Below are 57,671 nucleotides of genomic sequence, written 5' to 3'. Positions count from 1 at the left end.
ACGCCCTGACGGGCGTGGACCCGGGTTCGTGTTACTTAATGTTGCCGAGCTTCTTGTGGAGCTCGATATAGTTGTCGGCGTTGTCTTTGGTGATGAGTTCGGCTTCGATCTGCTGCGTGGTCTCGGCCTTGGCGCCGGTGAGCATGTCATGGGCAAGCTTCACCGACTTCTCAGCCAGCGCGTTCGCGTTCTGGAGCGTGGTCGAGGTCATCACACCATCCTTGATCAAGAGGACAGCCTCTGCCGTGCCGTCAACGCCGTAAACCAACGGCATTGCCTCGGCGCCGGAGCCCTTGACCGCCTCGATCGCGCCGGCGGCCATGTTGTCATTCATCGAGATGACGGCATCGATCTTGCCGTGCGCCTGGATCCAGTCTTCCATCAGGCGCATGCCTTCGTCCTTGTTCCAGTTGGCGATCTGCTCGTCGAGGATCTGAACGTCGGCCCGCTTGTCGAAGAACTCCTTCTGCCAGGCTTCGCGTCGCCCCAATGAATGCGGGTTGCCGGCCGGGCCGTTGAGGATCACCACCTTCGCATCCTTCGGGATCTGGGTGAGCGCCAACTTGGCGTTTTCCGCACCTTGCTGATAGGGGTTGGCGTCAACCGACGGGATGGAATTGTCATCAAAGCGCGGGTTGGTCGCGATGACCTTCATGCCCTGTTCCATCGCCTGCTTCACCGGATCGATCTGGATCGCCGGATCGAAGGGCTGAATGATCGTGAGGTCGAACTTGTTCTGGACCGCGTTCTCGATGTGCGACTGAATGAGTTCATTGCGGCTCTGGCCATCGAAAACCGTGATCTCCATATCGGGAAACTTCTTGCCCTCCTCAAGCACCGAGTTGGCGAGCCACGCTGCAAACGAGTCCCCTTGAGCGCGGGCGATGTACGCCACCCGGTACTTTGCATCCTGCGCCGTGGCGCTGCTCAAGGGAGCAGAGAATGCAGATGCAAACACGACGGATGCCGCGATCAGAGCCTTAAAACCGATTTTCATAGTCGTTCCTCCGGTGCGAAAATTGGTGTTGGGTTTGGAGTGCGTTCGGGCCATGCCTGCCATGGTGTGGTGAGAGCAGGCAGGACCAACGTTCAGACGTGCTGCTCGCTAAGCGTTCGAGACAGCCGCCTCCTTCTTCTCGTCGATTGAGCCGAGGATCCTTTTGATCTTGCTATTCTTCGAGGAGATGTCGTAGGCGACCGCCAGGACGATGATGGCGCCTTTTACGATCTGCTGGACGTAGGATTGGACCCCCAGCAAGTTCATGATGTTGCCAAGGAAGCCCATGATGAAGGCTCCCGCAAGCGTACCCACAGCCGTACCGATACCGCCTGAAAAACTCGTGCCGCCAATGATCGCCGCAGTCATTGCGTCGAACTCAAAGCCGATGCCGGCGTTGGGCAGGCCTGCGTTGACGCGGGACATGTAGAGCACGCCGGCAAGCCCGACCAAGGCGCCGTTGACGAGATAGGCCTTCAGTTTGATGGCATCGACCTGGACGCCGCTTGCGCGTGCAGCTTCTTGATTGCCGCCGATCGCATAGATGTAGCGGCCGAAGCGCGTGTGGTTGAGCAGATACCAGCTAAAAATGATGACAACGATGAGGAATACCACCGGCGTGGGCACGCCAAGGACGGTGCCTTTGCCCCAGACGACGAAGTCACCAAGCTGATAAATGTTCTGACCACCGGTAAGCATCAGCGCGACGCCGCGCGCAGCTGTCATCATGGCAAGCGTCGCGATGAACGGTGGGGTTCGAAATTTGGTAACGACGATCCCGTTCACAAAATTGCAGGCGACGCCGACGACGATGCCAACGATGAGACCGAGATAAATGCTGCCAGTCGCTTTGAACGCCATCACGGCGACGAGCCCGGCCAAGGCCATGACGGAGCCGGCCGACAGATCGATGAGGCCGCAGATGATCAAAAGCGTCTGACCGAAGGCAAGAATAGTCGTGACAGATATCTGGCTAGAAATGTTCGAGAAGTTGCTCGCCGAGAAAAACGCCGGGCTCAGGATCGAGCTGATGATGACCATCACAACGAGAATGATATAGATGCTGTACTTGCTCGTGAGCGCCGACCATTGCGACCTCACATTCGTCAGTTGCTGCGACATGGCTTGAATCCTCCCGTGAATAAGCCAGGGATCGGAGAGACGTTTCCCTCACGTTCCGTCGTACTTTTCGATGTTGGTGTTGGGTCGATGGACCCGCAGCAGGGTGGCGTTAGCCGGCGCCCATGGTTGCGTATTTCATGATCCGCTCCTGTGAAAACTCGTCCTGCTGAAGCTCACCGGTGATGCGCCCCTCGGCCATGACGTAGACGCGGTCACAGATTCCGATGATTTCGGGTAATTCGGAGGAGATCATCAGCACCGCCTTTCCAGCGGCCGCCAATTCCATGATGATCTTGTAGAGCTCGTATTTGGCGCCGACGTCGATGCCGCGGGTCGGCTCATCGAGGATGAGGATCTCCGGGTCACGCAACATCCACTTCGCAAAGACCACCTTCTGCTGGTTTCCGCCGCTGAGTGCCGCGATGGAAGTCTCAAGTGTCGGGGTCTTGACCCGCATGCGGGTGCATACGCGCGAAACCAGTTCACGTTCCTTCTTCTTGTCGCGGAACCCACCCTTGATGAACTTTTCCAGGCTCGAGAGCCCCGCGTTCTCCTTGATGTCGCGGACCGGTATGATGCCGTAGCGCTTGCGGTCTTCCGACAGCATAGCGATGCGCTGATTGATGGCATCGCCAACGGTCGAGATCTTGACCTCCTTGCCGCGCACCCGGATTGTTCCAGCGAGATAGGGGTCGAGGCCAAAAATTGCCCGCACGACCTCCGTCCGCCCCGCCCCCATCAGCCCGGAGAAGCCGAGGATCTCGCCAGCCTTCAGGTGGAAATTGATATCCCGAAACCGGTCGCCGTCCGAAAGGCCCTCAACCGAAAGGACGGTGTCACCGATGACCTTTTCTTCGCGTGGCGGGTAAACATTACCGAGAACGCGGCCGACCATCAGTTGAATGATCGTTTCGATCGTGAATTCGCTCGCCGGCCGGGTCGCAATCCAGGCTCCGTCGCGGATAACGGTAATCTCGTCGGCGATCCGGAACAGTTCGTCAAACTTGTGCGAGATGTAGATGATGCCAACGCCCTTGGCGCGAAGCTCGTCGATCTTTCGAAAGAGGATGTCGACTTCCTTTGACGTGATCGCCGAGGTTGGCTCATCCATGATGATAAGACTGGAATCCTGCGAGACCGCCTTCATGATTTCCAGCATCTGGATGTCGGAAACCGACAGGTCCTTGAGCTTGGTATCGGGACAATAGTTGAGCCGTTCCCGGCCAAGCAGTTCGAGCGTCGCCTTCCGGATCGCCTTCCAGTCGACGCTCCCGAAACTCGTGAGAGGCTCCTGGCCAAGGAACAAGGCTTCCTCGACCGTGATCTCCGGAATGTAGTTCAGTTCCTGGGAGATCATGTAGATCTTCAGGCTCTTGGCCTTCATCGGGTTGTTGACGACAACCTCGTTGCCGTCAAAGCGAATGGTCCCCTCGTCCGGCTGATAGATGCCGTTGATGATCTTCATCAGGGTCGACTTGCCGGCGCCATTCTCGCCGCAGACCACATGCACCGCCCCGCGCCTGACCGTCAGGTTCATGTTCTTCAGGGCATGAACGCCCGGAAAGGATTTCTCGATACCGCGTAATTCGAGCAGCGGAACATCAGTCATCGCTCGGCCTCCTCAAAACCCGACGGGCTCCCAACCCATCAAGCGAGCTCACTATCGCTCATATGCGAAACTTATCAGCCGATGCTAAATTCGTCAATAGAGCGTTTTATGCTCATTTGAGCGCTTAAGAGGATCGCCAGCGCTCAATCGACCATGGAATTTCTCGCAAAAACTTTCTGAGAAAGGGGGATTCAGATGCCACACTATACGGGAGGCCCATAGGTCGACGCGCAACTGCGGGCTGACATTGAAAATCAGAATGCTTCAAAACCGCTCAACTGAGCTACTCATGAAGCGAAAGCTGCTCAGCGGGGCGTCCGACGGCCATGAAGATGACACTGGTTGAAGCTTAGCTGTGGGACAGTCGGCACTTCTGCCTCCGGACCCTCACCTGCCAGGCCGCGCCAGCGACCGGGCAATGTCGATGATGTCGTCCCGTGACGCCGTCGGGTCTTCCTTGTTCCAGGCGACCCCGAGCCCGATTTTCAGATCGACGCCGCGCACGGGCCGAAGCTCGAAACCACGGTTCGGCAAATCCTTCGTCCATTCCGGCGCAAAGCCGATACCAAGGCCGGCAGAGACCAGTGACACCAGCGAAAAAGTATCGTCACAGCTGTAGGCGATGTTGCCGGTGAGCCCATGGGTCTCGAACATCTCGGAGAAATAGCGCTCCGAATACGAGAGGTTCTGACGGGAAAAGGCGATAATCTTCTCATAGCGAAGGTCTTCAATGTCGATCTCGCTTCGTAGCGCAAGCGGGCTCGTCTTTTCGACCGCCAGCAGATAGCGCTCATGCGCGATCGAGAAGAAGCGCAAGGAACCTATGTTTTCGACCGGGCGGATGAAACCGAGATTGATCTGGCCGTTCTCGATCGATCGAATGATGTCAGAGGTCGAGCCGCTCGTCACATGCAGCGCCACATCCGGAAACTTCCGGCCGATACGAGAAAGGAACGCCGGCAAGACCCCAATGGTCGCCGGATAGACGGTTCCGATCTTGATTGTCCTCGCCGCTTTGCCGGCGGCGGACCGCGCCACGTCCATCGACAGTCCGACGTCGCCAATGATCCGGACCGCCCGATCGTAGAACACCTCCCCCGCCCGCGTCAGCTCGACCCGGCGCGTCGAGCGCTCAAGCAGCCGAACCCCGAGCTCCTTCTCCAGAGCCTGGATATGCGCGCTCAGCGCTGGCTGAGCTATGCACATCCGTGCAGCAGCCCGATTGAAATGCAGTTCCTCGGCCACCGCAACGAAGTAAGAGAGTTGGCGCAGTTCCACGAGCATTCTCCGGTTTTCGGCCTGCGCGACGACGAGTGTGTCGCACTATATACAACCATCAATACCCTATTTTGGGGTATCCGAAAATCGGTTTTATTGAAGGCGTTAGTTTTATCAAACTGGCGCTCAAATTTGTCTTCGTTCCATGCAATAGTTTACGGTCGAATGATCGACGGGCTCATCGCGGCCCGCAAAGCTGCGAACATCACTCAGGTCGAACTAGGGCAACGTATTGGCCAGCGTCAAACGTTCGTTTCCAAATTTGAACTTGGGGAACGCCGGTTGGATGCTGCCGAGTTCGTGAAGGTCAGCCGCGCGATCGGCGCCGACCCGTTTGAAATCATGAGCAAAGCAGAGTTGGATTAGCCTTTGCGCCAGCGCCCTCGCTAACCTGCGGGCCGTTCCGATCGATACATTATGCGATCTTTTTGGCCCGAAAGGTGAACATCACAGCAACAAGCCGGTTAGGGCTCGTTGAAGCGCAATTCAATTCCGCCTCAAAGGCCGTCGTCCGCTACTAAGACGAAAAAGGCAGCTCTACCCCGGTCTTAGCGCCCCCCCAAGCACCATGTCGAAATCGGAAAATGCTCTGCGTTGGCGAGATGGCATGTTGTCGGCGTTCAGTCGAAAAACTAAAGCGCACGGCACTCACACGACCCCATGAACGGCCTCTCGGTTTATAGAGTCGATCCGGCCTTTATAAAATTTGATTCGCGCGACATGATAGCTACGCAACAAGCAGATTCCTTCTCACGTATCTAAGCGATACATAACATTGGAGCAACCGCGTGCCGAATTACTTTAATAAACCTGCGCGGAAGGAAATGCTGAACGAAAGCGACGTCGAACAGAAGTTTGCATATCCACTATTGATCGCCGACAGCCCGGCAGGATTTGGCATCCGTCCAGGCTATATCATCACCAAAGCAAATATTCGTCGGTTTGATATCGACAAAGGTTCCCAAAAGAAGCTCTATTATCCCGACTATGTTGTTGCCATAGCGGGACTACCGATTGCAGTAATCGAAGCAAAAGGTCCGGGAGTCGCGCTGGACGAGGCATACAGAGAAGCGAGACTTTACGCAGCCGAGTTGAACGCGCTTTTCAGCGATATGAACCCCGTTTCGGTCGTATGTGCGACGAACGGTGACGACTTTTGGGTAGGTGCTGCCGACGTGGCGAACCCTGCCGTGCAGCTACAGTATGAAGATGTGGCTCCTTACTCAAATCTGATGGCTAACGCTCAGAGTTTGCTTGGCTTTGCAACTCTTACGGATCGTGCAACCGTTCTGACGAAGAAAAGCAGTGTCTCTCGATATTTCAAGCCCAGGCGACTAATAGGGGGCATTACTGTCCAGCAGGAAGAGGTCGGGCAAAACTCCTTTGGGGCAACGCTTGCCGCAGAGTTAGGGCACATATTCAACCCGGTCACACGCAATGACCGCTTGCGGATCGCGCGGGAGGGGTACGTAACCTCCCCTAGTAGAGAGCGTTATGTTGCTCCTATCGACAAAGTGATACGAGCCGCAACTCCTAGTTGGCAAGCAAATTCAACGCTTATTAAAGACACGTCATCGCCTGGCGAGATAATTGCGCCATTTCAAAGCCAACGAGAACTGGAACACCGAGTAATATTACTGATAGGCGAGAAGGGAGCGGGGAAGACGACGTTCCTCTATCACCTCCAGGCCGTCGCGCTTCCGGACGAAGTGCGCAAAAAGACCACGTGGGTGCACATCAATATCAACGATGCTCCAGTAACAAAAAGCGAAATATACGATTGGGTGAGGAGGGAGATAATAAATGGTATACGAATCGCCTATCCAACAATAGATTTTGATGACTTCGATGTGATTCAAAAGATATATTCAGTAGAGGTAAATAGATTTTACAAAGGGATTGGCTCTCTTCTTCCGCCGGGATCTAGCGAGCAAAACCACGAGCTTTATAAAGTTCTCCTAAAGTGTCAGGACGATCTCCACACATCTGCAGTCTGCCATACTCGGCACTTCGGCAATGAGCGTGGGCAAACAATTGTTGTAGTCTTTGACAACGCCGACAAAGGGCCTCGCGATGAGCAGCTTCTCATGTTCGAGGTCGCGCAGTGGCTGCAGCAGGAGTTTCGAGTTTTAGTGGTGCTACCAATACGAGAAGAAACATATGACAATTATCGCGATGTACCCCCTCTCGATACAGCACTCAAAGATTTGGTTTTTCGGATCGAGCCTCCTGTTTTCCAACAAGCTCTAATCAAGCGTATCCAGATCGCGCTCGACGAGATCGCGAACAAATCAGAGAGAAATCGTACCTATGAGTTATCGAACGGATTTAAGATCAAGTACAATGAAACAGAGCGATCCTACTATCTTGCATCGCTAGTAGGATCTATTTTTGAGTATGACAGCTACGCCAGGAGGTTGATACTCGGACTAGCGGGAAACAACCTGAGACGAGTATTTGAGATATTCGTCGAATTCTGCACGAGTGGTCACATCGGCGAATCAGAAATTCTGCGGATGCGCCAATCCAAGGGAGAGTATGTCCTTCCCTTAGATGTTGTGATGACTGTCTTGCTGCGGGCTAATCGCAGATATTATCAAAGCGACGCATCTGTAATAAAAAACATTTGCGATCTCGAAGAGAAAGATGAGCGCCCAACGTATTTTTCGAGGATTCTGATACTTTCATACCTTCATTCGAATTTCACTGAGCCGGGGCCAAACGGTGTGAAGGGCTATAGAAGTCTCGAGCAAATACTCGATGCTCTTTCGCCATATGGCCTCCGCTTTTCTGTGATTAAGAGAGAGATATTTTATTTAACCAAGGCAAATTGTATCATTGCTGAAAGTCTTCGGGAATATGATCTTGATGAAAGTGACCTTTTCAAAATTGGCCCCGTTGGATTCGTACATTTGGAATTGTTAGGTGTTGCCGAATATTGGGCAGCAATTGCCGAAGATACGAACTTCGCGGATCGTGCGATAGCTAAGCGGATCGCTGATCGCATCACATTACGAGAGACGCAGTATAGCCACGGTGTGAGCTTGCAAAACGGTCTCGCTCTATTGGACTACATGCTGCAGTTCAGAGAACGGTCAGCGGTTGAAAGCGAAGCCGTTTTGTCTTCCAGCCGCTTTCGTCAACTTGTAAACCTTGATGATGCCAAGGATGCTTTTGATAAAAAAAGCAAGCAATTGCCGTCCGGTATTTGGTACGAGGCTCAAGAGCGCTTTTTACCAGGAACCATGGTCGATGGATTAATTGTGAATGTCGTTGATACGATTGGCCTGTTCGTCGAAATAGCGCCAGGTCTCACAGGCCTGCTTCATAAGAGCAGGTTGATGAGTGGTGCTGTTGATCCTGTGGTGCATAGCATCGGTGCTACAATTCGCGTAACGGTGGTGAGGATAGAACCCGGTAATCGCAGGGCGAGCTTAAGTCTGCCCATGAGCTTCAAAAGCGTCAAAAAGGGTTGATCCAACTTGACATTCGAACAGAATTAGCGTTTTGAAGCTCGGCACACAATTATCCGCCTTTTGTGGCGGGTTTGACAAAAAGGGCTGCCCGATTGGGAAGCCCTTTTTCGTTTTTGCGTATGGTGTCCGTTACACGTTTCCATCAGATCGGCGCATGTGCCAAGTAACGCAAAAATCGATGAGCCCGCAGCACGTACGTCTCCTGCCCCCTCGGCCGGTCAACCGCTAACCACGTTGCGATGGCGCACAAGAGAACCTGATGGCCCTCCATTCTCTGCGCTTCACGGTCAGAACGCCGGTTCAGAGTCTTCATAACGATGACGGCGCACAGGGTTGCGGTCCGTCTTGTAGCTGACGCCTTCGACAATATGCACTTCAAGCGACGTTGGATCGACGTCTAAGGTGAAGTCGCGCGGATCGGGATCCGAAGGATCGAAGGCCACTTGATACCAAGGTGTCGAGGAAGGAGGTGTCGGATCCAGCTTTGGTTCAGTGGATTTTGGCGGGATGCGCTCGTAAACGGAATAGTCAGTTTCCCATCCGTCTTCGGTCGCGAAACCGTCGTTGACCACAACCTTCGTGCCTTCCGGGACCTCGATTGGCCGGACGCGAGAGGATTTGTGGAAGAGCACGACATTACGTGCCTTCCCTTTCGCCTGTACCGACGGGAATATGATGCCGTCGATCTCTGGTTGATCGATTGTGGCCAAAAAGTCAGCAATCGCTTGCGTCACCAGATACCCAAGATCTTCGTCGTCGGGCATGACGGGGACCGTGATCCGATCGCTCACTTGCCGAAGAAAAGCAGCGCGTTGGAGGCGATCAAGATAGGTCGGGTCGAACACGCTGCCGATCATCATGGCATCACGCAATTCGCTCAGATCGAGGAGCGTTACCGGCCTTATGATCTCAAACCGCCCGACGACGACACTACATCCAACGGGGGGGCGGACCTCCGCCAGCGCAACGAGCGGATCGCTCGCGCCATAGAAGACCGAGATGCCGTGAGCATTCATCCGCCCGGCACGTGCAACTGATGCCGGCGGCGGCCCGAGATGTAGATCGGGTCGAGCCAGCGCGCTCTCAATATCAGCATAACGAGGAAAGGAACGTGCCCGATAGAGGCTTGAGATCGGGTAACCCGGACCGGCTTCAGCAAGCACCGATGTTCTGTTGCGAGCCTTGAGGATATGCAGACCGTCGAAGAGTTCAGCGAGGTGGCTCATTGCCTGGCGGCTAAAGAACCGCGCCTCTGTCTTTAGTATGCGCTCAAACTGATCCCATTCTCGGGTCCACCTGCCGCTCCCAGCGGATTTCCTCTCGTAATAGCTGTCCCCGCAAAATTCGGTTTCCTCGCCAAACATGGCAGAGTCCCAATCGCCGAATCGCTCGGCCAAAATCTCACGTATATCGCAAGCGGCCTCCTCAGTGATTGAAGCGGCTTCGGCGATAGCATCGTCGACCGGCTCGCCTTGCCTATCCCACGCATAATCAGACTCACGATCCGCTTGCATGGCGGACTCCATGGAATTCGGCTGATCTGGGGTCCGAACGTAATGCTTTTCAAAGGCGGTCGCGACATGATCGGCCATCTCGGCGAGTGTGAAAGTCGGATCGTCAGTATCCTCACAATAGTCGCAGATTCCAACCCGACCTTCGCGCTGTACACGTGCGCTTAGAAATTCGTTTCCGATGCAACGGAAGCAGATTTTCTTGCCTTCCGTCCCTCCGTCCTCGTCACGTATCATAGCAATACTTTTCCGTTGGCTCATCAATAGGGGGAAGTTGGGCCGATGTTACTTCGAACGTTTGGCGACTAAGTCATGGATGAAATGGCCTCGCGCAAACTCATGCATGTATTGATCCCACATGTACGCCTGCCAAGCACCTACCAACCCGCTGTCGCGAACCGCGCCGAAGGCCATATGCGCAATTCTGACGAACAGCGCTAATCCATCGGGGCGTCGCAGGAGACTCTCTAAAATCTCACTGAAGTAATGCTCACGCTCAGCCACGAAGCGAGTTTGGGTCCAGAAATTACATGCAAGCTCCGAAGCGACTGGCACCAACGAACTTGCGTCAACCCGAGCATCCGTGACCGTCTCGGCTAAAGTGGAAAACACATGTCGATCCATGCTAGTCGCAAGAAGTAATTCGTGCGTACCCACAGATACGAAACCAATCCGCTGCCGGCGAAGATTCACAATCAGTCGGATGTAGTCTTTTTCCCCGAGTACTCCGCTTTCCCTCAGCGTCAGCAGTAGCGGCTGGGTCCAAGACGACGACTTCACGCCAAGATCCGCTGCCAACATTCGGATGCGCCGGTCTTCGGCGACGATCGTCATGCCCGTGTCCCGGGCTGTCGCTATGGTGTCGATCGTCGAGGAGGATAAAAGATCGTCGATCTTTTCCTTCCTCTCGTGAAGAGCGGACGTCGGTAAGAGTTTCGAGTGTTCGCGAACCCAGTCTAAAATTGAACTGCTCGCCTCACGAAGTGCCTTGCGCTGTTGAGGCGTTGACTTGACCATCACAACCTTGTCGCCATGCGCTTCAAGGGAGCCGCCCTCTTGCCTTACGGCCTGTTGAGCATCGTCCGCTCGTTGTGCAAAGTCGTCGATGGTGGCTTGGACCGTGTGGATCACGATGGGAAGTTTCTCGACGAGATCAAGAAACCCTATTTCCTGCCATAGTGCGAGCGTGAGCGCATCGACGATGACCGCGGATTGCCCCTCGAGGTTTTCTACCGCTACACGCCGCTCGGCGTGATCGCCGACGCAACTGTCCAACCAAACATCAGACTGGAATCGGAGGCCGCGCGAGGTGTCGATAGCATCAGACCCCAAGGCCTTTGCGATTGTCTCAATAGGGATTAGGTTTTCCGAATAGATTTGAACCGCATCCGATACCACTCGTGCGCGCTCGCGGGCCTGCTCGAAAATAGGCTCGAAAGCGTCCTTGCTCTCAAAGTCGATCATGAAGCGACCAAGAGCCCGGCTTTTGGGAAAGAGTCTTGAATGTGCATCGAGCGCACGCCGGAATAGTACGACAAATTTGTGGGTAATCTCCCCAATTTTCCATTCTACCGGCTGGCCGATACCATCGAGAACAACGGTGGCACCGGCTTTTTGCCCGATCAGGCGTTTCGCAAAGCCATGGTCGGGCGGCAGGATTTCGATGCCCGGCAATGAGCCGCTTCCGATAAGATATGTCGCCTTCTCGCCGTGATCGTTCTCCAGGTACACGACAGTGTCTTCCTGAACCACCTTGACCTTGAGAGATCTGTCTTTGCGAGATTGGAGCAGAAAGAGCGACAGATACCCCATGTGGAGTCTTTCGCTTGTATTCCAGTTGGCCGCAAGCGCATCGAAGCCAACTCGCAGCGCATCTTTTCGCCGACCGTACCTGTTGAGTATCTGCGCAAATTCGATGAACTCGTCGCCACTACCACCAAACGAGGTGTGAGTCTTCTTTGCCCACGCAGACACCCGTACTTCTTGGCCGGCTCTGAGTGCCATCCGGACCCAATCCAGGCGCGACCGGAGATCGGCCTGGTTCGCTTTTACCGCTTTCTCGAGAACCTTCAGGGCATCATCGACAAGGCCGGATCGCTCATAGATTGCAGCACCGATTCGGAGAATCTCGGGTCGCCCAAGAACTGTCGGACCGAGTGATGCAAAGAGCGCCCGAGCCGCGGCACGTTCATCGGCCCGATATAGATAAAAGAGGCGCCGCGAAAGGGGCTCCGAAAAACGGTCGACCTGATAGAGACCGTCCAACAGGCTGGCCGCCACTGACCAGTCGCCATTGTCAGCGAACGCGTCTGCCAGTTCGAAACGCTCGGTCGCATCGAGCGAACCAAGGTTGAATGCACGTAGGCGCGCAAGTGCCGCGGCGCGTGTCGACTCGTCTCCTGCCCTTCGAGCAATCTCGGCAACCTGCGCCTCGAAGCCGATGTTGCTCGGAAACTGAGGCCTTAGGCTATTCGCGAGGTCTATGGCTCTCGCAGGCGTCTCAGTTCGGGAAACGCCCAGGATCACAAGCGTTGCAGCATTGGGATTTGGACTACCTTCATCCGACGAGGCGGAAAACGCTTTCTGGGCCCATGATATGGCCGCCTCCCATTTGCGATATGATGCCGATACCGACGCGGCGAGAAACCACACCTCTGCGTCGGAATTGATGCGTTCGGCCAAGCCAGTCGCAAGCTCGTAAGCTGCCTTGACGTTATTCCTGTGCATGTGGGCGAAAATGCAACGCTGCGTCAGTGCCGGATCCTCCGGCTCCAGTGAATGGACCTCAATCGAAAAGAAATCGGCCTCGTCATCCCGTCCACTGAGGCGAAGGGCGGCGCAAAGATTCGCGGCAACAAATGTCCAATTTCGCCAATCCGGCCGCGACTTTACCTGCCCCCATGCGCGGACGAGCCGCGTTCTGGCGTCCTCAATAAGGAATTGGTCGGATGTTGAAACTGGCGCTCCGACGCGGACATCCTTGTTGTCCTCAAAGCGTGAAAGTATAGCTTGAGCGACAACAACGTCCTTCCGCCAATCTTGATGGGCGATGGCACGGGCCACGCGTATGGATGCGTCCTCATCCTTTTCGACGATTATGAATCGGCGCTGCAAAGCACTCGCAACGTCAACATCTGCTGCTGCTGCCGCGACCTGCATTTCGAGGTCGGCTGTCGCGATCGCCGCTGGCGCGCTCTCGATAAGAATGTTTGCGGCGGAGAGATTTGACGGATCCAGCTCGATGGCTCGCTGTGCTGCAATAAACGCCTGTTCCGTTTGACCACGCAACAATGCCGTCCTTGCCTTGTACGACTGGCCTGGTGCCGTGTCGGGATCGCTCGCTGCGGCTTGGGCAAAAGCATCTTCGGCCCCGCTAAAATCCCCAGCCTGGACCAACGCTGCACCGAGATTGCCGAACAATCTGAGCTTCAGGCGGCCTGGCGTGTCTTCGGAAAATTCATCGAGAAGTGCTCGCAGATTGTCGACGATGAGCGGGCCGCCACCACTCCGTATCTGGTCGCGAAAAACGTCAAGCTTGGCGTCGAGCGCTGTTGTCTCATCCTTGGTCGCAACTTCCGCTGAAGAAACACGTAAAGCCTCGATGGCCGACGCGATCTCGGCCTGAAATTTCGAGGTTGAGCCGGAGCGCGGTCGTGCGGGATTGAGCACCGGTGTGCTGGTCGCGACCTGATTATGAACAAGTAGCTCCCTCGCAACATCAGGGTAGTTTTGGGCGCGTGAAACTATGTCAGGCCACGACCAGACGACCACGCGAAACAGGCCATCGCGAGCATGGTCGGCAGATATTTCCTGCGCCCTCTGTTGCAGAGCAACGTCGCGCTCGCCGGCGTAAGCGACAATAAGGATGTCGAGGCTTGGCCGGTATTTTTTTGCTTTTTCGACTTCTGCGTCAAGCTCAACGGTGTTCAACTGACGTGGGTCGTCAGTCTCCGATGCCTTGCACTGCATGCCGGCATGGCTATACCGATTGCGATTATCGCGGCCGACAATGTCAACGCCGCGCTGGTTCTGACCGCTTCTGCCGAACGCCTCGGCGTAGTCGTCCTGCCAATAGTGCCGAACAAGCCTGAGGCAAAAATCTTGAAAGACGAGCTCGCCCTTCAACCGAGTATGTTGAATTTCAGACGTTGTGACCATTATGCGACTGGGCCAGCCTTAAGAAAGAAGCTCTCCGCCCACTAGAAACTTATAAGATGCAAACGGATAGGATGCATCTTTTGCCAGAACTCTGCGCTCTTTTCCATTGCCGCGTCTCGTGAGACTGTGCAAAAGCCTGATCCTGTGCAATCGGCAAGATGGATCTGCCTTGGACGTCACTTTTTCGTCAGCAGCGCCAGAAGTTCTGATCAACCGGTCCATCTTAAAACTCTCAGAACTTTGCATTCTGGAAATTTGGAGATCATTAACCAACTGTATTAACTTCTAAATTTCTCTCAACGGAAGCCAATATGCCATTTGATTCCGTCATCCAGATACCAATTTACGTGCCCATTGACTATCGATAGGTTTCAAAGTATCGATAGTGATGGATTCGAAGCTGTAAATGCTGCGCGCCGGTCGCCCTGGACCACTTGAAATGCCCGGATTTCCGGGCTTTTCAGGCAATTTCGGCCGGGATAACCCGACTCGACGACACAGAATTCGACCGCCGCCGGCAGCGCGCTTGGCCCCTCCCCTTCTCCGGAATTGAGTTTCCTGCACCCGCCTGCAGACTCGTGCTTCCGCAGCCATCTCCAAAAGCGTTGGTTTTCCGAAGTTTCCGCCACAGAAGCCCACTGACGCGCGTTTACCTAAGTGGACGCTCCGTTGCTCGTCTCAGGTAGCGATTTGAATCTGGTGGGCCGCTATTCAGCATCTAAAACACGCTTGCAACTGAGCAATTTCTCCCGCATTTCTTATCTGTACAAATCACCACGAGACGAGACCCCTAAAAGCGCGATGGCGAAGCGACAAACAGTTAACTTCCAACAGCCTCTTAAGCGGCTGGTCGGCTACGCTCGCGTCTCGACGGACGAACAAGTCCACGATGCTCAAATCGATGAGCTACGGGCCGCCGGCTGCGATCGGATCTATCAGGAGCATGGCTCCGGTGCATCGCGTGCCCGGCCGGTCTTGACCAAACTGCTTGGCGAGCTCACCGCGGGAGACGTCCTCGTTGTCGTTCGCCTCGATCGTCTGGCCAGATCCGTGAGCCATCTTTTGGCAGTGATCGAGGATCTTGAAGAGCGCGGCGTGCATTTCCGCTCGATCCGCGATCCGATCGACACCTCGACCCCACAGGGCATGTTTTCCCTTCAAGTCCTTGGCGCGGTCGCGCAGCTCGAGAGAGCGCTGATTGCCGAACGAACGAAGGCCGGCATCAAGGCGGCGAGGGCGCGCGGCAAGCTTCCTGGAAACCCGGGTCTGCGAGAACGGCGACCAGAGGCGATCAAAGCCGTCTCCCAAGCACGCGAAAAGCTCTATCTCGACGGGCTCATTGCATCTGCGCAGACATGGTTGCCGATGGTGCGGCAAATGCGGCCTCAGCACAGTTGGGACAATGTCGTGCGCGCGCTCAATCGCCGCGGTCATGACTGGACTGTCGAGCGGCTGCGTCGCGCCGTTCATCGCTTGGTCCGCGAAAAGCTCGCGGAAGAAGACCTCCTGGCACGCTCCCCTCGCCGCGCGCCCGAGGACCATCTGATGAAGCTGGTAGCGGCGATCGCCATCGCCGATCCCGACCTATCGTTGCGCGACATTGCCGCACAATTGGATCAGATGGGAGAACGCCCAGTGCGCGGCGGCAAGAAGTGGCAGCCCTCCTCCGTCCGCGATCTGCTGGACGAAGCCCACCGGTTTGGCCTCATCCGCCGCTGAAAGTGGGTCATCAAACGACCAATTATACGGTGCGTTTCCCTCCCACCGTCGAACTGTATGGACTTCCAGTCTTCGCTCTTGAGCGATCTGCAGCGGATATTGAGCCGAGTATTCACCAAGGGCTGGCGCGGATCGCTGTCGGGCTGCCTTCGCACCGTCTCGTAGCTTCATCCGTTGCCACTGGTGGCGTTGATCTACCCGCGCTTTTAGCTACCTTCCCGGAGCAATGTGCGGGTCCAGTGAAATTGTGATGCTGAGTGGCAGTTCGGGTCGGACGTTCTCGAGAACAATAGATTGGCTCAATGGCAGGCCCGACCAGTTCCTCCTGATCTGCCGAAAGCAGTCGTCTCCCCTTCTCCGGTCCAGTCACATCGTCGACAAGCGTGACCATAGATGGATTGGTAAAGCTTCTTCAGAGCTGCCCCGGAGGCCGCGCGCCAACCTGAGTGATCGAACGGTGCCTCTTACCGCCCTTGCCTCGGACGGGCGACGCCGCTTTGGAGTAGCCTTGCTAAGGGTCGAAGACCTAGCTGACGACGGACCTGTCCGCGCGGACCCGCCTGGTGCCCCTCCCCTGCCCTGCTTTTCGATCTGCCTCGCCCACACCGAGACGAGGACGATTGATAACGACGAACTGTTGCTTCTGATCGACCGGCCAGTACTGGCCCTGCAGCGGTAGCTGGAACATGCGAACAATCTTGGATGGCGCAATCGTCCGCCGCATCGACCAACGAGGAAACATGGGGCAAAGCGCGTTGACGCCGCACTCAGTCAATCTGATCTTGAAAGCTCGTTGTAAGCAGACCGGGCCCGTCCCGCCAGACAATTTTGGCGCATGGGTCAAGATCAGGTTATCTAACCGAAGCTGCCGGCCGTGGCATACCCCTTCCCGAAGCCATGCAACGATCTATCTCGATCTCGAATCGGACGCCGATCGCGCCAAATTGAACGAACAGGGGCACTTTCTCGAGCAGCGCACAGACAAGCCGGTCATCCTTGACGAGGTTCATCGGCCAACAAACCTCTTTCAGAACTTGCGTGGTTTGATCGATCGCACGCGGCGAACTGGCAAACGGTCGGCGCGGTTTCTCCCCCTGGGCTCAGCGTCCGTCGACCTGCTGAAGCAGTCCGGCGAAACCAGTTCTCGTTGGAGACAGGACTTTATAAGAACGTATCTGGAGCGCGACATCCCGCAGATCGGCCCTCGAATCTAGCCGAAACCTTCAGACGATTCTGGACGATGCTGGCCCAGCATCAGTCGGGTGGTACATTCTATATTGAGGAGCACATGCCAATGATTTCAATGGTTTCCCCCTTCGGCATTTTGGATGTATCACGGCCATTCGCAACTGAATCTGCCTTATCGCGCCGCTTACACCACTTTGCCAATCGCAGACTGCCGATCAATAAAATGGCGCCTCAACTTGGCCGTCGTCGATCGACAATTTATCGAGAGATCAGACCCAACACATTCCACGATCGCAAAACTCCCTGCGGCATGCGAAGTATCGCAACGTCCTGATTTTATTGATGATCGCCGCAGTTTGGTCATTTGGACCGCTACCTGCTGATCTTCCAACGCGATCTGGTCCACGCCAATGCGACCTCATTGATCGCTCGCAAAAGCAGCTACCTGGGGATGATCAAAAGCCACAGCCAACACCCGCGACCGGCCATGGACAAGATCGTCGATACCTTCGGGCCTCTGCCTACCTTTGCCCGACAGAGCCTCACGTTTGATTGCGGCGCAGAGTCTACCGCCTTTAGAGCTTTGGAAAGTGGCATCGGCGTACGCAACTGGTTCTGCGACCCAGCGCCCCCTGGCAGAAAGGCGCGGTGGAAAACGAGCGCATTCGCCGCTTCATGCCAGGCGATAAGGATCTTGCAGTCGTATCGCAACGCAACTTGATCCAACTTGCTTGCCATCTGAACGACCAGCCGAGAAAGTGCCTCGACTACAAGACACCGACAGAAGTGTTCTTGGCGCATTTGCAAGAAGGCGGCTGAATTCCGCCCCTCAAAACCGGCATGATCCACTTCGGTTAGGCTCTCCAGGTCCCTTAAACGCCGCTGAACTTGCTCGTGCGCTCGGGGTCGATGGCGAGACTGTTGCGAGCTGTCTTGATCTCCCGGTCTACCTCCTGTTGGTTCCGAGGTTGGAACTTTGGCACTCCAGTACGGGCAACCGCTTGGTGAAATCGCCGCGCGTGTACGTTCGCGATCGCGGCATGGCTCACACACTTCTGGGTTTGGCGAACCAGGGGCAGGTCTTTGGACATCCCGTCGCTGACGCGCGCTGGGACGGTTTCGTCATAGAAACCTTCTCCGAGACAGTGCCCTATGGCACCCAACTTAACTTTTATAGGACAGCTGCGGGTGCAGAGATTGATCTCCTTGTGACCCCTCCCGGTGGGCGTCCCTGGGCCATCGAGATCAAACGCGCCCCGCTCCAAAACTTGAGAAAGGGTTTTATCTCGCCTGCGAGGCGATAAATCCCGAAAAAAGAATGGTTATCTATCCTGGCACGGAAGTGTACCCTTTGAGCGAACACGTCGATGCGGTACCGCTGCCCGTCGCGGGAAAGCTGGTACGAGGCCTCTCCAGGGCCCCTGGTCAAATGGGACACTTTGGAGGAAACACCGACCTTCACAGCTCTTCCTGCTTCGCTTAAATCGTCCTCGCGACCTCCCACGCTGCGCCGAACTACTAGACTTCCCGGCGCGAGGCACTACGTGCCTGCATCAGCGCCATCAGGATTGGCTCAGGCAAAATTCCTTTCGTTCGCCCTTACGCGTCAGGTCGAGCAGGTAATCGCGCCGATCGCCAGCACCCTCTCCTCGCTTACTACAATGAGTAGTTTCCGTGCATGGCGCCGGCAGGTCGATAATGCCAGCACCTTCCGGCCCATGCGACGGCGCCGGATGGTCTCACCACAACGGCAACCGTGGCGTCACCTACCTGAAGCATCCGAAAGGGTCTTGCACAGATCTTTCATGCAAGCCGCTCGCTTCTGCAACGACGCCGGCCAGAAGAACACGGCTTCTCGTCGACAACAGCAGGGAACGGCTTGTGGCTCAGAGGTGTCGGCGCGCCCTTCTTAGCTGTTCTAGTTCAACCAGGTTCACGAACCGATAGCCGCTCCAAATCGAAGGCTACCACTCCGTGCTTGGGTTTGAAGGAAGCCCAGTTACTATTGCTGCGTACAGCGCCGCGCTCCTCGTTGGGAACAGACCGGACACTCTACATCGACACTGCGCGGACAGCCACGTGACCAGGCTTTTGTCGGATTCCTTTTGCGAGCCGACTCCATGAGCAGCCCACGAGAGTTCAGTGCCTGCCGCAGCGATAACGCCGACGGTGATGCTTCTCCCTGCCTGCCTGGGCGGGCGTCTCATCACCGGATACCGCCAACAGTGAACGTCAATGGCAGTTGCATCCTCAATGAGGACCCAGCGCTAGGTCATATCGCGTTGGGCTCATGTCCGCGGCTTATCGCGCGCATCGACCAGCTTTACGAGCTGGCGAAACATAGAGGCATCACAGATCGGCACCAAACAACGGACACGATCCGCGTTCGAAGGAAGCGCACCGACGATCTCAGTCGTGACAAGCCATCGAAGTGGATACTGGGTCTGAGCGAACCGTCGCTTCGACTCGACAGGTGTTACCCGGTAGACGCATCCCCCAGAGTCTCACGAGCTCCGCGCCCCGAGTTCGCCCCCGCGCCCCACAACGGCAGGAAGAAGACCACGATTGGTACAGTCGCATGGAACACCTGCTGAATAGCCTCGGTCAACGCTCGTTCGTCACGCGAACCGAGACGGTCGCGGTAGGATCGCTGGCGGAGAGCCCGCTCGTGCGATCAAGATGATGGCTCTCTCCGAGAAAGGACGCGCCGAATGCGTCGTCGGCCATTGGATGGCGTACGAGTTGTCAGCGGACAAAATTGTAGTTTTAATAAATGATTTCAATATGTTAGAGCATTTACGGCGCATTCTCACTTCTCAAGCGCTATTGGCGGCCCAGTTCGCAAAACTGCAACCAATATGCCGCGTTGGGATGCGCAGTACAGAGCCGCGGCGACAATGATCGTCCGCAGGGACCGCACCTGATGCTTGAATGCGGCAGGACCCACACCACCCTAACACTTCCGACTGAGATTCGTCGCCAACACAACAGTCGCAAGCGCCGACTTACATTAAACATCAGCGTGGTTGTTGCACACCCCAATTTGTTGACGTTACGGCGACATCCTTACATTTGGTCACGTCAAATTGGGCTTTGGCACGCGTGGGGCAGGGGACTCCGCCGTCGAAACGAACTGCGCAAATGCGCCACTTATGGGGTCAGTTGGCAGCGGAACCTGATAATCGTTTCCACACCGTCTAGGTTCCGAGACGTTTGAGCAGTCATTCAAGGGGAGGCGAGGGGACAACACCGCCTGGCGCGTGCGGGCGTCGGCCGAGACGGTCGAGGCCTTCCTCTCCCATCTAGTGAGCAAACAAGCTGCCGAGAAATGATCCACGCCGCCCAAATCTCTGCGTACGCGAGCCGAAGATCTGATCCGCATTTCGGTGTCTTGCCCTCACAGACGCGATGGGCCTACTTGATAACAGTCCTTCTCACGGGTCGGTTTGCCCTTGCCAAGAGCCGCGGCGACCTAGATCAGATAGAGTCAGCTCCACGGTGACCAAGAACAATCCCATAACCCAAAAGATCTCGGCGCCCGCGGTAATCATTATCAAGCCAGAAGTGCACGAATTGCCGATGTGGTGCGCGAGGCCCGCAAGGCTTGCGGGTGTTCAAAGGTATGGCAGCAGTGGACCTGTGTCGCGACCGCAACCGGTATGAGTATCGACCGCGTGACCGACGCCCTCAAGGAATTGAACATTCGCGGCGACGAGTTTGCGCGTACCGGCAAGGGCAGCGGACAGGAGTGGTTTACGACGCTCGGTTATTCTACCGAAGAGGTTGGCCGGAAGCTCAAGGAGCCTAACGCATTTCTCGATGAGCTTATCAGCAAGATTCAGAAGCTCGATCGAGCAGGACAGACTCGCGCCCTCGACGAGCTTTTCGGCGGAACCGGCGCGGAAGAACTCGCCAAGGTTCCTGGCCTGTTCGTCGCCGAAATCCAGAAGATGCGCGACGAGGCCGCGACCTTCAATGACGAGCAGGTTGGAGCGGCGAAAAGAATCGACCGCGAGTTTTCGACCATGTGGCGCAACTTCACTGTTTACGCGAAGCAGGCGGCAGTCGAAGGCGTCAACGTCGCCGGTAAGATCATCGGTGCAACCGACGACGTGCGCGATGCAGCCATTGTCCGAGCGGTTGAAGCCATCGCAGAAGCAGCGCGCCAGTATTGTCGCGGCCATCGACCGCGAGAAGGCGAACACCGGCAACGCCCTTCAGCAGGCAGAGCTTCGCAATCTCGAGGCGGCCTTGTCTGCCGTTGACGACCAGCTTCATGAGGTGACGGGCGGCAGCGACGAATTCAAGCAGGCGCTCAAGGAACTGTCCGCAGCAAGCAACATTGCTCCACAGCTGAAATGAGCCTATCCGCCGATGCAGCGGTAAAACCCCCGTCACTGTCTGTGCCGAAATTTCCAACCAGGACTACAACGATCAGGCTGCCTTACAGCTGGACTGGGCAGATGCTGCGCCTATCGCGCCGAGGCTGTCGTCATCGACGCGACAACAGTTCGAGCATTTGCGGCTATGAGAGCCGGTCGAGACGGACAATTGCAAACTGCTCCTGTCGCGGGTGCAAGCCGGAGCTCCAGCGACGTGCACATTCTAGCCTCAGCCGCACAATCAAATCTGCGCCGAGCAATCGTATGCTCGCTGTTCAGCGAGAAGACCGATTACTTCTACGCTAACGGTGGGCGACGCGCCGGCAGTTCAACTCCGGAATCCAATTGAGCGTCCGTTTCAACACGGGACCTACCGCATCAAACTGGCTGCGTTGCCGCCATCGGCCGACGTCCGCGATCACCGCCATTCGGTCCGGTCCCGTTCAGATTGGGCTCAAAATCACAACTGAACCGGATTCCAGGTGCGCAATCGGCCTAGTTTCGCGTTGCGCCTGGCACGAACGGATTTTCAAGCGGGCATCTCATCCTCCACAGCTTGGCCCAGACACCATCCAAACATGGAAAATCTCGCTTACATCTCGTCGACGAGCGCCGGCGCGCCGGTCGCGGTGCTCACCACTTGATGGTGAAGCGGAAGGGGAGGGGGCAGCAATACAACTGCGAGGTCGTCGCAGTGGCGATGTTGCAGACGACGACATCGACGAGCATGGCGCAGTGTTGCGTGGCTGTTCAAATCGGAGGATTTCAGTGCCGGCATCGAGCAGTCCTTGGTGGATGAGGATCTTTTCCGTGGACCTGGTCAATTGGCGATCGACGCATGCGTCACTTTCGCGAGAGCTTGCGCGAGGAGCGAACCTTGGCGGGGGAGGGGAGGGGCAGCCCACCTCGTGTCCGTGCCTAGGATCGGTCGATCGACGTCAACAAACCTCCCGATTGACCTGCGGTAGGCCACAATCTGCAGGGCTAGGGGATTGCGATCGCCTTATCTCTCGCCGGTCCGGTTGAGTTGCTACCCCGACGTCGCCGACCACACCCCCGGTCGTTCCCATTGGGCGTGATCCCAGTAAACTGCTGAAGATCACGCACCAAATTCGGGTGTCTCGCTATCCGCCGTCCTTCAAACAGCGCACCTAGCAAGCGTAAGCCCCGTCGAAGTCGGACAGCTAAGAACAACTGTCAGGGTTCCAGTAGGCGGTTGGATCGCAAAGAACCCCCAGCGTTCGTAGTCACTTTGGTCACTGATCTCGCTATCAGATCATGAGTGCCAAGTTGCGGATGCCGCCCAATCAGCAATGCCATCGCCATTCGGATTCGGCAATGTAGCTCGAGCTTTGCCTGGTCTTGGCTCATGGCCTCCGCTCCCATATCCGCTGATGTTCGAGCGACTGCCATCCGAAAGATTGCTCTATTGCCGCGCGGGGAGGGGAGTGCCGCCATCGTCGGCCTCTGTTAGAAATCCCAGCTTCAATCCGTGCGCTCGAAGCATGGTCACTTCGAGCAGTCGGGCCCGCTTGGCCCCGATTTCCGAGTGATATCCTTGCGGCCGTCCGGTATCTCGGACAGATCACTTACCTCGGTTCGTCGCGCATCGATTGCCTGATGCTCAATGCGGACATTGCCCCGCTGCGGCACCGTTTCAATTCAATCGCGGCGTCCCTCTACTGAGAATTTTCCGCCCGCGTTGCCAGCAGAGCAAAAATCATAACGACCTGATTCCGCTGGCCCATCGACTGATTTTGTCAGCCGACAAAGCGTCCGGTCAACGACGGCACGCGAGGCATGCGATCATGAGGCCCTTCGCTCATTCCCTCCGCGCGCTCTCAAAAGTGCCATCAGAACTGGCCCCAGCGAAAACTCACCGCGCCGCGCCCTGGACGTCAGATCGCGCAGATAGCCGCCGGCGGAATTGATATGTCCCGCCCGCTCGAGAATACACGCGACAACCGCGGCCGCATTTTCCGGCCCCATGACTTCGCAGGCATCCTCGTAGGCCGTTTGACTGACCCCGAGGGTGGACCGGACGACCACGGCCGCCTGCATCAGGTCACGCCAACTGCCGACCGAACCGCCCGGCCCGTAATCCACAATTGTTGGGCAGGCCTGCAGCACCATGCCCAAGGGGAACGCCTTCATCGGTTCGCGCTGCGGCTCATTGGTGGAACTCGGCTTCGCGCCCAGCTCGTTTCTAGAGCTTGGTTCAAGTTCATAACGAGAGTTGGTGTTTGAATTCTGTATGTGCCGCTCAGTTTGATCAGGATTGCCGCTCGTTTTTTGAATTTTTACTCGAAGTTCCAGAAGGTTGGCGATTTCCTCGCGCAACATCTCCAACGCTTCGAGGATCGGGGCTATCGTCGCTGCTGTGGCGACGCGGGGAATGGACGCGACCAGGCGCCGGTACTGATCGTGGATCGCTTCCCAGTCGCTGCTGACACCCTCATCCAGTGCGACTTCGATCAGTTTGCCGATGTCGCGCCTGCAGATCGTCAGGCGCTCGCGCAGCTTGCGCAGATGCAGCCGCTCGGCTTCCATCTCTGCCGCGATCTGTTGGATCTCACCTGCTCGGGCGAGCAGCGGGGCCAACGAAAACCCGAAGGCCTCATCGATCGCACCGTCTCCGTCCTTGCGTGCATAGCGTTTACCGTTGGGGCTGTCTCGACGAGACAGAAGCCCGGCTTCAACCAGCGCCGCGACGTGGCGCCGCAATGTCGCCTCGGCCATGCCGTGAGCGCGCAACGACAGTTGCGTGTTCGACGGAAACACGATCAGACCATTTTCCTCCGAGAGGAGCGTCTCGGGATAAAAGCTCAAAAGAGCGTTCAACACGGAAAGCGCCCGTTCGCTGATGCCGAGCCTCGGCTTGGCCTCGCAAAGCGCGCGAAACAATTTCCACTTGTCGACCGATGTATTCGGCTCGATGTCGCGAGACATGAATTGGCTTGCCAACATGCCAAGCGTCACCGACCGCCGCCCGAAGGGCGTCGTCACACTTCCACCTTGCATCTTCTTTCACCTACCTTCAGGCAAAAGATGTCCGCTCACCCATTCCGGTGCCAAAGACTCTTGACTGCGATTCGTGGAAATGCGATTCTCAGGCTGCTAAACGATGAGAGAGGCTTCCACGATGGTTACCGTCTGGGGGCCTTTTTCTTTTGCGCGTTCAGTTTTCCTTCCTGTCATTCGCTGCCAGAAACTCGGCGTAGAGCCGATCCAGGTTATCAGCGAGATATTGTCCGAAGCGGCCGGCATTCTTCGACTTCATCGCGAGCGCGAATGCCTTGCCGGAGTTCGAGTAGTGAGCCGAGACCGTCTTGTCGGCGGGCTGCCAGGCTTTATTGATGCTGGGCGAAGTCTTCTTGACCGGTTTGCCGGTCCGGTTGAGCGCGTTGTAGAGAGCGCCAAAACGCTCGTCGCTGCCAAGCGACCGAAATGCCGCGTCGTCGACGATGCCCGCTACCCGTTCGCCATTGGACGGCTTGCCAACCAGGAGTGAGAGCTCGAGCCAGCGCTCGCGGCCGACCGACGGCGCCGGCCCGACACTTTCAATGACCGGCTGAGAGATCCGCTCCGTCACGGACATCATCTTGGAAATGGTCGCCGCGTTGGCGGCAAGCGCGGAAGAGATGACGGCCCGATCGTAGCCGAGTGCGTCCAGGCGCCGTGCAAACAAGGCGCGCTCAATGAAAGTAAGATCAGCTCGGGCGGAGTTTTCCTGTCCCTGAGCAATCACATGCGTCCGGTCGTCGAGCGCCTTGACGACCGCTCTGACCTTGCGGCCGAGTTCACGGGCAACGCGCACGCGCCTGTGCCCGAAGACGATCTGGTAACGACCGTCGGCCGTCGGGTGAGGGCGAACGAGAATGGGCGTATCTTGGCCACGTTCGGCGATCGCCTGCTTCAGTTCTTCAAACTGCTCGCGGTCGTCGTCCATGCGGTCGGAGACGAAGGAACTTTCCACCGTATCAGGATCGAGTTCGACGACCGCTTCGCCTTCGAGAAACTTTTCGGCCTGGCGCGACAGTTCGTCGAGAGAGCGAACCATGCTCTTTGATGCGCCGCGCATGGGATAGGCCGGCGCTACGTCCGCCTGCGGCGGCTCCGCTGCCTCTACCAGTCCCGCCAGTAGGTTCTTTCTCGCCATTTGCCTGCTCCGCCTAACTCAATCTATCGGAATGCCCCAGAAAACCGCCGTTCAACCAGCCGTCTTCCTGCCCCAGGATGTGTGGACAAGCTCCGCAATCTCGGCATTCACCGCATTCAAGGAGTCCATCGCCCGCTCGTAGGTCGACCGCGTCATCTGGCTTTTGTCGACTTCATAGAGCGTCTGCTTGGTTATGCCGGCGTCAGAGACGGCCGTGGATTTCACCATCTGGTTCTTCAGCACGAATTGGTGGAACAAGGTTTGCATGAAGCCAACCATCTGCGCCTGCGGTCCATCCGTGGGCTCGTAGCGCGTGATCAGGTAGCGATACCATTCGAGGTTCACCTCGGCGCCGGCATCGCGAATGGGCTTCAGGATGCCGCCGAGCATCAGCAGGAACTGGCCCATCGACATAACGTCGAGCATCTGCGGATGAATGGTGATCAATACGCTCGTGGCCGCAGTCAGGGCGGTGATCGTCAGGTAGCCGAGCTGGGGAGGGCAATCGATGACGACGACATCGTAGCGGTCGTCGACCTCGGCGAGCGCCCGCGAGATCCGGGTAAAGAAGGTCTTGCCATCGTTCGAGCTCCTGTTCGACATGGCAAGCGGCGTGTCGTATTCGTATTCCTGCAGCTCGAGGTTTGCAGGAACGATGTCGAGACCTGGAAAATTGGTCGACTGAATGATCTCGCTGATCGGCCGGCGATGCTCGTCGTAACGGATCGCGTCATAAAGCGACGGTGCCATGTCGAGCTCTGGCTGGAATCCATGCAGCGAGGAAAGCGACGCCTGAGGGTCGAGATCCACAGCCAGGACGCGGTGTCCGGTCAGCGCCATATACTGTGCCAGATGGGCCGCGGTGGTCGTCTTGCCCGAGCCGCCCTTGAAATTAACGACCGCGATGATCTGCAGCTTTTCGCCGGCTCTGCGGTGCGGAACATAATTCTTGGCTTCCGAGCGTCCGTGCTGGTCGAGATACTGGCGCAGTTCCACCATCTGCTCGGCGCTGTAGGAACGGCGCCCCGACGACGATGTCTGAGGCGAGGGGCCCTTTCCTTCAAGGTGGAGCTTCTTGAGCGTGCTTTGCGACACGCCGAGAAAGTCCGCAACTTCCGAAAGGGAGAACTGGCGGAGCAGCTTCTTTGCATTCGGCGGGAACTGCTGCATGCTCAGCAGATGCAGCTTCTTCGAAATCAGATCGCCCTGTTCGAGGATGAGATCCTCGAAATGCATCGGCTGTGCGGGAGCCGTGGACAGCGAATTAGCGTTCATTGCAGAGGAGCTTTCGAATAACGGTTTTTCGGCTTTGAGCCTGTCTTAACCGTTATTATGAGCGATTCTGCCTCTCTGACAAGGAATATAGAGTTAACAAAGGGTTAACGCGACGACGCCAGTCGAGCCGATTTTCGGCCAAAATTTCGATTATTTTGCATTATTTTCAATACCTTGACCTGCATCGACTTGATCTGTTGGCCATCAAGGTTATGCACCGGACAATGCAGTCCCATGTTTCGCCGCAAGCGCGAATGCCACGTCTCGAGGCACAATTTCGGTTGCGACTCACCCCGCGCCCGCGAATCGCTACCTCGTGACCAACCCCTCGATGCGCAGCGCCATCGTCGCGGTCATCGTCTCATGCGGTTGCAACCGAACGAGCCCGCCCTCTTGCAGATCGCGGTGCGCGTTCGGCCGATGGCTCATGGGTTCGAAGCAAAAGAAGCCGCTTGTCGCCGATGGCGAATAGAGAACGAAGTACCGCAAATTCCCATCCGCTTCTAGCGAAACGGCAAGCCCGGTTTCCGGCCATTCGATGCGGGCTCGTCCATCCCAGCCGTCAAAGGCATTGTTCAGCCATTCTACCGGCAACGGCGACCCGGATGCGAAGTCCATGGTCTCAGGGGTAGGGCCGCCAGAGCCTGGGAGGTGCCCCTCCCGTTCCGTCCAGTATCGGCCGGCCCGGGCGAAGAGGCGCATGTCGGGCGAGCGTGGAAAATACGGATGAAAGCCCAGTCCGTAGGGCAGGGGCTCAGCGGCTTCGTTGGTGACGGAGAGCGAGATGATCAGGCGCGTTCCGTCGACGGCGATCGTCTCGACGGCCTCATAGGCGAAGGGTGTGGCGGTGCTTGCCTCTTGGCGCAGGCGAAGGGTGACGGCCTGCCGGTCGCGGTGCTGAACCGACCAGCGCCCAAGCCAGCCGTCTCCATGCAGAACAAGCGGGTCGGCCGTGTTGGCGACAAGCCTGTAGTCGCGACCGTCAAATTGGAAACCATTGTTCTCAATACGGTTGCCGAAGGGCACCAGCGGAAAGCAAGCCTCGCTGCCGAATACCTGGGAGGCAAGCCCCGGCGTCGGCGTCTGGGCAAGGAAAGGCGTGCCGTGCCATTTTGCCGACAGGATGGCGCCGCCGAGCGGGCTCACCTCCACGGTGAGCCCTTCCGCACTCTCAAGGAGGAACGCGTGTTCCGCCATATGCTAGCTGCGCCGGCCGGCGGCGGCCGATCGCAGATTGTCGAGCAGCACCGCAAGCAGAAGGATCAGACCGCGAACGACGTACTGGTAGAAGGCCTGAATGTTGAGCAGGTTCATGACGTTTTCAGCGATGCCCATGATGAGCACGCCGACGATCACGCCGGTCATCGCCGCACGGCCGCCGGCCAGCGAGACGCCGCCGAGCACGCAGGCGGAGATGACCGAGAGCTCGAGGCCAGTTGCCGCATTCGGCTGGCCGGAGGTGATGCGCGAGGCGAGAAGAACGCCGGCCACCGCACAAACAAGACCCTGCAGGGAGAAGATCCAGATGCGCATGTTGGAGACCTTGACGCCGGCAAGGCGCGAGGCTTCCGGGTTGCCGCCGATCGCCAGCGTGTTTTTGCCGAAGACAGTGCGGTTCAAGACAAAGCCGAAGACGACAAAGAAGGCGCCCATCACCCAGATTGGCGTCGGAATGCCGAGAAATTTCGACAGCGCCAGCTGGTAAAAGCTCGGATCGTTGATGCCGACGGCGCGGCCGTCGGACGCGATCAGTGCGAAACCACGCACGATCTGCATCGTGGCCAGTGTCGTGATCAGCGCGTTGATGCGGAAATGGGCGATGACTACGCCGTTGACCAGGCCGACGAAACCGCCGCAGAGAAGCGCTGCAACGAGGCCGATGAGGATCGAGCCCGAGGCATTGGAAGCCATGACGGCGGCCATGCCGGAAAAGGCGACTGTGGAGCCGACCGAGAGGTCGAAGTCACGCGAGGCGAGGCAGAACATCATCGTGCAGGCGACGATGCCGATGGTGACGACCGATTGCAGCAGGCCGAGCATATTGCGCTCGGTCAGGAAGTTCGGGACCGTCAGCGCGACGATGGCGAAGGCGACGGCGAAGATGACGACCAGACCCTGTTCGCCGAGAAGGAGTTTTTTCAAGGAAGTCATGACGGCTGAACCTGCGCGGTTGGAAGATCGGGAAGGGCGGCGGCGAGGATGCGGCGCTCGTCGAAATCGGTGCGTGCGATGTCGGCGGCGATCCGGCCTTGGCACATGACGAGAATGCGGTCGGTAATGCCCATCACTTCGGGCAACTCGCTGGAGATGACGACAATCGCCATGCCCTGAGCTGCAAGTTCGTAGAGGATTTCGTAGATCTCCGACTTGGCACCGACGTCGATGCCGCGCGTCGGCTCGTCGATGATGAGAACCCTTACGCCCTGCTCGGAGAGCCAGCGGCCGAGAATGACCTTCTGCTGGTTGCCGCCGGACAGATTGATGATGTCCTGCTTGCGCGACGGCGTGCGCACTCGCAGCTTGGCGATGAAGCGGTCGGCCAGTTCCGCCTCCTTCTTCAGGTTGAGAAGGCCGAAGGGCGAGAAGTGCCTTCGAGACGAGATAGCCATGTTCTCTTCGATATTGCGTCCCTGGACGATGCCGTCGAACTTGCGGTCCTCGGGGCACAGCACCATGCCGGCGCGGACCGATTTCGGCGGACTGTCGGCCGGCACGATCGCGCCATCGATGCTGACGGTTCCCTGGTCGCGCCTGTCCGCGCCGTAGACGAGCCGGGTCATCTCGCTGCGGCCAGCGCCGATCAGGCCGAAGAAGCCGAGGATTTCGCCGCGGCGGACCGTGAAGCTCAACGGTGCTCTCAGCTTCGGCCCGGAGATACTTTCCACGCGCAGCCGTTCGGCCCCGAGATCACGGGCTCGCCAGCCCCAGATGTTGGAGATCTCACGGCCGACCATTTCCGCGATGATCTGGTCGCGCGTGACCTCGGAAATATCGGCATGATGGGCGGCAAGCTTGCCGTCGCGCAGCACCGTCAGGCTGTCGCAGAGCCGGAAGATTTCGTCGAGACGGTGGGAAACATAAAGGATCACCGTACCGTTCGAACGCAAGCGCTCGATAAGCGCAAAAAGGATTTCGCTTTCGCGCGACGACAGCGACGATGTTGGCTCATCGAGCGCGATGACGCGCGCGTCCAGCATGACCGCCTTGGCGATCTCAACCATCTGGCGCTCGCCAATCGAGAGCGAGGCGATCTTTGCTGACGGATCGACGTCGATACCGATTTCAGTAAGTTTTTCACCGACAACGCGGATCAGCTGGCGGCGGTCGATCACGCCCCCCTTGCCCGGGAAGTGCCCGAGCCAGAGGTTTTCCGCGACCGTCAGTTCCGGAACCAGCTGCAGTTCCTGGTGGATGACGATGACCCCGGCGCGAAAGGCATCGCGCACGGAACGATAGCTCTGCGCTTCGCCGTCGATCAGGATCTCGCCTTCGTCGGCGGACTGGTCGCCGGACAGCAGGCGGATCAGCGTCGACTTGCCCGCGCCGTTCTCGCCCATGAGCCCATGGACGGCGCCCTTGCGCACGGAAAACGAGACATCCGACAGCGCCTGGACGCCGGGATAGCCCTTCGAGATGGAACGGAATTCAAGGAAGTCTTGCATGTGCGGCTCCGATACGGAAAGCCCGGCGACTGAGCCGCCGGGCCGATGGTCGCAGACCGCGATTACTCGATGCCGAGATCCTTGCGCACGGCTTCATAAGTGTCGCGAAGCGCAAGCTGGCCGGCCGTCAGCGTCAGCTTTTCCGGCTCCTTGCCGTTGGCGATCCACTCATACATGTTGAGCGCGGTCTCGTAGCCGTGACGCTTCGGCGAGATGATGACGGTGCCGAAGAAGCCGGTGGCAGAAGGCTTCTTGAATTCGTTGATCGCCGAATCCGCGCCGCCGATGCCGACGCCGATCATGCTGTCGGCGGGGATGCCGACCGTTTCGGTTGCACGGACTGCACCGAGCACCGCTTCGTCGTTGAGGCCGATCGCGACCCACTTCTTGATCCCGGCATTCTTGTTGAGCACGATCGTCGACGCATTGAGTGCGGCTTCGGTGTCGGTCTTTGCCTGCGGTGCGTCGAAGATGTTGGCTTCCGGGAAGCCGTTGGCCTTCAGCACCGAAAGCGCGCCTTCGACGCGGTCGACGGCGGTCGGGAGCTGATCGTAGGAAACGCGGATGGCGCCGACGTCCTTCATGTCCCAGCCACGCTTCTTGATCTCGTCGACGAGCGCCTGGCCGACGGCTTCGCCGATCTTCGTTGCCGAAATACCCATATGCGGAACGTCTTCGATCGGGCTGCCATCGGCGTTGACCAGGCGGTCATCGACGGTCATCAGCTTGAGGTCGTTGGCTGCCGCCTTGGCGACGATGCCGGGGCCGAGCTTGACGTCAGGCGTGCAGACGATGAAGCCCTGGGCGCCCTGGGCGCCGAGGTTGTCGATCGCCGACTGGACTTTCTCGCCGTCTTCGGCGCCGATCTTGACGAGCGTGAAGCCCTTTTCTTTGGCGGCGACGTCGGCGAACTTCCACTCGTCCTGGAACCACGGCTCTTCGGGCTGCTTGACGATGAAGCCGATCTTGACGTCGGCAGCGAACGCCGAGGTTGCCGCAAATACGGCGACGGTGCCAGCCAGAATGGCTGCCTTGATAAAGCGCATGATCTCTCTCCCTGGTGAACTGCCTCCTGCAGTGAGCATTTGTGTATGATGAATCATCATATTCGTCAATTGCCTTTGTATGATGAATGAGCTAGTTGTGTATAACGATAGCAACGAGCCTCGGCGCGTTGTCGCGTCCCGGCGTCTGCGCTAAGCAACGGTTGGGAGATGCGCAGGGGGAGGAGATGGTGGTGGAACAGCAGGAACACGAAAGTGGCGTGGAGGAGCGCGGCCAGCGCCGCCCACGCGTCCAGAAGAACGTGACGCGCGCCATTGCTTCAGACATCTGCGCCGACGTCTTTCCGGTCGGCTCCTTCCTGCCGCGTGAGAACGACCTCTGCGAACGCTACGGTGTCAGCCGAACCGTCATCCGCGAAACGCTGAAGGTGCTGGAATCGAAGGGCATGGTCCGTGGCCGTTCCCGGGTGGGCACGGTCGTCTGCAACAAGGACGAGTGGAACATTCTCGATTCGCAGGTGCTCGAATGGATCGGCGAGCGAATCTTCGAATTCGACCTGTTGAATTGTATTCTGGAAGCGCGCCGGGCAATTGAGCCGGCTGCGGCGGAATTTGCAGCCGAACGCGCGACCGTCCAGGAGATCGCCGATCTCGAGCGCGCCTGGCAGGCGATGCGCGACGGTGAGCGCGACGTCATTGGCTTCACCGATGCCGACGTCGCCTTTCATACCTGCCTGCTCAAGGCGAGCCACAATCAGGTGTTTCTTCAGCTCGTTGGCATCATCCAGGCGGCCCTGAAGTTCTCGCTGCACGCTTCCAACGAAGTTGCCGAGCGTCGCGACGAAGCGATCGACATCCATGGCGAATTGGTCGAGGCGTTGCGCCTGCGCGACAAGGCGCGGGCGCGCGACTGTTCCATGCGCATGCTGGATCTTGCGGCACGCGACCTCAAGGTCGCCGTCGAACGTCACCGGCCCGCCCCCTCGGCGCGCTGAAACCTTTCTCGGGCGGCGGTCGCCGCCTCGTCCCACCCAGCGGATATCGCACCATGAAGATCACCAAGCTCACCACCTACATTGTCCCGCCGCGTTGGCTGTTTCTGAAGATCGAGACCGACGAGGGGATCGTCGGTTGGGGCGAGCCGGTCGTCGAAGGGCGTGCGCTGACCGTCGAAGCCGCGGTCAACGAGCTTTCAGACTACCTGATCGGCAAGGATCCGCTGCTGATCGAAGACCATTGGCAGGTCATGTATCGCGGCGGTTTCTACCGCGGTGGTGCAGTGCATATGTCGGCGATTGCCGGCATCGACCAGGCGCTCTGGGACATCAAGGGCAAGGCCTATGGCCAGCCGGTCCATGCTTTGCTCGGCGGCCAGGTGCGTGACCGTATCAAGGTCTATTCCTGGATCGGCGGCGACCGTCCGTCCGACGTCGCCAACAATGCGCGCGAAGTCGTCGCCCGCGGTTTCAAGGCGATCAAGCTCAACGGCTGCGAGGAGATGCAGATCGTCGACACCTGGGAAAAGGTGGAAAAGGCGGTCGAAACCATCGCGACGATCCGCGAGGCGATCGGCCCGCATATCGGCATCGGTGTGGATTTCCACGGGCGCGTGCACCGGCCGATGGCCAAGGTGCTGGCGAAGGAATTGCAGCCGTTCAACCTGATGTTCATCGAGGAGCCGGTGCTTTCGGAAAACCGCGAGGCGCTGAAGGAAATCGCCAACCATTGCTCGACGCCGATTGCGCTTGGCGAGCGGCTCTATTCGCGCTGGGACTTCAAGTCGGTTCTGGCAGACGGTTACGTCGACATCCTGCAGCCCGACCTGTCGCATGCCGGCGGCATCACCGAGTGCCGCAAGATCGCGGCGATGGCCGAAGCCTATGACGTGGCACTGGCGCCGCATTGCCCGCTCGGGCCGATCGCCCTTGCCGCCTGCCTCCAGGTCGACGCCGTCAGCTACAACGCCTTCATCCAGGAGCAGAGCCTCGGCATCCACTACAACACGGGCAACGATATTCTCGACTACATCTCGAACAAGGAAGTCTTCCATTACGCGGATGGCTTCGTGTCGATCCCGCAAGGACCGGGCCTCGGCATCGAGGTGGACGAGCAGTATGTCATCGAACGGGCCAAGGAAGGCCATCGCTGGCGCAACCCGATCTGGCGCCACGCCGACGGCAGCGTCGCCGAGTGGTGAGGAGCGCTGAAATGGCGGGTCGTCTCGAGGGAAAACGCGTCGTCATCACCGGCGCAGCACAAGGCATCGGCCTTGCCATAGCGGAAGAGTTCCTGAGGGATGGGGCGAGGCTCTTTCTGATCGACCGCGACGGCGATCTGTTGGTGACGGAGGTCGAGCGGCTTCGGGCGTCGGGCGGAACGGTCGGCTACACCGCGGCCGACATCGCGGATGCGGATGCCATCGAACAGGCGGTTGCCACGGCTGCCCGGGAGATCGGCCAGCCGAACGCGCTGGTCAACAATGCCGGCGTCAACGTCTTTTCCGAACCGCTGAAGCTCGCCGACGCCGACTGGCAGCGCTGCTTCGACATCAACCTCAAGGGCGCGTGGAACTGCAGCAAGGCCGTGCTGCCGGGCATGATCGCGGCCGGCGGCGGCGTCATCCTCAACATCGCCTCGACCCATGCCTTCACCATCATCCCGCACACCTTCCCCTATCCTGTCGCCAAGCATGCGCTTCTCGGCATGACCAAGGCGCTGGGGCTGGAATATGCCGGGCAGGGCGTGCGCGTGAATGCGTTGGCGCCAGGCTACGTGCGGACGCAAAAGGCCGTGGAATACTGGAACTCGTTTCCCGATCCTGCCGCGGCCGAGGCGAACACGATGAAGCTCCATCCCGGCGGACGCATCGCCAGCCCGGAGGAGATCGCCAAGGCGGCGCTCTTCATGATTTCGGACGAATGCCCGTTCATGAACGCGACCTGCCTGACGGTCGATGGCGGCATGAGCGTGCTGCATCATCGCTGAGACGACGGGCCTTCTATTCGAGTTTGATGCGACCTCCGGCGCCCCTGGCCGGAGGTTTTTCTTTGCGTTCGAACGTCGGCCTACCCGCTTGACCAATAATAACTCCGATTATATGAGATTTAAGAAGCGGCGCCGAAAGGCTGTTGATGGGTCGGAGGGGCAAGTGACCAGGAAATTGCGATCGCAGCATTGGTTCGGAGGACTGGACAAGGACGCGTTCATTCACCGCAGCTGGATGAAAAACAACGGATTGCCCGACGATGTCTTTGACGGACGGCCGGTAATCGGCATCTGCAACACCTTCTCGGAATTGACGCCATGCAACGCGCATTTCCGCGGGCTCGTCGAGCATATCAAGGCGGGCGTGCTGGAAGCCGGCGGCCTGCCACTGGAATTCCCGGTGTTTTCCTGCGGCGAGTCCAACCTGCGGCCGACGGCGATGCTCTTCCGCAACCTCGCATCGATGGACGTCGAAGAGGCCATCCGCGGCAACCCGATCGACGGCGTCGTGCTGATGGCGGGCTGCGACAAGACCACGCCCTCGCTCGTCATGGGGGCGGCCTCCTGCGACCTTCCATCGATCGTCATTTCCGGTGGACCGATGCTCAACGGTCGCTTCAGAGGTCGGACAATTGGTTCGGGCACCGACGTCTGGAAGTTTTCCGAGGATGTGAGGGCCGGCGTCATGTCGCAAAAGGATTTCATGGCGGCCGAAAGCGCCATGTCGCGCTCGCCCGGGCACTGCATGACGATGGGCACCGCTTCGACCATGGCCTCCATGGTCGAAGCGCTCGGGATTGCGCTTCCCGGCAACGCGGCCTGTCCGGCGGTTGATGCCGGGCGCGCCCGGCTGGCGCGGCAGACCGGGCGGCGGATCGTCCAGATGGTCGCCGAGGACCTGCGGCTGTCGAAGATCCTCACCCGCAGCGCTTTCGCCAATGCCATCCGCGTCAATGGTGCGATCGGCGGCTCGACCAATGCGGTGGTGCACCTTCTGGCGATCGCCGGGCGGATTGGCACGGAACTGTCGCTCGACGACTGGGATCGGTTCGGCCGCGACGTGCCGACCATCCTCAACCTGATGCCGTCAGGCCGCTACCTGATGGAAGACTTCCATTATGCCGGTGGACTACCCGTGGTCATGAAGGAGATTGCGGGCCTTCTCAATCTCGACGCCTTGACGGTGACGGGACAAAGCGTCGGCACCAACATCGAAGGTGTCGAGAACGACAACGAGGACGTCATCCTGCCGCTCGATCGGGCCTTGACGTCGAGCGGTGGCATCGCGGTGCTGCGCGGCAACCTTGCCCCAAAGGGCGCGATCATCAAGCCGTCCGCGGCGACCCCGGCCTTGATGCAGCACCGCGGCCGCGCCGTCGTGTTCGAGACCATCGACCACTACAAGGCGCGGATCGACGACCCGGATCTCGATATCGACGAAACCTCGATCATGGTGTTGAAGAACTGCGGACCGAAAGGCTATCCGGGCATGGCCGAGGTCGGCAATATGGCGCTGCCCCAGAAGCTCCTGAAAAAGGGCGTGCGCGACATGGTCAGGATCTCGGACGCGCGCATGTCGGGTACGGCCTTTGGGACCGTCGTGCTCCACACGGCACCGGAAGCCGCCGTCGGCGGCCCGCTGGCGCTGGTACAGGACGGCGACTGGATCGAGCTCGACGTTGCCGGCCGCCGCCTCCACCTCGATGTCAGCGAAGAGGAACTGGCGCGTCGAAAGGCTGGCTGGACCACGCCGACGCCGGAAATGACCGGCGGCTACCAGGGCCTCTATGTCGAACGGGTCATGCAGGCCGACACCGGTGCGGACCTCGATTTCCTCGTCGGCGGCCGCGGTCACGCGGTTCCCCGCGAAAGCCATTGAGGAGGCGGAAGTGAAGGACTTTCGCATCGAAACCCTCCATGGCATCCACGCCATTCTCTATGCGCTGTTTGACAAGGAAGAAAAGCTCGATCGCACCGCCATGCGGCTGCAGACGGAAGTCTGCCTTCAAAGTGGCGTCCACGGCATGGCCGGGCTCGGGCTTGCAACGGAAGCCTCCAAACTCGACGAGGCCGAGCGGATGGCAATCATGGAATGGCTGATCGAGGATACGGCCGGCCGCGTGCCCGTCGCTTTGACGATCTTCGGGTCATCGGTCGAGGAACAGGTGCGCCAGGCGCGGCACGCGACGGCTACCGGCGCCGATTGGCTGATCCTTCAGCCGCCAATGGTCGGGCAGTTCTCCGCAGCGGAGTACATCCGCTTTTTCGGACGCGTCGCCGACCGGACCGATCTGCCGCTCGCGATCCAGAATGCCCCAGCCCTGATGGGCCGTGGGCTGACGGCCGCCGATATCCGCGATCTCGTGCGTCAGCATCCGAACATCCGGCTGGTCAAGGGCGAAGGACCGGTCGTGGATATCGCCCATCTGATCGAAGTGACCGAGGGACGGTTGCCCGTGTTCAACGGACGCGCCGGGCTCGAACTGCTGGAGAACCTGCGCATCGGTTGCCATGGCCTGATCCTCGCACCGGATTCGATCGACTATGCCGTTCGCGCTTACGAGTTCTTCTCGGATGGTTGGGACGAACACGCTGAAGAAGCCTACCGCCAGATGCTGCCGGGCGTGGTGTTCACCATGCAGGGCATCGAAACCTTGCTCTGCTACGGCAAACGCCTTTTTGGTGAACGGGCAGGCATCACGATCCACGATCGCTCGCCGGCCATGCAACCAACCACCGTCGGCCTTGAGATGACCCGGCGCTATGCGGCCGCCATGGGTGGCTTTTCCTGACGGAGGCGACCGTCTATGAACGGAGCCGACACGAAGCTGGCACACTGGGGAGACGGCGCGCATGAAGGCTATCGCTCGGGAGGATCGCGGATTGCCGGCCCGCATCGCAGGCGATATCGGCCGTCGCATCACGCTCGGCGAGTTGAAGGTCGGCGATACCCTGCCGAAGGAAGCCGACATGCTATCGACGCTGAGGGTCAGCCGAACGACGCTGCGCGAAGCGCTGAAGATCCTCTCGACCAAAGGCTTCATCGAGGCGAAGCCCCGTCTCGGGACGCGGGTGCGCGCGGCGGAACATTGGAATACTCTTGATCCCGTCGTACTGTCCTGGCAGAGCGACGCCGAGGATCAAGGCACGCTCGCAGAAGAGCTGTTCGAACTGCGCCTGTCGATCGAGCCGCTTGCAGCACGGCTGGCGGCAAAGCGAGGATCCCTGGCAGAACATGCGGAGATACGGGCCGCCTACGTACGGATGGCGGAAGGCGGAACCGGTGTCACGGACGCGATCGAGGCCGACATCGCTTTCCATCTCAACATCTTCCAGGCCGCGCACAACCGCTTCCTGCTGCCAGTCGCCTCCGTCATCCGCGCGGCGCTCTCGATCAGCATCCCGAAGACGATGGCGGCGACTGGAGGGTTTGGCCAGTCGCTGGCCCAGCACGAGGCAATCCTGCTCGCGATCGAGGAACGCGACGAGGACAAAGCATTCGAACGCGCGGCGACCTTGATTGCGGCGACCTACAAGCGCAATTTCGGCTCCTGACGGGGCTGTTACCGACTAGCTATGAACCGCGGCAACCAACCGGCGGCATGCGTCGACCAGGTTCGGCTCCTCAAGCAATGCTCCGCCCATGAGGTACATGACGTCATTGCCGTAGGCATCGCGCATCTCCGGTAGCCGGCTGAACGTCATGCCACCGCCGGGTGCGGCCGCAATTGCTTTCGGTCCACCAATGTCCACGGCGCAGGCCTGCGCAATTGACAGGCATTCCTCCCGCGTGAAGCCGAAACGCCCACCAAAATTCGGATAGATCACCGCATCCGCGCCCATCAGGCGGTGCAGCGTTCCGAAGTAGGCACCATGCGAGAAGCCGCAATCGGGCGAGATGACATTTGCGCCTCCAAAGGCCGGATGCGTGACAATCGGCAGGCTGAACTCGGGGTCGGCAGAAAGCGCACGCACGACGTCGTACCCCGCAAGCGCCGGAGCGATCATGACGGCACCGGCACCGGCAGCCTCGGCCTCCTTCGCCCGATCGATGATGGCGTTCGCCGGACCCGTGACGTTCGGCACGAAGCTCGTTCGGCCACCGCTCCGCGCATTCGCTTCGCCGACGGCATCGACGCAGGCTCGCAGGCGCTCGCCGAAGGGCGACATCTTCTGATCGACGAGCCCGTGGTCATCCTTGACGTAGTGCATGCCGCCAAGCGCGAAATCATGGGCAAGGCGCGCAAGCTCCAGCGTTGAAAGCCCGACCGGCTTGATCGCCGACATCAACAGTGGGCTCTGGCCGACGCCAGCGCGACGGCGAAGCCCGGCGATGCCGTGACGGGGTCCTTGGCAGAGCGCAAGAACCCCGGAGGACGGGACTATGTCTTCGACCTTGAGGCCCGGCTTGATCGAGCTGTTGCCGAAGACGATGTTCAGAAATTGAAGAAAGTCGCCGCCAACGTCATCGTCCGAATAGGAGATGGACGCGAGGAAACCCGGTCGTCCGTCCGGGTCTGGCGTAAGCGTCTCCAGCTTGCCAAGGATTTCGTCCTCGACATATCCCGTGGGAACGACGCGACGCGGGATCTCGACGGTTTGCTCCAGCGCGATGTCGAGCGCGCGCGCCTTCGCTTCGGCGGCGTCTATGGCGCGGATGTAGTAGGTAACGGTGAAACGCGCAGCCACTAGAGCGCCTCCGCTTTCTGCGCCGAATGGACATGGTCGAGACGGACCTCGGCCAGTTCGTCCTCTCCGATCGCAAGCTTCTTTCCGAGAAGCCCCTCGATTGCCGCCACCAGCGCGCCGGCATCGAGGCCGTATTTCTTCATCAGATAAGGCTTCGAAGCGCCGTGCGCGAAGGTGTCGTTGAGCCCGAGCCGTTTCAGGCGGACGCCCAGTCCTTCCTCCGCGAGAATTTCGGCTACGAGCGAACCAAGCCCGCCGACCACTGTATGGTTCTCCAGCGTGACGACCCCCTTCTTGCCGCGCGCGGCCTTCAAAAGGCCTTCCCGGTCGAAGGGTTTCAGGGTCGAGGCGTGCAGGTGCGCAATGCCGATGCCGCGCGCTTCGAGAGCCCGTGTAGCACGCAACGCTTCCTCGGTGCACACACCGGACGAAACGATGAGGATATCGTCGCCTTCTGACAGGACCCGGAGCTGGTTGAAGGCAAAGGGCGTGGAAAAGAGGCGGGGGACCTCGCCGCGAAGAACGCGGACATAGACCGGACCGTCGATGCTGTCGGCCACGTCGAGCACGGTCTCCACTTCGGTCGCGTCGCCGGTTTCAAGAATCGTCATGTTCGGAACGGCGCGCAAGATGGCGATGTCCTCGATCGCCTGGTGGGTAATGCCGCCGGGGGTGGTGATGCCGGGCAGGAAGCCCATCAACCGCACCTTGCGGTTCGAGTAGGCGATCGAATTGATCAGCTGGTCGTAGGGCCGTCGATAGAGAAATACCGAGAAGGTATGGATGAACGGTCGGTAGCCCTGCATCGCAAGACCGCCGGCAAAAGAGAGCATGTTCTGCTCGGCCATGCCGAGCGACAGGAACTGTTCCGGATGACGATCACGGAAGCCGTCGACCTCGCAGGAGGAGGTGAGGTCGGCCGAGAGGCAGATGACCTCCGGCCGCGCCGTGGCAAAGTCCTCGAATGCGCGCGCATAGGGACGGTTGACGATTTCGACCATGATCAGGCCCCTTCCATCGCGTTGAGGTCGATGCCGAGCTCGGCGGCAAGCGCAGCCTGCATCTCGAGCCGTTCCTCGGCGCTCTTGAAGCGCACGTAGTGAAGGCGCGGGAAACGCTTCTTCAGGAACGTCATGCCCTGATAGGGCGAGGTGTTGGCGAGGATGACCAGCGGCTTTCCTGGTTCGGCGCTGTCGGCCGCGCTCCGCAGGGCGTCGAGATCGTGGCCATCCACAGAGCGGCAGGTGACGCCGAAGGCGCTGACGCGGGCTGCGAGGTCACCGAGGTCGAGTACCGAAGACATCGCGCCGTCGCATTGCTGCCGGTTCACGTCGACGACGACGCGAATGTTGTCGATGCCGTGATAGCTCATTGCGGCAAGGCATTCCCAGGTCTGGCCCTCCTGGAATTCGCCGTCCGACATATAGACCCAGACCTTGCCCGGTTCGTTCTTCTTCAGCCGCGCCCAGGCAACGCCTGAAGCCATGGAGAGGCCTTGTGCAAGCGACCCGGTGGTCACCTCCATGCCTGGGCTGTGTTCGGCCCCGATCATTTCGACCGAACCGCCGTCCTTGTTAAAGTGATCGAGTGCATGCTCATCCATGCGGCCCGTCTCGATCAGTGCCGAATAGATGACCAGTGCGTAGTGGGCGGGCGAGATGAAGAACCGGTCGAACTCAGGGCCAACCGGCCCGTGATATCCGGCACCGGTGAACGCGTCCGGGTTATGCGCCGAGGGAACGCCACGGAAGGGCAAGGGGACCATCGGCAAGGTCGGCTCGCCTAGGTTCAGGATTTCGTTGTAGAGGAGCGCAAGGCTTTCGGCGGCCGAGCATGCCTGGCTGAGGTAACCGCCATTGTGTTTCATCGTGTGGAAGAACACGCGCCGGCGAATGCCGAGCGCTATATCTTCAGTGGAACTGCGGTTGGAAAGGTCCATCGTCTCAGCTCCGTTCCGGGAAAAGCGCCTTCAATCCTTCCGGAGAAGGCGTGGCGATACCGCGTTCGGTGATCAGGCCGGTGATCAGGCGGGCAGGCGTGACGTCGAAAGCAGGGTTCGCCGCCGGGCTTCCCTCGGGCGAGATGCGCACGCTGGCAATCGAGCCGTCAGCCGCGCGTCCCTGCACAAAGGTCACTTCGTCGCCAGTCCGCTCCTCGATCGGGATTTCCTTCACCCCGTCGCGCACCGTCCAGTCGATGGTTGGGGAGGGAAGGGCGACGTAGAAAGGTACGTCGTTGTCACGAGCGGCAAGCGCCTTCAGATAGGTGCCGATCTTGTTGCAGACGTCGCCATTGGCGGTCGTCCGGTCGGTGCCGACAATCACCATATCGACATCGCCGTGCTGCATCAGGTGGCCGCCGGCATTGTCGACGATCAGCGTGTGCGGAACGCCATGACCGTTCATCTCCCAGGCGGTGAGATAGGCGCCCTGGTTGCGCGGCCGCGTCTCGTCGACATAGACGTGAACCGGAATGCCATCCTCGACCGCCATATAGATCGGCGCGGTCGCCGTGCCATAATCGACGGTTGCGAGCCATCCGGCGTTGCAGTGGGTGAGGATACGCACGGGTTCGCCGGGCGCTTTCCTGGCGGCAATCTCTCGAATGACCTTGAGCCCGTTTGCGCCGATCGCGCGGTTGAGCTCGACATCTTCCTCAGCGATCTCAGCGGCGCGCCGATAAGCTGCCTCGGCGCGCTTGCCCTCTGGCAAGGGCCGCAGGTGCTCGCGCATCGCGTTCAGCGCCCAGCGCAGGTTGATCGCGGTCGGCCGCGTTTCATTGAGTTCTTCCCAAACCGCGTCGAGATGGGCGTCGGACGGGTCTTTCGCCATGGCGATCGCGACGCCGTAGGCCGCGGTGACGCCGATCAGCGGCGCCCCGCGCACCCACATGTCACGGATGGCGACGGCGACATCCGCGACTGTTTTCAAGGTCACGACGCGAAACTCGTGCGGCAGCCAGCGCTGGTCGATGATGTCGACTGAGCGACCGTCCTCGTTGAGCCAGATCGTATGGTAGTGGCGGTCTCCGACTTTCACGCTGATGTCTCCTTCTGAAGGCGCTCCGCAAGCGCGCGGATGTCCTTGAGGCTATGGATATGATGCCGGTTGACGGCGAGGTGACGCCCGAGCTTCAACGCCTTGGTTTCACAGGCGGCGCGGCGGTCGGGGTCGACGATGGTTTCAAAATCGGCATTGTGGGCAAGGCCCAGGATGCGCCGGTGCATCTCGACGCCGGCAAAACCAAGCATTTCGCGCCAGATCTCATCGATGACGATCTCAAGCGCCTGCTCGGCGCCCAGAGGATCGTTGCGGTCTTCGAAGAGGCTCGCCTGGTAGAGGATGCCCTTGCGCTCCGTGCGCCACAGATTGGCGAACTCGGCGCGGAAGGTTTCCCAGACCGTCTCGAGCGTATCGAGCAGATAGGCCCGCATGCCGTCACGCGATCCGGCCTCGCGCTCGTGGCCGCTCTGCGAAAAATAGCTCATCCAGAAATTGGCAAGCAGCATGCCGACGTCGAAGCTGATCGGGCCGTAGAAGGCGAACTCCGGATCGATGACGCGCGTCTCGTCGTCCGTGACCATCACGGAGCCAGTATGAAGATCGCCGTGGCAGAGCGTCTCGGCCTTGGCCGAAAAGAGGTGCTTCAGCCGTTGCGCCTCGACCTTGAGGTCGCGATCGGCGCGAAGTTCCTGAACGATCGGGTCGAGCTGCGGCGTGGTATGGCGATTGAGCGCCGCTTCGAAGTAAGGGTCGGAAAAGACCAGGTTTTCGGTGATGTCGCAAAGTTCGATGTTGTCGGCGAAAAGCGCGAGGTCGGCCTTCTTGTCACGCGTTGCCATGGCAAGGTCGGAGCCACGGAAGAGAGTGCGGGCGGCAAAGAGGCCAAGGTCTCGCCCGATCTTCGGCAACTGCCGTCCGTCGATCAGCGCGCGCCGCAGGATCACGTGCGGCGTTAGAAACTCCATGACGATGAGCGCCTGCGCCTCATCGAAAAAGAAGATCTCGGGAACCATGCCCGGATCGCGCACGGCCTGGCGCGTCAGTGCGTGGTATTCAAAGAAGGAGCGCTTGAGCGGCAACGGCCAGCTCTCGCCGACAAGGCGCACATAGGGCAGCGCCTGCTTGACGATCGCCGCACCCTTGTCGCCAGTGACGATGAAGACGAGATTGAGGTTGCCGTCGCCGACTTCCTTGACGCTCCAGCGCGCAGGGTCTTCGCCGATCGTCTTCTTAAGAGCAGCGTTGCGCCCAAGTTTCGCCGGTAACGTCTCGGCGCTCAGCGCCTCGAACATCTGTTTGTCCATTACGTCCTCCTCATCAAGCATGGCGCGGCCTCCACCGCGCTGCCATGCCCTGCATAGACACAGCTAAGGCGGCATTCTGTCAAATGTCAATGACCTTGACATTTGACGATGGCCTATCCTAACCTGCCTTCAACGGGAGGAGAGAATGAGCGAACAGGCAGTGTTTCGCATTGAGGGCGTGCGCAAATCCTTTGGGCCGGTGCCGGTCCTGCGGGGAGTGGACCTCGACCTCAAGGCAGGAGCCGTCACCGTGTTGATGGGCGCCAATGGCGCTGGAAAGTCGACGCTCGTGCGCATCTTGAGCGGCGTCTATACGCGAGACGCCGGCACGATCGAACTAGCGGGCGCAGCGTTCGCACCGGCGACCCCGGCCGAGGCGATCCGCGCGGGCGTCGTGACCGTGCACCAGAACATCAATGACGGTGTCGTTGCCGATCTGGACGTGGCGACCAATCTCACGCTCGACCGGTTGAGCGGGCGCGGTGCCCGGTTTTTCTTCAACCCGCGGCGCGTGCGGCGCGAGGCCGCTGCCGTTGCCTCGCGCATGGGACTGTCCATCAACCTCTCTGCAAACATCAACGATCTGACGCTGGCCGACCGGCAGATGGTGGCGATCGCTCGCGCCATGGCGCATGAGCCGAAGGTGCTGATCCTCGACGAACCCACGTCGTCGCTCTCAAGTGCGGAGGCAGACCGCCTGTTTGATCTCGTCGACCGGCTGAAGGCGCGCGGCGTCGCCATTCTCTATATCTCGCATCGCATGTCCGACATTCGCCGCCTTGCCGACAGCATCGTGGCGCTGCGCGACGGCCGCATCAGTGGGCGTTTCGAAGGGCAGGCTCTCGACTATGAAGGTGCAGTCAACGCCATGCTCGGCCGCAAGGTCTCGGCCGGATCTGTCGCCCTGCGCGATGCCGGTCGCCCCGTCTTCAAGGCGCGCGGCCTGAAGCTCACGGAGCAGTCGCGCCCCTTCGACTTCGATCTCGGTGACGGCGAGATCGTCGCCGTCACCGGTCTTGTCGGCGTCGGCAAGACAGCGCTTGCCGAAACCCTCTTTGGCGCGCGGGCGCCGGCTGCAGGCGAAATGGTCCTCGACGGCACCGGCTTTGCCCCACGCACCACCGGCCAGGCCATCGAGCGTGGCGTTTTTCTCGTCGCCAAGGATCGCGCGATCAGCGGCATCGTTCCCGATTTCAACATCTACGAGAACATCAGTCTGCCGTTCCTGCGCCGGCTTTCGCGTTTCGGCATATCGAGCCGCCGCGCCGAAAAGACCAAGGCGCGCCAGCAGATCGCGTCGCTGGGCGTTGTCTGCCGCAACGAGCGCGACGAGATGCAGACCCTTTCAGGCGGCAACCAGCAGAAGGTGATGGTCGGGCGATGGCTGTCCGAACCCTCGCGCCTTCTCATCCTCGACGAACCGTTCCAGGGCGTCGACATCGCCGCCCGCCGCGACATCGGCGAGAAGCTGCGCGCATCGGCTGCCGGCCGTTCCACCATTCTCTTCCTGACCGAACTCGACGAAGCCTTCGAGGTCGCCGATCGCATTCTCGTCATGTCGGAACACACCATCGTCGGCGAGCACCGCAATGCCGATATCGACGTCGACCGGCTGCTGTCGGAGATCGCCGGTCAATTCTATCAACAGGTCCATGCGTCATGAGCAGTGAACAGAGCAATTCCGCGGTCCCCGTCCTTTCAAGCACATCGGGTGTCCGCGAAGCGGCTATCAAATACGGCTTCCTCGTGCTGCTCGCCGGGATGGTCCTCTACTTCTCCATTGTCACCGGCGGTTTTGCGTCCCCGCAAAGTGCGGTCTTCATCCTGCAGTCCGTGTCGATCACCGGCATCCTGGCGCTGGGCGTAACCGCCACACTCGTCGTCGGCGGATTTGACCTCTCGATCGGGTCCGTCGCCACCACCGCGATGATGGCCTCATCTTACGTCATGGTGGTGATGGGCGGCGACGCCCTCACGGCCACGCTCGTCTGCCTCGCCATCGGCGTGCTGGTCGGCCTCGTCAATGGCATCATCATCGTCTACATGCGCGTTCCGGATCTGCTGGCAACGCTCGGCATGATGTTCCTGCTGCTTGGCCTCCAGCGCATCCCGACCGAGGGCCGCTCGATCGCGACAGGGATGACGCTGCCCGACGGCTCGGTCGCCGCGGGGACCTTCAGCCCGGGCTTCCTGGCACTCGGCCGCCACCGCTTCGATTTCATCCTGCCCAATCTGGTGCCGGTCTCGGTCGTGGTGCTGATCGTGCTCGCGATCCTGATCTGGTTCTTCCTCGAATACACCCGTTTCGGCCGCATGATGTACGCCGTCGGCTCCAATGAGCGCGCCGCCGGCCTCGCCGGCGCACCGGTCAACGCCTACAAGATCTCGGCCTACATCATCTCCGGCGTCTTTGCCTCGATCGGCGGCATATTGCTCGCCGCCCGTCTTGGCCGCGGCGACATCGCGTCGGGTAACAACCTGCTGCTCGACGCGGTTGCCGCCGCGCTGATCGGCTTTGCGGTGCTCGGCGCCGCCAAGCCCAACGCCTTCGGCACCGCCATCGGCGCACTCTTCGTCGGCATCCTGCTGCAGGGCCTGACGATGATGAACGCGCCCTATTACACCCAGGATTTCGTCAAGGGCGCGGTGCTCGTCATCGCCCTGATCTTCACCTTTGCGCTCTCGAAAAGAGGCAAACGCTGAGGGGAGCCCTCGGCGGACAACAAAAGTTCACCAGTGGAGGAGACTGACATGAACATAACTCGCAGGAGCCTGGGCGCACTTACGCTCGGGTTGATGGGGGCCGCCGCCTTCGGCGTGCCGTCCTTTGCCGCCGACATGCCGAAGCCTTTCGACAAGGCCGGCGACGTCAAGATCGCGCTCGTGCGCTACCTTTCGACCGGCGACTTCTTCCAGTCGTACCTTGCCGGCGTTGAAGCCCAGTCCAAGGCGCTCGGCGTTCAGCTTCAGGTCTTCGACAGCCGTCAGGACGCAGCGCTCCAGGCAGACATGGTCGACCAGGCGATCGCGCTCGGCGTGCAAGGCATCATCATCCAGCACGGCCTGACGGAATCGATGAAGGAAGCCGCCCAGCGCGCGGTCGACGCCGGCATCAAGGTCGTCGCCTTCGACGTCAATGTCGAAAACGAGAAAATCCCGCAGATCGAACAGTCCGACCGCGACCTTGCTCGTCTTGCGCTCGAACAGGCGGTGAAGGACAACGGCGAGGCGTTCAAGGCCGGCTACGTCTATGTCGCCGGCATCGCGCCGCTCGACCGCCGCGACGAAACCTGGAAGGAATTCAAGGCGAAGTATTCGGGTATCGAGGAAGCCGCTCAGTTCGGGACGATGGACAACCCGATCGCCAATTCCGTCGCCAACCAGGCTCGCGCGGTGATCTCGGCGAAGCCCGACATCACGGTGATGTTCGCTCCCTACGACGAATTCGCCAAGGGCGTGAAAATCGCTGTTGACGAGGCGGGCCTTTCCTCGAGCGTGAAGATCTATTCGGCCGACATCTCGACCTCTGACATCGCTGCCATGCGCGAATCCGGCTCCGCCTGGACTGCGACCGCCGCCACCAACCCGGCCGTGGTCGGCCAGGTCTCTGTGCGTTCGCTCGCCATGCTGCTTGCCGGCGAGGATCCGGGCCGTCAGGTCATCGTGCCGCCGACATTGATCACCCAGAAGGACCTGAACGATCAGGACATCAAGAACATGGAGGAACTCGGCGTGAAGCTGCCGCAGTTCGCCCATGCGGATGTCGCCATGCCCGCCTGGATGCCGAAGCCTTAATCTCCCAAGGCGAAACGGAAAGGGGGCGGCCCACCGGGCCGCCCCCTTTTTTGTCTCGATTTCCTGTCACTCACTCGCCGCCGCCGGTGGTTCCCATGCCTCGATCGCAGTCTCGGGGTAGATCTGCACTGAGCCGGGCTCGAAGTGGCTTTCGATCGCATACCCAAGACCGGTCAGGTCTGTGCGGTACCAACCGACGATCTTGCCGCGCCAGGAGGCGCGGCCTTTTTTGGCGGCATAGTCACCCATTTTGAACGCGGCATCCGAGGGCCAGGGATCGATCATCTCATCTCCATCCGAACAACTCTAACGGGAGGCTAGATCGTGGCGCATATCCGTACTCGGATGGAAGCCGGTCAGCGCATCGCCGCTGCGATATTGCCGCCGTCGACGGTCGTGACATCCGCGGTTGTGCGTTCAGCAAGCGCGTGGTGGACGAAGGCGCGGGCCACGTCCTCGGCCGTCACTTCGAGACCGAGCAGGTTTCCGCCCATGTAGTCCTTGACCGAAAGGCCACGGGCTGCTGCGCGGTTGGCGATCATCTCGTCGTTGAGCAGGCCTGAGCGAATACGGTCGGCGTTAACCGCATTGACCCGGATATGGTCGGCGCCGTGTTCCAGGGCGTATTGCCGCGACAGGAACAGTGTTGCCGCCTTCGGCAATCCGTAGGCGCCGAATTTTGCGCCGGGATTGACCGCCTGCTTGGAGGCGTTGAAGAGCAACGCGCCGCCAGTCTTCTGCGCCTTCATGACGCGCACCGCATTCTGTGCGACCGTCTGATGGGCAAAGAAGTTCAGCTCGAAACTCTTGCGCAGCAGGGCATCGTCCATCGTCGCGATCGGGCTCTCCCAGGCCGCACCGGCATTGGAGACGACGATATCGACGCCGCCGAAGGTTGCGATCGTCTTGTCAAAGGCCGCGCTCACGGACGCGGGATCGGTGATGTCGCAGGCAAGGCCGATGGAACTGTTGCCGGCAGCCTTGGCCACTGCGGCCGCCTTTTCGCCGTCGAGGTCGAGTACCACGGCGTGGGCGCCCTCTGCGACAAACGCCTTCACGATTGCCGCACCGATGGCGCCAGCACCCCCGGTCACGAGCGCGACCTGCCCGGTAAACGGCTTCGGTTTCGCGCCCGCGAGCTTTGCCTGTTCCAGCGACCAGTATTCGAGATCGAAGAGGTCCGGCCGGCTGACCGGCTCGAAACGGCCCACACTTTCGGCGTCACGCGCCGCCTCGATCCACATTTCGCCGACGTCGGCGGCGATCATCGCATCCTTATAGGTCCGGCCGTGGCCAAACATGCCCAGCCCCGGCACCAGCGTCAGCCTTGGCATCGGATCAAGCATGATGCGCTTGACGTCGTCACGTTCATCGTTGCTGCGGAAGTACTCAACGTAGTCTGCCGCAAACGCAGCGACACGCGCGTCGATGACTGCGCGATAAGTGGCGAGATCGTCCTTTGCCGGCGCCGGCAGGACCATCGGCCCGGTCTTGATGCGGATGGAAAGGTCGGGCGTCGACACGCCTCTGGCGGCCATGTCCTCCACTTGTGCGGCATTGACGAAGTCGAGGATATCAGGCGAGGAGCGAAACACGCCGACCATGCGATCATACCGGCCTTCGCCCTTGTTGACGGCGACGGCACCGCGCAGCATCGGCGCGATCTCGGCCGGGCTTGCAAGCGACGCGGGCAGGGCGGACGGCGTAAAGGGGTGACGCCCGTTCTTCCTCACGTGCTCCTCGGCAAGCGTGACATAGTGGATCATCCGCTCATAGGCTTGCTTCGCCGTCTCGCCGAAAGTGAAAATGCCGTGCTTGTCGAGGATCAGTCCCTCGACGGTCGGGTTCTGGTCGAACACGTCGGCTGCCGCCTTGGCGAGCGCGAACCCCGGCATGATATAGGGCACGAAGCCCATCTTCGTGCCAAACAGCTCCGCGCTCATTTCGCGGCTTCTTGCCTGGTCGGCGATGGCGAGGATGGCGGTCGAATGGGTATGGTCGACAAACTTGTGCGGCAGGAACGCGTGCAGCAACGCCTCGACCGAAGGATTGGGTGAAGAGGGGTCGACGAGGTTGGCGCGCAGCAGCGTCACCATGTCCTCGTCCGACAGCTTTTCGAGCTTGCGGCTCTTGAGCAGCGGCGCGATCTTGACGGCGGGCAAGCCTGCAGGCTCGATCGTACCCATGTCCCAGCCGCTGCCCTTGACGCAGAGCACCGCGTGAGTGTCGCCGACAAGATCGGTAATCTCGGTCTTGACCGAGGTGTTGCCGCCGCCATGCAGAACCAGACGCGACTCGCCGCCCAAAAGCCGTGTCGTATAGGTCCTCAGTGCCAGATCTCGGCCGGTGCCCTTCGCCGCGTAACCCGCAACGACCCTTTCGGCCTCCTCGTCGCGCCAGAGATTTTCCATCGTGTTCAGCCTCCCGATAAACCGGCCCGGCCGGCATCGGCGGACCCAGACGCGATGCTCAGGTCCTGCCTGAGAAACCCTTGCCGAGCCCTTCGCGGCTCCAGCGTTCGATGACCCGCCGCGCCATCGTTTCCGTGATGACCAGATGTGAGGCAAAGCCCCCCTTGAGGGCTGCCATCAGCGGCTCGAACTTGTTTTCTTCCTGCACGACCAGCATGCGCTTCTTGATCGCGCGAATGGAATCGAGATCGGCGGAAATGCAGCGGCGATTGTGCGCGCAATCCATCCATTGCCCGTCGCGGTCGATGAGCTGCCCGGCGATGACACCGGCCGCCCCCTTTTCGCCCATCGCATGCATGTCTTCGGCCGAGAGCGCACCGCACTTGACGAGGTGGCTGTCGTCCTCGATGCCGCCGACCGAATAGAGCGCGAGCCCGCAGTCCGAGATGGTTGCGAGTTGCTCCTTGATCACTGGCTCGCCGCGCAATTCCTCGGCCAGCCGCTCGGAGGAAAGCACCAGGGGGGCGTAGAAATTGATGCCTTCCGCATTCAGGCGACGGGCGATTTCCGTGGTGCACTGGTCCGGGCGATAGGAATAGGGAGCGCCGAGATTGCCGCAAAGCTGCACGACGGTGACGCCGCGCAGATCGGCGAACGGCATGACGTCGGCGATGTGATAGACGGTGCGCCCCCAGGCGACGCCGATGCGATCGCCCTTGTTGATGAGTTCGAGAAAGACGGAGGCAGCGACAACAGGCATTTCGGCAGCCGGATCCATGGCCTGGCGATCCTCCGGCACGAGCCAACAGTTCGTCAGCCCGGTCGCATCTTCGAGCTCGCGCGCAAGGACATCACTGGAAAAGAGCTCTGTCGACGTGGTGATCGTGACGATCCCCATCTCGCGCGCCTTGCGCAGATACATGGCAATGGAAGCGCGGGAGATTTCCAACCGTTGCGCAACTTCGTCCTGGCGCAGGCCGTGTGCATAATAGAGCCAGGCGGCCTTGTGGATGATCTGGTCGGTGGCACGGATGGGCATCAGCAGTCTTTCGTGAAAGCGTTTTGACATAATTCATCAATGCTGACAAAAGTCAACGACCTTGCCCGGCATCGGTTACCTTAGCCGCTGATCGCGCTGCCTGCACGCCTCAAACCGACGAGCATCTCGCGGCCGCAGAGGCCCGGTCGTGGCACGCCAAATTCTCAGTCCACGTCAAATTCCGCACTTCGAACCCGGCAGCTCCGCCGCGGCGACCGCCAAACATGCCGTTTGTTCGCAAGCACATGGCAACCCGACAAGCAAAACGGCGGCGCGCAACGACGAACGCACGCCAGTTGTCAGTTGCAAACACAATCCATATGTGAACATACTATTCATATAAGAGCTTCATGCTGCCGAGACGGTCTCGAAAAGCAGCAGCAGGCTCGCGATTGCTGACCTTCTGCACAGGTGCTGATCATGGACGACTTCACACCCACCGTCGGGATTTCCTCGACCCGCCCCGCGGACATGCCGCAAGACCACGCCGCCCTGCCGGTATGGAATGCGGAAAACTGGTTCTACGAGGATTGGCCGGTCGGGCAGCGCATACGCTCCTTGCGCCGGACGATTGCCGAGAGTGACAGCCACCTGTTCAACACACTGGTCGTCGACATCCACCCTTATGTGCAGGATCAGATGTTTGCCGAGCGCGAGGGCATGTTCGGCAAGCGGCTCGTTGCCGGCGCCTTCGTGTTTTCGGCCGGCCTCGGGCTCGTCGCCACCAACTGCGTCAATGCCTTCTCCTACGGCTATGACAAACTGCGCTTCATCAAGCCGGTGTTCATCGGCGACACGATCTACACGATCCGCACCAACATGGACAAAACGCCCCGGTACAAGGAGCTCGGCCTTATTCGCGCGAGCTACCAGGTCTTCAAGGGTGAAGGCGAACTCGTGCTCTACTGCGAGCACCTGCAGACCGTAAAATACAACAACCCCGCCGACTTCATCGGCAAGACCGAGAAGTAGGACGCCGATGACCGAAACAAACGAACTGCCGCTCGCAGGCCTTGTCGTCGTCGACATGAGCCAGTTTCTCTCCGGCCCCTATTGCTCCTTGCGCCTGATGGATCTCGGCGCGCGCGTCATCAAGATCGAACGTCCTGACGGTGGCGACCTGTCGCGCCGGCTCTATCTCAGCGACACCGAGATCGGCGGCGACTCGACGATCTTTCACGCCATCAACCGCGCCAAGGAAAGTCTCGCGATCGACCTGAAGAATGAGGCTGACGTTACTGCGTTGAAGACGCTGCTCGCCAAGGCGGATGTGCTTATCCAGAACTTCCGCCCTGGCGTCATCCAGCGTCTCGGGCTCGACTATGAGGCCGTCAAGGCCATCAACCCGAAGATCGTCTACGCCTCGATCAGCGGCTATGGCGAGGAGGGCCCGTGGGTTAAGCGCCCCGGCCAGGACCTGCTGGCGCAATCTCGTTCGGGTGTCATGTGGTTGAACGGCGACGAGGGGCAGGGGCCGGTTCCTTTCGGCCTTGCAATCGGCGACATGCTCGCCGGGGCTGCTGCAGCGCAAGGAATTCTTGCGGCGCTCGTTCGTCGCGGCATCAGCGGCAAGGGCAGCCTGATCGAGACCAGCCTGCTCGAAGCACTCGTCGACTTCCAGTTCGAAGTGCTGACAACGCATCTGAATGATGGCCGTCGACTGCCGACCCGCTCCGGCTTTCGCAGTGCGCACGCCTATCTGTCCGCACCCTATGGCGTCTATCCCGCCAAGGACGGCTATCTTGCCATCGCCATGACGCCGATCCCGAAGTTGGCCGACCTGCTCGAGATGCGCGAGCTCGACGCCTATCGCGACGATCCGGCCTCCTGGTTCTCCGAGCGCGACCGGATCAAGGCGCTGATCGCCAAACGGATTGCGGAACACAGCATCGATCATTGGCTCTCCGTGCTCGAACCCGCCGATATCTGGTGTGCCCGCGTGCTCAACTGGAACGAACTCATCGAAAGCGAAGGCTTCCGGGTGCTCGACATGCTGCAGACAGTCGTGCGCGAGGACGACGTCTCGATCCTGACGACGCGCTCGCCTTTGCGGGTTAACGGCAAGCGCGCCCAGGTGGACCGTGCCGCACCGCGCATCGGCGAGCATAGTGCTTCGATCCGCAAGGAGTTCGGCCTGTGAGCATCACGTTGAAGGGCATGACCTGGAGCCATCCGCGCGGCTACGACCCGATGATCGCCTGTTCGCGGCTCTGGCAGGAACACACCGGCGTTACGGTCGAGTGGGAGAAGCGGTCGCTGCAGGATTTCGAGACCTATCCGGTCGAAGAGCTGGCGAAGGCGTATGATCTGATTGTCATCGACCATCCCCATGTCGGCCAGATCACCAAGGAAAAGTGCCTGGCGCCGCTCGATATTGCGGGCCGGGAGGCGGAACGGAACGCACTGGCGCAGGCGAGCGTCGGCCGCTCCTATCCGAGCTACACCTGGCAGGGCCGGCAATGGGCCTTCCCGATCGACGCGGCGACGCAGGTCCAGGCCTGGCGACCGGACCGGGCAGAGCGTGTCGAGACCTGGTCTGAAATGTTGGCACTGGCGCGACAGGGAAGGGTGATACTGCCAATGCGCCCGCCGCATTCCCTGATGTGCTTCTATACGCTATCGGCCAATCTCGGCCATCCCTGCCGCAGCGACGGCGCGGGCGAGTTGATCGATATCGATGCCGGCACGGAGGCGTTCGAACATCTGCGGGAACTGACCGACCTGATCGACCCGGCCTGCTTCTTGATGGATCCGATCGCCGTGCTCGAGGCGATGAGCGACCCGGCGTCGAAGGCCGTGTGCGCGCCGCTGATCTACGGCTATGTCAGCTATGCCATGCCCGGTTTCCGGCCGTCTCTCGTCAAGTTCGGCGATATTCCCGTGGCCGGGCAGGGCGGGCCCGCTGGATCGGCTCTCGGGGGCACCGGCATTGCCGTCTCCGCCTTTTCAAGTGCGATCGATGCCGCAATCGATTTCGCCTATTTCGTTGCCAGCGGCGAGGTCCAGCGCGGCCCATATGCCGCAGGCGGCGGACAACCGGGTCACGCAGCAGCCTGGAACGACGACGTCGTCAACGCCGCCACGTCCGATTTCTATCGCGCAACCCGCAAGACGCTGGAGACGGCCTGGGTCCGCCCTCGGCACGACGGCTACATGGCCTTCCAGCAGGCGGCGTCGGATCGGATCAACGGCGGGCTCCTGCGCAAGGATGCGGGACGAATGGTGGTGGAAGATCTCAACCGTCTGTTTACGGAGAGCTTTGCTGCTGCGTGACAGGTTTGGCCGGGGCGCTCCCAGCGCCCCGGCCCCACCCTAAAATCCACCGGATCAGGCGAGATTCCAGATTCGCCGCGCGTTGCCGGCAAGCAGCTTCTGCTTTTCTTCTGAACTGCAGCCTTCGAGAAGCGCATGGGTCGCCCCGACCCAGGTCGAAAGATTGCCCCCGAGCGTACAGACGGGCCAGTCGCTTCCCCAGACCACTCGGTCCCAGCCGAATGCTCCGATCGTGTGCTCCACGTAGGGGCGTAGTGTGGCGACCTGCCAGGCCTCGTCGGCATAGGCGACCACGCCGGAAATCTTCGCCGTCACGTTCGGGCGCCGGGCGATCTCGCTCATGTGTTCACGCCAGGGATGATCAATGCCCGCACGAATGTCTGGTACGCCGCAATGGTCGAGGATGAATCGGACATCCGGCGCGAGGTCGATCAACGCAATCGCTGTCGGGATCTGGTGCGGCAGCACGCAGAGGTCGAAGGTGAAGCGGCGCCCGCCGAGCCGGCGGATATTGTCTCGAAAAGTCGACTGCTCGGACAAGTCGTCCTGCATGACATGCAGCACGCGGCGGAACCCTTTGATGAAGGCATTCGCTTCCTGCCGCTCCAGATAGGCGGCAAAGCCATCTTCCTCCGGGCGGCAGGCGGCAATGGCCCCCTTGAGCAGGCTGCCCGGCTCCCGCGCCAGCCGTTCAACCTCTCCTGTCTCTTTCTCGATCTCGGAAGGCTCGACATCGACCTCCATGTGGATTGACGCCTCAATCCCGAGCCTGCGGGCTTCGCGTTCGTAGGTCGAATAGAGGAAATCGTGGTCGAGCGCCGGCACGCCCGCGAGCCAGGGGTAGGTGAGCTTCGACCTGTCGATGAGGTGAAGATGGGTGTCGATGATCAAGGCGTCCTCCTCCGAACGACGGCCCACATAAGAATGGACTGTTCAAATAAGAAGTAAGGCCGTGACCGGTCGTCGTCAATCGGTTGCCGGGCCCACGTCCGAGCCCGCCAGCATCGACAGTTGCTCGGCCGTTTTAAGCAGCAAGGCGATGCTTTCGGTGATATCCGGCGCCGACGGCGCGTTGACCAGCGCGATGTAGGGCACGGTGAGCGCCGCGATGCCGCGTCCATCGGGCCCGAGGATCGGGGCCGAGAGGTTATAGACGCCGGCAGTCTGCGCGCTTGCCATCATCTCGTAGCCACGCTCGCGGATCTGGTCGAGCCGTGCGTAGAATTCCGGTCCGCGCACGACCTCGTCTTTGCTCTTGGCATGTTCGGCAATCATCATCTCGCGTTCTTCGGCCGTGCGGAAGGCGAGCAGGATGTGGCCGGATCCGGTGTCGAACAGGCTGATATGCGAGCCGACCCGGATCGAAATACCCCAATAATCAGGCGCTTCCTGCTGGGCAATGACCACGGCCGAGCCGCGGTCGAACACGGCGAGATGATTGGCCTGCTTCGAGCGTTGCGCCAGATCACGCATCAAGGGTGTTGCGTAGGAGGCAAGCCGACGCACCGGTGCGTGCAGCTGCGCCAGCCCGAACAGTTTTAGCGTCAGGGAGTAGCGGTCACCGTCGATGCGGGTGACGTAACCGCGCCGCACCAGCCGGTCGAGCATCCGGTAGAATTCGTTCGGGCTCCGGTTCAGGCGCTTGGAGATCTCCGCTTGCGTCAGTCCGCCGTCAACGCTGGCGAGCAGCTCGAGAATGTCGAGCCCCTTGTCGAGGGCGGGTGCGCGATAGCGGTCAGACTCTTCGGTGTCCATGCGGCCTCCTTGGTGAATATTCATATCCATATACGCAGACATAGCCGCCGACAAAGGAAAGTTCTCCCTTGACGCCCAATAAATTTGTTGTTTGTATATGAATTAGTTTCTCACACATGAGAACAACGCGCCAGGAAGAGGGCGTGAACCACGGGAGGAGTGGATATGGAAAGGCTGCTTGCCGGCGTCTCTGCCGGTGTCGTCATGCTTGCCTGTGCGATGGGAGCGGCCAGTGCCGCGGATCTGCCCGGCAAGTTCGAAGGCGTCACGATCGACGCCAAGCTGATCGGCGGTCAGCAATACGAAAAGCTCTATGAGCGGATCGGCGAATGGGAGAAGGCGACCGGCGCCAAGGTCAACATCCTGTCGAAGAAGAACCACTTCGAACTCGACAAGGAGATCAAGTCGGACATCGCGACCGGCGGCGTCAGTTGGTGCGTCGGCTCCAACCATTCCTCCTTTGCGCCGCAATACCCCGACATCTACACCGACCTGCTGCAGCTATTGCCGCCGGAAGAGATCGCCAAGTTCGTGCCGGCCCTGATCGACGCCTCGACGCTCGACGGCAAGCTGGTGATGTTGCCGCGCGCCCAGTTCGACGTGTCGGCGCTCTACTACCAGAAGAGCCTCTATCAGGACGAAGCCAAGAAGACCGCCTTCAAGGCCAAATACGGCTATGATCTCGCGCCGCCGGACACCTGGGCGCAGGTGAGCGACCAGGCCGAGTTCTTTGCAGCGCCGCCGAATTTCTATGGCACGCAGTTTGCCGGCAAGGAAGAGGCGATCAACGGCCGCTTCTATGAAATGCTGGTTGCTGAAGGTGGCGAGTATCTCGACAAGGACGGCCGCCCGGCCTTCAACTCGGAAGCCGGCGTGCGGGCGCTCGACTGGTTCGTCAAGCTCTACAAGGACAAGGCAGTGCCGCCAGGCACGACCAACTATCTCTGGGACGACCTCGGCCAGGGCTTCGCTTCGGGCTCGATCGCCGTCAACCTCGACTGGCCTGGCTGGGCGAGCTTCTTCAACGACCCGAAGTCGTCCAAGGTGGCCGGCAATGTCGGCGTGAAGGTGCAGCCGGCCGGCTCCTCCGGCAAGCGCACCGGATGGTCGGGCCATCACGGCTTCTCGGTGACCGAGGATTGCGCCAACAAGGAGGCTGCCGCCTCGCTCGTCTGGTGGCTGACCAACGAGGACAGCCAGAAGCTGGAATCGGCTGCCGGCCCGCTGCCGACCCGCACGGCCGTTTGGGAATACAACATCAAGCAAGCCGAGGGCGACGCCTACAAGACCGAAGTGCTGCAGGCTTTCCAGGAAGCCGCCAAGCATGCCTTCCCGGTTCCGAAGACGGCCGAGTGGATCGAAATCTCCAACGCCGTCTATCCGGAACTGCAGGCCGCCATCCTCGGCGACAAGACGTCGAAGCAAGCGCTCGATGCCGCAGCCGAAAAGGCGACCGGCATTCTCGAAGACGCCGGCAAGCTCTGAAAGTAACAAAAGAGGCGGCGCGCCGATGCCTTGAAGGCGCCGGCGCCGCCTCGACCATTTCATGCGATCTCAGGACTGCCCGATGAAGCTCAAGAATTTGTCAGCGCCGACCCTGCTTCTGCTCCCGGCCTTCGTCGTGCTGGCGGTGGTGATCGTGCTGCCGCTCATCTTTTCGTTCTATTCGAGCTTCACACCGTTTCGCTTGACCAAACCGGAAACGCTGTGGGTCTTTGTCGGCCTGCGCAACTACGCGACCGTGCTCGGCAATCCAGAGTTCTGGGTCGCCTTCGGCCGCACCGTGCTGTTGCTGACGGTGGCGCTCAACGCCGAGATGCTGCTCGGCCTCGGGCTGGCGCTGCTCGTCAACAAGGCGACCCATGGCCAGCGCCTGCT

At 59.9% G+C, this 57,671-nt stretch carries 42 protein-coding genes and 2 pseudogenes; 21 read left to right on the top strand and 23 right to left on the bottom strand.

The window, feature by feature from the left end; genetic code table 11:
* Positions 1-31: 31 nt before the first annotated feature.
* The 4 genes from VGO04_RS02475 to VGO04_RS02460 form a co-directional block, all read right to left on the bottom strand.
* Positions 32-997: a sugar ABC transporter substrate-binding protein gene (locus VGO04_RS02475; protein WP_327494376.1), complete on the bottom strand. Its 966-nt coding sequence runs from the start codon at positions 995-997 to the stop codon at positions 32-34.
* Between the two features lie 108 nt (positions 998-1,105).
* The gene (locus VGO04_RS02470; RefSeq protein WP_327494375.1) at positions 1,106-2,119 is read right to left on the bottom strand and encodes an ABC transporter permease; all 1,014 of its coding nucleotides are present in this window, start codon (positions 2,117-2,119) and stop codon (positions 1,106-1,108) included.
* Positions 2,120-2,228: 109 nt separating this feature from the next.
* Complete coding sequence (locus VGO04_RS02465; RefSeq protein ID WP_327494374.1) at positions 2,229-3,728, bottom strand: sugar ABC transporter ATP-binding protein; 1,500 nt, start codon at positions 3,726-3,728, stop codon at positions 2,229-2,231.
* Between the two features lie 387 nt (positions 3,729-4,115).
* Positions 4,116-5,006 carry a LysR family transcriptional regulator gene (locus VGO04_RS02460; RefSeq protein WP_327494373.1) on the bottom strand — a complete coding sequence of 297 codons (891 nt, stop codon included), beginning with the start codon at positions 5,004-5,006 and terminating at the stop codon, positions 4,116-4,118.
* Between VGO04_RS02460 and VGO04_RS02455 the strand changes: the two genes are divergently transcribed.
* Positions 4,992-5,372 (top strand): helix-turn-helix transcriptional regulator, encoded by a 381-nt coding sequence (locus VGO04_RS02455; protein ID WP_327494372.1) that lies wholly within the window; start codon positions 4,992-4,994, stop codon positions 5,370-5,372. The two genes, VGO04_RS02460 and VGO04_RS02455, sit on opposite strands and share 15 nt — an antisense overlap.
* 422 nt (positions 5,373-5,794) lie before the next feature.
* Positions 5,795-8,482, top strand: coding sequence for a type I restriction endonuclease (locus VGO04_RS02450; protein WP_327494371.1), 2,688 nt, complete (start codon positions 5,795-5,797; stop codon positions 8,480-8,482).
* A 287-nt stretch (positions 8,483-8,769) separates the two neighbouring features.
* On the opposite strand, the gene VGO04_RS02445 is transcribed toward VGO04_RS02450, so the two are convergent.
* Positions 8,770-10,230 carry an RES domain-containing protein gene (locus VGO04_RS02445; protein ID WP_327494370.1) on the bottom strand — a complete coding sequence of 487 codons (1,461 nt, stop codon included), beginning with the start codon at positions 10,228-10,230 and terminating at the stop codon, positions 8,770-8,772.
* Positions 10,231-10,278: 48 nt separating this feature from the next.
* Positions 10,279-14,151, bottom strand: a complete 3,873-nt coding sequence (locus tag VGO04_RS02440; protein WP_327494369.1) for a tetratricopeptide repeat protein — start codon at positions 14,149-14,151, stop codon at positions 10,279-10,281.
* An 801-nt stretch (positions 14,152-14,952) separates the two neighbouring features.
* On the opposite strand from VGO04_RS02440, the gene VGO04_RS02435 reads away from it, so the two are divergent.
* The 5 genes and pseudogenes from VGO04_RS02435 to VGO04_RS02410 all read left to right on the top strand — a co-directional run bounded on the left by VGO04_RS02435 (position 14,953) and on the right by VGO04_RS02410 (position 21,323).
* A complete protein-coding gene (locus VGO04_RS02435) occupies positions 14,953-15,870 on the top strand; it encodes a recombinase family protein (RefSeq protein WP_327494412.1) in 918 nt (305 codons plus the stop codon).
* A 698-nt stretch (positions 15,871-16,568) separates the two neighbouring features.
* Entirely contained in the window at positions 16,569-17,084 is a 516-nt protein-coding gene (locus VGO04_RS32925) for an AAA family ATPase (RefSeq protein WP_414650503.1), read from the top strand.
* A 110-nt stretch (positions 17,085-17,194) separates the two neighbouring features.
* Positions 17,195-17,877: pseudogene (locus VGO04_RS02420) on the top strand (IS30 family transposase).
* Positions 17,817-18,362: a DUF4143 domain-containing protein gene (locus VGO04_RS02415; protein WP_327494367.1), complete on the top strand. Its 546-nt coding sequence runs from the start codon at positions 17,817-17,819 to the stop codon at positions 18,360-18,362. Before VGO04_RS02420 ends, VGO04_RS02415 begins: the two are co-directional and overlap by 61 nt.
* 2,370 nt (positions 18,363-20,732) lie before the next feature.
* Positions 20,733-21,323 (top strand): hypothetical protein, encoded by a 591-nt coding sequence (locus VGO04_RS02410; protein WP_327494366.1) that lies wholly within the window; start codon positions 20,733-20,735, stop codon positions 21,321-21,323.
* A 1,923-nt stretch (positions 21,324-23,246) separates the two neighbouring features.
* Here the strand turns inward: VGO04_RS02410 and repC are convergent.
* The 7 genes from repC to VGO04_RS02375 all read right to left on the bottom strand — a co-directional run bounded on the left by repC (position 23,247) and on the right by VGO04_RS02375 (position 31,582).
* Complete coding sequence (repC, locus tag VGO04_RS02405) at positions 23,247-24,461, bottom strand: plasmid replication protein RepC (protein ID WP_327494365.1); 1,215 nt, start codon at positions 24,459-24,461, stop codon at positions 23,247-23,249.
* A gap of 157 nt (positions 24,462-24,618) precedes the next feature.
* Positions 24,619-25,599, bottom strand: coding sequence for a plasmid partitioning protein RepB (gene repB, locus VGO04_RS02400; RefSeq protein WP_327494364.1), 981 nt, complete (start codon positions 25,597-25,599; stop codon positions 24,619-24,621).
* Positions 25,600-25,650: 51 nt separating this feature from the next.
* The gene (gene repA, locus VGO04_RS02395; RefSeq protein ID WP_327494363.1) at positions 25,651-26,874 is read right to left on the bottom strand and encodes a plasmid partitioning protein RepA; all 1,224 of its coding nucleotides are present in this window, start codon (positions 26,872-26,874) and stop codon (positions 25,651-25,653) included.
* A 309-nt stretch (positions 26,875-27,183) separates the two neighbouring features.
* Positions 27,184-28,071, bottom strand: a complete 888-nt coding sequence (locus tag VGO04_RS02390) for an aldose 1-epimerase (protein WP_327494362.1) — start codon at positions 28,069-28,071, stop codon at positions 27,184-27,186.
* Between the two features lie 3 nt (positions 28,072-28,074).
* Entirely contained in the window at positions 28,075-29,025 is a 951-nt protein-coding gene (gene araH / locus VGO04_RS02385) for an L-arabinose ABC transporter permease AraH (protein WP_327494361.1), read from the bottom strand.
* A complete protein-coding gene (araG, locus tag VGO04_RS02380; protein ID WP_327494360.1) occupies positions 29,022-30,536 on the bottom strand; it encodes an L-arabinose ABC transporter ATP-binding protein AraG in 1,515 nt (504 codons plus the stop codon). The genes araH and araG overlap by 4 nt, the downstream gene beginning before the upstream one ends.
* A gap of 62 nt (positions 30,537-30,598) precedes the next feature.
* Positions 30,599-31,582 carry an arabinose ABC transporter substrate-binding protein gene (locus tag VGO04_RS02375; RefSeq protein WP_327494359.1) on the bottom strand — a complete coding sequence of 328 codons (984 nt, stop codon included), beginning with the start codon at positions 31,580-31,582 and terminating at the stop codon, positions 30,599-30,601.
* 185 nt (positions 31,583-31,767) lie between these two features.
* Between VGO04_RS02375 and VGO04_RS02370 the strand changes: the two genes are divergently transcribed.
* From VGO04_RS02370 to VGO04_RS02345, 6 genes are all read left to right on the top strand, one after another.
* A complete protein-coding gene (locus tag VGO04_RS02370) occupies positions 31,768-32,535 on the top strand; it encodes a FadR/GntR family transcriptional regulator (RefSeq protein ID WP_414650502.1) in 768 nt (255 codons plus the stop codon).
* A 53-nt stretch (positions 32,536-32,588) separates the two neighbouring features.
* Positions 32,589-33,737, top strand: coding sequence for a galactonate dehydratase (gene dgoD / locus VGO04_RS02365; protein WP_327494357.1), 1,149 nt, complete (start codon positions 32,589-32,591; stop codon positions 33,735-33,737).
* Between the two features lie 11 nt (positions 33,738-33,748).
* On the top strand, positions 33,749-34,525 hold the full coding sequence (locus VGO04_RS02360; RefSeq protein ID WP_327494356.1) for an SDR family oxidoreductase: 777 nt from the start codon (positions 33,749-33,751) through the stop codon (positions 34,523-34,525).
* Between the two features lie 112 nt (positions 34,526-34,637).
* Positions 34,638-36,404 (top strand): L-arabinonate dehydratase, encoded by a 1,767-nt coding sequence (gene araD, locus VGO04_RS02355; RefSeq protein ID WP_414650501.1) that lies wholly within the window; start codon positions 34,638-34,640, stop codon positions 36,402-36,404.
* A gap of 10 nt (positions 36,405-36,414) precedes the next feature.
* On the top strand, positions 36,415-37,317 hold the full coding sequence (locus tag VGO04_RS02350; RefSeq protein ID WP_327494354.1) for a dihydrodipicolinate synthase family protein: 903 nt from the start codon (positions 36,415-36,417) through the stop codon (positions 37,315-37,317).
* Between the two features lie 61 nt (positions 37,318-37,378).
* The gene (locus VGO04_RS02345) at positions 37,379-38,080 is read left to right on the top strand and encodes a FadR/GntR family transcriptional regulator (protein ID WP_327494353.1); all 702 of its coding nucleotides are present in this window, start codon (positions 37,379-37,381) and stop codon (positions 38,078-38,080) included.
* Positions 38,081-38,095: 15 nt separating this feature from the next.
* Here VGO04_RS02345 and VGO04_RS02340 read toward each other — a convergent pair whose 3' ends face one another.
* From VGO04_RS02340 to mtnK, 5 genes are read right to left on the bottom strand one after another with little or no spacing between them, the layout of a single operon-like run.
* Positions 38,096-39,214, bottom strand: a complete 1,119-nt coding sequence (locus VGO04_RS02340; protein WP_327494352.1) for a RuBisCO large subunit C-terminal-like domain-containing protein — start codon at positions 39,212-39,214, stop codon at positions 38,096-38,098.
* Positions 39,214-40,215 (bottom strand): transketolase family protein, encoded by a 1,002-nt coding sequence (locus VGO04_RS02335; protein WP_327494351.1) that lies wholly within the window; start codon positions 40,213-40,215, stop codon positions 39,214-39,216. The genes VGO04_RS02340 and VGO04_RS02335 overlap by 1 nt, the downstream gene beginning before the upstream one ends.
* A gap of 2 nt (positions 40,216-40,217) precedes the next feature.
* A complete protein-coding gene (locus tag VGO04_RS02330; protein ID WP_327494350.1) occupies positions 40,218-41,153 on the bottom strand; it encodes a transketolase in 936 nt (311 codons plus the stop codon).
* A gap of 4 nt (positions 41,154-41,157) precedes the next feature.
* Positions 41,158-42,252, bottom strand: coding sequence for an S-methyl-5-thioribose-1-phosphate isomerase (mtnA, locus tag VGO04_RS02325; protein ID WP_327494349.1), 1,095 nt, complete (start codon positions 42,250-42,252; stop codon positions 41,158-41,160).
* Positions 42,249-43,520, bottom strand: coding sequence for an S-methyl-5-thioribose kinase (gene mtnK / locus VGO04_RS02320; protein WP_327494348.1), 1,272 nt, complete (start codon positions 43,518-43,520; stop codon positions 42,249-42,251). The genes mtnA and mtnK overlap by 4 nt, the downstream gene beginning before the upstream one ends.
* 145 nt (positions 43,521-43,665) lie before the next feature.
* Here mtnK and VGO04_RS02315 point away from each other — a divergent pair, with 145 nt between their 5' ends.
* Genes VGO04_RS02315 through VGO04_RS02305 form a run of 3 tightly spaced genes read left to right on the top strand, consistent with a single transcriptional unit; the run spans position 43,666 to position 47,315 of the window.
* Positions 43,666-45,183 carry a sugar ABC transporter ATP-binding protein gene (locus VGO04_RS02315; RefSeq protein ID WP_327494347.1) on the top strand — a complete coding sequence of 506 codons (1,518 nt, stop codon included), beginning with the start codon at positions 43,666-43,668 and terminating at the stop codon, positions 45,181-45,183.
* Positions 45,180-46,223, top strand: a complete 1,044-nt coding sequence (locus tag VGO04_RS02310) for an ABC transporter permease (RefSeq protein WP_327494346.1) — start codon at positions 45,180-45,182, stop codon at positions 46,221-46,223. The genes VGO04_RS02315 and VGO04_RS02310 overlap by 4 nt, the downstream gene beginning before the upstream one ends.
* Before the next feature lie 48 nt (positions 46,224-46,271).
* The gene (locus VGO04_RS02305; protein ID WP_327494345.1) at positions 46,272-47,315 is read left to right on the top strand and encodes a substrate-binding domain-containing protein; all 1,044 of its coding nucleotides are present in this window, start codon (positions 46,272-46,274) and stop codon (positions 47,313-47,315) included.
* 66 nt (positions 47,316-47,381) lie between these two features.
* On the opposite strand, the gene VGO04_RS02300 is transcribed toward VGO04_RS02305, so the two are convergent.
* The 3 genes from VGO04_RS02300 to VGO04_RS02290 all read right to left on the bottom strand — a co-directional run bounded on the left by VGO04_RS02300 (position 47,382) and on the right by VGO04_RS02290 (position 50,765).
* Positions 47,382-47,600: a DfrB family trimethoprim-resistant dihydrofolate reductase gene (locus VGO04_RS02300; RefSeq protein ID WP_327494344.1), complete on the bottom strand. Its 219-nt coding sequence runs from the start codon at positions 47,598-47,600 to the stop codon at positions 47,382-47,384.
* A 71-nt stretch (positions 47,601-47,671) separates the two neighbouring features.
* A complete protein-coding gene (locus VGO04_RS02295) occupies positions 47,672-49,726 on the bottom strand; it encodes a bifunctional aldolase/short-chain dehydrogenase (RefSeq protein WP_327494343.1) in 2,055 nt (684 codons plus the stop codon).
* Between the two features lie 58 nt (positions 49,727-49,784).
* Entirely contained in the window at positions 49,785-50,765 is a 981-nt protein-coding gene (locus VGO04_RS02290) for a sugar-binding transcriptional regulator (protein WP_327494342.1), read from the bottom strand.
* A 420-nt stretch (positions 50,766-51,185) separates the two neighbouring features.
* Between VGO04_RS02290 and VGO04_RS02285 the strand changes: the two genes are divergently transcribed.
* Genes VGO04_RS02285 through VGO04_RS02275 form a run of 3 tightly spaced genes read left to right on the top strand, consistent with a single transcriptional unit; the run spans position 51,186 to position 54,038 of the window.
* A complete protein-coding gene (locus tag VGO04_RS02285) occupies positions 51,186-51,737 on the top strand; it encodes a MaoC family dehydratase (protein WP_327494341.1) in 552 nt (183 codons plus the stop codon).
* A gap of 7 nt (positions 51,738-51,744) precedes the next feature.
* Positions 51,745-52,905 (top strand): CaiB/BaiF CoA-transferase family protein, encoded by a 1,161-nt coding sequence (locus tag VGO04_RS02280; RefSeq protein WP_327494340.1) that lies wholly within the window; start codon positions 51,745-51,747, stop codon positions 52,903-52,905.
* On the top strand, positions 52,902-54,038 hold the full coding sequence (locus VGO04_RS02275; RefSeq protein WP_327494339.1) for an ABC transporter substrate-binding protein: 1,137 nt from the start codon (positions 52,902-52,904) through the stop codon (positions 54,036-54,038). The genes VGO04_RS02280 and VGO04_RS02275 overlap by 4 nt, the downstream gene beginning before the upstream one ends.
* A gap of 54 nt (positions 54,039-54,092) precedes the next feature.
* Here VGO04_RS02275 and VGO04_RS02270 read toward each other — a convergent pair whose 3' ends face one another.
* Complete coding sequence (locus VGO04_RS02270; RefSeq protein WP_327494338.1) at positions 54,093-54,929, bottom strand: amidohydrolase; 837 nt, start codon at positions 54,927-54,929, stop codon at positions 54,093-54,095.
* A gap of 75 nt (positions 54,930-55,004) precedes the next feature.
* Positions 55,005-55,793, bottom strand: a complete 789-nt coding sequence (locus tag VGO04_RS02265; RefSeq protein ID WP_327494337.1) for an IclR family transcriptional regulator — start codon at positions 55,791-55,793, stop codon at positions 55,005-55,007.
* Between the two features lie 165 nt (positions 55,794-55,958).
* Here VGO04_RS02265 and VGO04_RS02260 point away from each other — a divergent pair, with 165 nt between their 5' ends.
* Positions 55,959-57,278 (top strand): sugar ABC transporter substrate-binding protein, encoded by a 1,320-nt coding sequence (locus tag VGO04_RS02260; RefSeq protein ID WP_327494336.1) that lies wholly within the window; start codon positions 55,959-55,961, stop codon positions 57,276-57,278.
* A gap of 82 nt (positions 57,279-57,360) precedes the next feature.
* A pseudogene (locus VGO04_RS02255) lies at positions 57,361-57,671 on the top strand (sugar ABC transporter permease); the annotation flags it as partial.

This window comes from Ensifer sp., assembly GCF_035999185.1.
Taxonomy (GTDB): domain Bacteria; phylum Pseudomonadota; class Alphaproteobacteria; order Rhizobiales; family Rhizobiaceae; genus Ensifer.
This window is presented reverse-complemented; position numbering and strand designations above follow the sequence as displayed.

Excerpts from the sequence above, each read along its gene's own strand:
- VGO04_RS02475 (WP_327494376.1), bottom strand. The coding sequence starts at position 997 with ATGAAAATCGGTTTTAAGGCTCTGATCGCGGCATCCGTCGTGTTTGCA.
- VGO04_RS02470 (WP_327494375.1), bottom strand. The coding sequence starts at position 2,119 with ATGTCGCAGCAACTGACGAATGTGAGGTCGCAATGGTCGGCGCTCACG.
- VGO04_RS02465 (WP_327494374.1), bottom strand. The coding sequence starts at position 3,728 with ATGACTGATGTTCCGCTGCTCGAATTACGCGGTATCGAGAAATCCTTT.
- VGO04_RS02445 (WP_327494370.1), bottom strand. The coding sequence starts at position 10,230 with ATGATACGTGACGAGGACGGAGGGACGGAAGGCAAGAAAATCTGCTTC.
- VGO04_RS02440 (WP_327494369.1), bottom strand. The coding sequence starts at position 14,151 with ATGGTCACAACGTCTGAAATTCAACATACTCGGTTGAAGGGCGAGCTC.
- VGO04_RS02435 (WP_327494412.1), top strand. The coding sequence starts at position 14,953 with ATGGCGAAGCGACAAACAGTTAACTTCCAACAGCCTCTTAAGCGGCTG.
- repC (WP_327494365.1), bottom strand. The coding sequence starts at position 24,461 with ATGCAAGGTGGAAGTGTGACGACGCCCTTCGGGCGGCGGTCGGTGACG.
- repB (WP_327494364.1), bottom strand. The coding sequence starts at position 25,599 with ATGGCGAGAAAGAACCTACTGGCGGGACTGGTAGAGGCAGCGGAGCCG.
- repA (WP_327494363.1), bottom strand. The coding sequence starts at position 26,874 with ATGAACGCTAATTCGCTGTCCACGGCTCCCGCACAGCCGATGCATTTC.
- VGO04_RS02390 (WP_327494362.1), bottom strand. The coding sequence starts at position 28,071 with ATGGCGGAACACGCGTTCCTCCTTGAGAGTGCGGAAGGGCTCACCGTG.
- araH (WP_327494361.1), bottom strand. The coding sequence starts at position 29,025 with ATGACTTCCTTGAAAAAACTCCTTCTCGGCGAACAGGGTCTGGTCGTC.
- araG (WP_327494360.1), bottom strand. The coding sequence starts at position 30,536 with ATGCAAGACTTCCTTGAATTCCGTTCCATCTCGAAGGGCTATCCCGGC.
- VGO04_RS02375 (WP_327494359.1), bottom strand. The coding sequence starts at position 31,582 with ATGCGCTTTATCAAGGCAGCCATTCTGGCTGGCACCGTCGCCGTATTT.
- VGO04_RS02370 (WP_414650502.1), top strand. The coding sequence starts at position 31,768 with ATGGTGGTGGAACAGCAGGAACACGAAAGTGGCGTGGAGGAGCGCGGC.
- dgoD (WP_327494357.1), top strand. The coding sequence starts at position 32,589 with ATGAAGATCACCAAGCTCACCACCTACATTGTCCCGCCGCGTTGGCTG.
- VGO04_RS02360 (WP_327494356.1), top strand. The coding sequence starts at position 33,749 with ATGGCGGGTCGTCTCGAGGGAAAACGCGTCGTCATCACCGGCGCAGCA.
- araD (WP_414650501.1), top strand. The coding sequence starts at position 34,638 with ATGAGATTTAAGAAGCGGCGCCGAAAGGCTGTTGATGGGTCGGAGGGG.
- VGO04_RS02345 (WP_327494353.1), top strand. The coding sequence starts at position 37,379 with ATGAAGGCTATCGCTCGGGAGGATCGCGGATTGCCGGCCCGCATCGCA.
- VGO04_RS02335 (WP_327494351.1), bottom strand. The coding sequence starts at position 40,215 with ATGGTCGAAATCGTCAACCGTCCCTATGCGCGCGCATTCGAGGACTTT.
- VGO04_RS02330 (WP_327494350.1), bottom strand. The coding sequence starts at position 41,153 with ATGGACCTTTCCAACCGCAGTTCCACTGAAGATATAGCGCTCGGCATT.
- mtnK (WP_327494348.1), bottom strand. The coding sequence starts at position 43,520 with ATGGACAAACAGATGTTCGAGGCGCTGAGCGCCGAGACGTTACCGGCG.
- VGO04_RS02315 (WP_327494347.1), top strand. The coding sequence starts at position 43,666 with ATGAGCGAACAGGCAGTGTTTCGCATTGAGGGCGTGCGCAAATCCTTT.
- VGO04_RS02310 (WP_327494346.1), top strand. The coding sequence starts at position 45,180 with ATGAGCAGTGAACAGAGCAATTCCGCGGTCCCCGTCCTTTCAAGCACA.
- VGO04_RS02305 (WP_327494345.1), top strand. The coding sequence starts at position 46,272 with ATGAACATAACTCGCAGGAGCCTGGGCGCACTTACGCTCGGGTTGATG.
- VGO04_RS02300 (WP_327494344.1), bottom strand. The coding sequence starts at position 47,600 with ATGATCGATCCCTGGCCCTCGGATGCCGCGTTCAAAATGGGTGACTAT.
- VGO04_RS02295 (WP_327494343.1), bottom strand. The coding sequence starts at position 49,726 with ATGGAAAATCTCTGGCGCGACGAGGAGGCCGAAAGGGTCGTTGCGGGT.
- VGO04_RS02290 (WP_327494342.1), bottom strand. The coding sequence starts at position 50,765 with ATGCCCATCCGTGCCACCGACCAGATCATCCACAAGGCCGCCTGGCTC.
- VGO04_RS02285 (WP_327494341.1), top strand. The coding sequence starts at position 51,186 with ATGGACGACTTCACACCCACCGTCGGGATTTCCTCGACCCGCCCCGCG.
- VGO04_RS02280 (WP_327494340.1), top strand. The coding sequence starts at position 51,745 with ATGACCGAAACAAACGAACTGCCGCTCGCAGGCCTTGTCGTCGTCGAC.
- VGO04_RS02265 (WP_327494337.1), bottom strand. The coding sequence starts at position 55,793 with ATGGACACCGAAGAGTCTGACCGCTATCGCGCACCCGCCCTCGACAAG.
- VGO04_RS02260 (WP_327494336.1), top strand. The coding sequence starts at position 55,959 with ATGGAAAGGCTGCTTGCCGGCGTCTCTGCCGGTGTCGTCATGCTTGCC.